54 protein-coding genes, 1 tRNA gene and 1 rRNA gene (1 of these 56 running past the window's edge) are annotated in these 57,671 nt (G+C 62.8%); 29 read left to right on the forward strand and 27 right to left on the reverse strand.

The window, feature by feature from the left end:
- From rrf to der, 20 genes are all read left to right on the forward strand, one after another.
- A 5S ribosomal RNA gene (rrf, locus tag GBB11_RS00005) occupies positions 1–115 on the forward strand; the annotation flags it as partial.
- Positions 116–276: 161 nt separating this feature from the next.
- A complete protein-coding gene (locus tag GBB11_RS00010) occupies positions 277–1,446 on the forward strand; it encodes a lipopolysaccharide assembly protein LapB (protein ID WP_151548511.1) in 1,170 nt (389 codons plus the stop codon).
- 116 nt (positions 1,447–1,562) lie between these two features.
- Positions 1,563–2,582, forward strand: a complete 1,020-nt coding sequence (locus tag GBB11_RS00015; RefSeq protein ID WP_151548512.1) for an HAD-IIA family hydrolase — start codon at positions 1,563–1,565, stop codon at positions 2,580–2,582.
- 18 nt (positions 2,583–2,600) lie between these two features.
- A complete protein-coding gene (locus tag GBB11_RS00020) occupies positions 2,601–2,789 on the forward strand; it encodes a hypothetical protein (protein WP_151548513.1) in 189 nt (62 codons plus the stop codon).
- Entirely contained in the window at positions 2,789–3,610 is an 822-nt protein-coding gene (locus tag GBB11_RS00025; RefSeq protein WP_151548514.1) for a TlyA family RNA methyltransferase, read from the forward strand. The genes GBB11_RS00020 and GBB11_RS00025 overlap by 1 nt, the downstream gene beginning before the upstream one ends.
- Positions 3,607–4,590, forward strand: coding sequence for an NAD kinase (locus GBB11_RS00030; RefSeq protein WP_151548515.1), 984 nt, complete (start codon positions 3,607–3,609; stop codon positions 4,588–4,590). The genes GBB11_RS00025 and GBB11_RS00030 overlap by 4 nt, the downstream gene beginning before the upstream one ends.
- An 82-nt stretch (positions 4,591–4,672) precedes the next feature.
- Positions 4,673–6,406, forward strand: coding sequence for a DNA repair protein RecN (gene recN / locus GBB11_RS00035; protein WP_151548516.1), 1,734 nt, complete (start codon positions 4,673–4,675; stop codon positions 6,404–6,406).
- 75 nt (positions 6,407–6,481) lie between these two features.
- On the forward strand, positions 6,482–7,687 hold the full coding sequence (steA, locus tag GBB11_RS00040; protein ID WP_151548517.1) for a putative cytokinetic ring protein SteA: 1,206 nt from the start codon (positions 6,482–6,484) through the stop codon (positions 7,685–7,687).
- The gene (locus GBB11_RS00045; protein WP_151548518.1) at positions 7,688–8,716 is read left to right on the forward strand and encodes a copper transporter; all 1,029 of its coding nucleotides are present in this window, start codon (positions 7,688–7,690) and stop codon (positions 8,714–8,716) included. It abuts the gene before it with no gap.
- 96 nt (positions 8,717–8,812) lie between these two features.
- Positions 8,813–9,460: an NUDIX hydrolase gene (locus GBB11_RS00050; RefSeq protein ID WP_151548519.1), complete on the forward strand. Its 648-nt coding sequence runs from the start codon at positions 8,813–8,815 to the stop codon at positions 9,458–9,460.
- Between the two features lie 6 nt (positions 9,461–9,466).
- Positions 9,467–10,378 carry a site-specific tyrosine recombinase XerD gene (gene xerD / locus GBB11_RS00055; protein WP_151548520.1) on the forward strand — a complete coding sequence of 304 codons (912 nt, stop codon included), beginning with the start codon at positions 9,467–9,469 and terminating at the stop codon, positions 10,376–10,378.
- 173 nt (positions 10,379–10,551) lie between these two features.
- Positions 10,552–11,424: a ParA family protein gene (locus GBB11_RS00060; RefSeq protein WP_151528838.1), complete on the forward strand. Its 873-nt coding sequence runs from the start codon at positions 10,552–10,554 to the stop codon at positions 11,422–11,424.
- A 40-nt stretch (positions 11,425–11,464) separates the two neighbouring features.
- Positions 11,465–12,295 (forward strand): ScpA family protein, encoded by an 831-nt coding sequence (locus tag GBB11_RS00065; RefSeq protein ID WP_151548983.1) that lies wholly within the window; start codon positions 11,465–11,467, stop codon positions 12,293–12,295.
- 82 nt (positions 12,296–12,377) lie between these two features.
- A complete protein-coding gene (locus tag GBB11_RS00070; protein ID WP_151548521.1) occupies positions 12,378–13,202 on the forward strand; it encodes a sulfurtransferase in 825 nt (274 codons plus the stop codon).
- A gap of 41 nt (positions 13,203–13,243) precedes the next feature.
- Positions 13,244–13,774, forward strand: a complete 531-nt coding sequence (scpB, locus tag GBB11_RS00075) for an SMC-Scp complex subunit ScpB (protein ID WP_151548984.1) — start codon at positions 13,244–13,246, stop codon at positions 13,772–13,774.
- A 207-nt stretch (positions 13,775–13,981) separates the two neighbouring features.
- Complete coding sequence (locus GBB11_RS00080; protein WP_255441570.1) at positions 13,982–15,271, forward strand: adenosylmethionine--8-amino-7-oxononanoate transaminase; 1,290 nt, start codon at positions 13,982–13,984, stop codon at positions 15,269–15,271.
- Between the two features lie 109 nt (positions 15,272–15,380).
- Entirely contained in the window at positions 15,381–16,067 is a 687-nt protein-coding gene (gene bioD / locus GBB11_RS00085) for a dethiobiotin synthase (RefSeq protein ID WP_151548523.1), read from the forward strand.
- 26 nt (positions 16,068–16,093) lie between these two features.
- Positions 16,094–17,041: a pseudouridine synthase gene (locus GBB11_RS00090; protein WP_192796006.1), complete on the forward strand. Its 948-nt coding sequence runs from the start codon at positions 16,094–16,096 to the stop codon at positions 17,039–17,041.
- A gap of 22 nt (positions 17,042–17,063) precedes the next feature.
- Entirely contained in the window at positions 17,064–17,849 is a 786-nt protein-coding gene (cmk, locus tag GBB11_RS00095) for a (d)CMP kinase (RefSeq protein ID WP_151548524.1), read from the forward strand.
- A complete protein-coding gene (gene der, locus GBB11_RS00100) occupies positions 17,846–19,525 on the forward strand; it encodes a ribosome biogenesis GTPase Der (protein WP_151548525.1) in 1,680 nt (559 codons plus the stop codon). The genes cmk and der overlap by 4 nt, the downstream gene beginning before the upstream one ends.
- 90 nt (positions 19,526–19,615) lie before the next feature.
- Here the strand turns inward: der and GBB11_RS00105 are convergent, their stop codons facing one another.
- From GBB11_RS00105 to GBB11_RS00120, 4 genes are all read right to left on the reverse strand, one after another.
- Complete coding sequence (locus GBB11_RS00105; RefSeq protein ID WP_151548526.1) at positions 19,616–20,452, reverse strand: PASTA domain-containing protein; 837 nt, start codon at positions 20,450–20,452, stop codon at positions 19,616–19,618.
- Positions 20,453–20,664: 212 nt separating this feature from the next.
- Positions 20,665–20,738 (reverse strand) — tRNA-Pro (locus tag GBB11_RS00110).
- 77 nt (positions 20,739–20,815) lie between these two features.
- A complete protein-coding gene (locus tag GBB11_RS00115) occupies positions 20,816–21,259 on the reverse strand; it encodes a YchJ family protein (RefSeq protein WP_151548527.1) in 444 nt (147 codons plus the stop codon).
- Positions 21,252–22,454, reverse strand: a complete 1,203-nt coding sequence (locus tag GBB11_RS00120) for an alpha/beta fold hydrolase (protein ID WP_151548528.1) — start codon at positions 22,452–22,454, stop codon at positions 21,252–21,254. Before GBB11_RS00120 ends, GBB11_RS00115 begins: the two co-directional genes overlap by 8 nt.
- 263 nt (positions 22,455–22,717) lie before the next feature.
- Here GBB11_RS00120 and secA2 point away from each other — a divergent pair, with 263 nt between their 5' ends.
- From secA2 to GBB11_RS00145, 5 genes are all read left to right on the forward strand, one after another.
- Positions 22,718–25,033 carry an accessory Sec system translocase SecA2 gene (secA2, locus tag GBB11_RS00125; protein ID WP_192796341.1) on the forward strand — a complete coding sequence of 772 codons (2,316 nt, stop codon included), beginning with the start codon at positions 22,718–22,720 and terminating at the stop codon, positions 25,031–25,033.
- A 292-nt stretch (positions 25,034–25,325) separates the two neighbouring features.
- Complete coding sequence (gene odhI / locus GBB11_RS00130; RefSeq protein ID WP_151548530.1) at positions 25,326–25,760, forward strand: oxoglutarate dehydrogenase inhibitor Odhl; 435 nt, start codon at positions 25,326–25,328, stop codon at positions 25,758–25,760.
- A 189-nt stretch (positions 25,761–25,949) separates the two neighbouring features.
- Positions 25,950–26,615, forward strand: a complete 666-nt coding sequence (locus GBB11_RS00135) for a MerR family transcriptional regulator (RefSeq protein WP_151528876.1) — start codon at positions 25,950–25,952, stop codon at positions 26,613–26,615.
- Between the two features lie 90 nt (positions 26,616–26,705).
- On the forward strand, positions 26,706–27,296 hold the full coding sequence (locus GBB11_RS00140; RefSeq protein WP_151548531.1) for a bifunctional nuclease family protein: 591 nt from the start codon (positions 26,706–26,708) through the stop codon (positions 27,294–27,296).
- Between the two features lie 224 nt (positions 27,297–27,520).
- Positions 27,521–28,063 (forward strand): MerR family transcriptional regulator, encoded by a 543-nt coding sequence (locus GBB11_RS00145; protein WP_151528825.1) that lies wholly within the window; start codon positions 27,521–27,523, stop codon positions 28,061–28,063.
- 132 nt (positions 28,064–28,195) lie between these two features.
- Here the strand turns inward: GBB11_RS00145 and GBB11_RS00150 are convergent, their stop codons facing one another.
- The 6 genes from GBB11_RS00150 to gndA are packed head-to-tail and all read right to left on the reverse strand — an operon-like array spanning position 28,196 to position 35,899.
- Complete coding sequence (locus GBB11_RS00150; RefSeq protein WP_151548532.1) at positions 28,196–29,659, reverse strand: hypothetical protein; 1,464 nt, start codon at positions 29,657–29,659, stop codon at positions 28,196–28,198.
- 57 nt (positions 29,660–29,716) lie between these two features.
- Complete coding sequence (locus GBB11_RS00155; RefSeq protein WP_151548533.1) at positions 29,717–30,598, reverse strand: 3-methyladenine DNA glycosylase; 882 nt, start codon at positions 30,596–30,598, stop codon at positions 29,717–29,719.
- Entirely contained in the window at positions 30,591–31,658 is a 1,068-nt protein-coding gene (locus tag GBB11_RS00160; RefSeq protein ID WP_151548534.1) for a hemolysin family protein, read from the reverse strand. The genes GBB11_RS00155 and GBB11_RS00160 overlap by 8 nt, the downstream gene beginning before the upstream one ends.
- Entirely contained in the window at positions 31,655–33,040 is a 1,386-nt protein-coding gene (locus GBB11_RS00165; RefSeq protein WP_151548535.1) for a hemolysin family protein, read from the reverse strand. The genes GBB11_RS00160 and GBB11_RS00165 overlap by 4 nt, the downstream gene beginning before the upstream one ends.
- 38 nt (positions 33,041–33,078) lie before the next feature.
- The gene (locus GBB11_RS00170) at positions 33,079–34,437 is read right to left on the reverse strand and encodes a DEAD/DEAH box helicase (protein WP_192796340.1); all 1,359 of its coding nucleotides are present in this window, start codon (positions 34,435–34,437) and stop codon (positions 33,079–33,081) included.
- 7 nt (positions 34,438–34,444) lie between these two features.
- Positions 34,445–35,899: an NADP-dependent phosphogluconate dehydrogenase gene (gene gndA, locus GBB11_RS00175; protein ID WP_151548537.1), complete on the reverse strand. Its 1,455-nt coding sequence runs from the start codon at positions 35,897–35,899 to the stop codon at positions 34,445–34,447.
- A 150-nt stretch (positions 35,900–36,049) separates the two neighbouring features.
- Between gndA and GBB11_RS00180 the strand changes: the two genes are divergently transcribed.
- Both GBB11_RS00180 and GBB11_RS00185 read left to right on the forward strand, forming a co-directional pair.
- Positions 36,050–36,490 carry a PaaI family thioesterase gene (locus tag GBB11_RS00180; RefSeq protein ID WP_151548538.1) on the forward strand — a complete coding sequence of 147 codons (441 nt, stop codon included), beginning with the start codon at positions 36,050–36,052 and terminating at the stop codon, positions 36,488–36,490.
- A gap of 37 nt (positions 36,491–36,527) precedes the next feature.
- Complete coding sequence (locus tag GBB11_RS00185; RefSeq protein ID WP_151548539.1) at positions 36,528–37,136, forward strand: bifunctional 2-polyprenyl-6-hydroxyphenol methylase/3-demethylubiquinol 3-O-methyltransferase UbiG; 609 nt, start codon at positions 36,528–36,530, stop codon at positions 37,134–37,136.
- Here the strand turns inward: GBB11_RS00185 and GBB11_RS10970 are convergent.
- The 7 genes from GBB11_RS10970 to GBB11_RS00215 form a co-directional block, all read right to left on the reverse strand.
- Positions 37,133–37,579: a cyclase family protein gene (locus tag GBB11_RS10970; RefSeq protein ID WP_255441496.1), complete on the reverse strand. Its 447-nt coding sequence runs from the start codon at positions 37,577–37,579 to the stop codon at positions 37,133–37,135. The two genes, GBB11_RS00185 and GBB11_RS10970, sit on opposite strands and share 4 nt — an antisense overlap.
- The gene (locus tag GBB11_RS10975; protein ID WP_255441497.1) at positions 37,569–37,892 is read right to left on the reverse strand and encodes a cyclase family protein; all 324 of its coding nucleotides are present in this window, start codon (positions 37,890–37,892) and stop codon (positions 37,569–37,571) included. Before GBB11_RS10975 ends, GBB11_RS10970 begins: the two co-directional genes overlap by 11 nt.
- A gap of 100 nt (positions 37,893–37,992) precedes the next feature.
- Entirely contained in the window at positions 37,993–39,264 is a 1,272-nt protein-coding gene (locus GBB11_RS00195; RefSeq protein ID WP_151548540.1) for an amino acid permease, read from the reverse strand.
- A 305-nt stretch (positions 39,265–39,569) separates the two neighbouring features.
- Positions 39,570–40,439, reverse strand: coding sequence for a pyruvate formate-lyase-activating protein (gene pflA / locus GBB11_RS00200; protein ID WP_151548541.1), 870 nt, complete (start codon positions 40,437–40,439; stop codon positions 39,570–39,572).
- 44 nt (positions 40,440–40,483) lie between these two features.
- Positions 40,484–40,735 (reverse strand): autonomous glycyl radical cofactor GrcA2, encoded by a 252-nt coding sequence (gene grcA2, locus GBB11_RS00205; protein WP_018019663.1) that lies wholly within the window; start codon positions 40,733–40,735, stop codon positions 40,484–40,486.
- A gap of 82 nt (positions 40,736–40,817) precedes the next feature.
- A complete protein-coding gene (locus tag GBB11_RS00210) occupies positions 40,818–42,926 on the reverse strand; it encodes a pyruvate formate lyase family protein (protein ID WP_151548542.1) in 2,109 nt (702 codons plus the stop codon).
- A 374-nt stretch (positions 42,927–43,300) separates the two neighbouring features.
- On the reverse strand, positions 43,301–44,728 hold the full coding sequence (locus tag GBB11_RS00215; RefSeq protein WP_151548543.1) for an NAD(P)/FAD-dependent oxidoreductase: 1,428 nt from the start codon (positions 44,726–44,728) through the stop codon (positions 43,301–43,303).
- A 421-nt stretch (positions 44,729–45,149) separates the two neighbouring features.
- On the opposite strand from GBB11_RS00215, the gene GBB11_RS00220 reads away from it, so the two are divergent.
- A complete protein-coding gene (locus tag GBB11_RS00220) occupies positions 45,150–46,466 on the forward strand; it encodes a cyclopropane-fatty-acyl-phospholipid synthase family protein (protein ID WP_192796003.1) in 1,317 nt (438 codons plus the stop codon).
- 256 nt (positions 46,467–46,722) lie between these two features.
- Here the strand turns inward: GBB11_RS00220 and GBB11_RS00225 are convergent, their stop codons facing one another.
- The 6 genes from GBB11_RS00225 to GBB11_RS00240 all read right to left on the reverse strand — a co-directional run bounded on the left by GBB11_RS00225 (position 46,723) and on the right by GBB11_RS00240 (position 50,616).
- Positions 46,723–47,283 (reverse strand): hypothetical protein, encoded by a 561-nt coding sequence (locus GBB11_RS00225; protein WP_151528810.1) that lies wholly within the window; start codon positions 47,281–47,283, stop codon positions 46,723–46,725.
- 103 nt (positions 47,284–47,386) lie between these two features.
- Positions 47,387–47,533 (reverse strand): hypothetical protein, encoded by a 147-nt coding sequence (locus GBB11_RS10765; protein WP_192796001.1) that lies wholly within the window; start codon positions 47,531–47,533, stop codon positions 47,387–47,389.
- Between the two features lie 63 nt (positions 47,534–47,596).
- Positions 47,597–47,926 (reverse strand): hypothetical protein, encoded by a 330-nt coding sequence (locus tag GBB11_RS10770; RefSeq protein ID WP_192796339.1) that lies wholly within the window; start codon positions 47,924–47,926, stop codon positions 47,597–47,599.
- Positions 47,927–49,374: 1,448 nt separating this feature from the next.
- Positions 49,375–49,536: a hypothetical protein gene (locus GBB11_RS10775; protein ID WP_192795999.1), complete on the reverse strand. Its 162-nt coding sequence runs from the start codon at positions 49,534–49,536 to the stop codon at positions 49,375–49,377.
- A gap of 9 nt (positions 49,537–49,545) precedes the next feature.
- Positions 49,546–50,259 carry a YceI family protein gene (locus GBB11_RS00235; protein ID WP_369408539.1) on the reverse strand — a complete coding sequence of 238 codons (714 nt, stop codon included), beginning with the start codon at positions 50,257–50,259 and terminating at the stop codon, positions 49,546–49,548.
- Between the two features lie 21 nt (positions 50,260–50,280).
- Positions 50,281–50,616, reverse strand: a complete 336-nt coding sequence (locus tag GBB11_RS00240; protein WP_192795998.1) for a hypothetical protein — start codon at positions 50,614–50,616, stop codon at positions 50,281–50,283.
- A 166-nt stretch (positions 50,617–50,782) separates the two neighbouring features.
- Here GBB11_RS00240 and GBB11_RS00245 point away from each other — a divergent pair, with 166 nt between their 5' ends.
- Complete coding sequence (locus GBB11_RS00245; RefSeq protein WP_151528807.1) at positions 50,783–51,181, forward strand: RNA polymerase-binding protein RbpA; 399 nt, start codon at positions 50,783–50,785, stop codon at positions 51,179–51,181.
- 145 nt (positions 51,182–51,326) lie between these two features.
- Here the strand turns inward: GBB11_RS00245 and GBB11_RS00250 are convergent, their stop codons facing one another.
- The 4 genes from GBB11_RS00250 to cobN form a co-directional block, all read right to left on the reverse strand.
- Positions 51,327–52,136 carry a polyprenol monophosphomannose synthase gene (locus GBB11_RS00250; RefSeq protein WP_151548547.1) on the reverse strand — a complete coding sequence of 270 codons (810 nt, stop codon included), beginning with the start codon at positions 52,134–52,136 and terminating at the stop codon, positions 51,327–51,329.
- Positions 52,137–52,210: 74 nt separating this feature from the next.
- On the reverse strand, positions 52,211–53,674 hold the full coding sequence (lnt, locus tag GBB11_RS00255) for an apolipoprotein N-acyltransferase (RefSeq protein ID WP_151548548.1): 1,464 nt from the start codon (positions 53,672–53,674) through the stop codon (positions 52,211–52,213).
- A complete protein-coding gene (locus GBB11_RS00260; RefSeq protein WP_225979069.1) occupies positions 53,674–54,225 on the reverse strand; it encodes an FxsA family protein in 552 nt (183 codons plus the stop codon). The genes lnt and GBB11_RS00260 overlap by 1 nt, the downstream gene beginning before the upstream one ends.
- Before the next feature lie 146 nt (positions 54,226–54,371).
- Positions 54,372–57,671, reverse strand: partial view of a cobaltochelatase subunit CobN gene (gene cobN, locus GBB11_RS00265; RefSeq protein ID WP_151548549.1) — the 3' portion only. Its footprint extends 321 nt past the window's final position; only the last 3,300 of its 3,621 coding nucleotides appear in the window; the start codon falls outside the window, past its right edge; the stop codon is at positions 54,372–54,374.

Consider the following 57,671-nt stretch of genomic DNA (forward strand, 5'->3'; position numbering starts at 1 on the left):
CGGTGGTTATAGCATCGGGGACACGCCCGGTCCCATTCCGAACCCGGAAGCTAAGCCCGACAGCGCTGATGGTACTGCACCCGGGAGGGTGTGGGAGAGTAAGTCACCGCCGACCTAAAACTTCACAGTGCAACATAGTAAGGATGTGATAGGTAAGAAGGAGTATTCTCTGCTTACCTATCACATCCTTTTTTTGCATGCCCAAGCCAGAACTGCTCTAATCTAGAGCCCATAGAGCACGACCACAGAGCCCAAGAAAGGGTGTCACAACCTCCCATGGCAGACAACGACGGACGCCACCGCGATAACTCCTCCCACTCCCAACGCCGCGACCACGGCCATAAGCACAGCGGCGGTGGCAACCGCGGATCCCAGGGACGCTCGCGGGGTGACCGTGAGCACCGCGGCTACAAAGACCGAGATGGTCGCCGCTGGGAGGAGCGAGGAGATCGCCGCCAGCGCGATGACCGCCGAGATCGCCGAGACCACCGCGGTCGTGATGAACGTGGCTACCGTGGCGGTGATAGGCGAGAGCGCTATGAGCGGGGCGATAACGAAGAGCGCCGCCATAACGGACAGCGCCGCGACCGCGATGATCGCGGCTACCGCGGCGGCGAACGCCGAGGCGGGCAGGACCGCGACTCTGATCGTCGCAATCGCCGCAACGACGGCCCGCGGGGTGGTTCTCGCGGCCACGCACAGCGCGGCGGCCGCAACCGCACTCCGGGCTATCGCAGCGGCGGAACCCGCGCCAACTTCCGCAATGAAAAAGAGCGCGCCCGCCAGAACGAGCCGGCCATTCCGGAAGATATTAACTGGAAGGACCTCGACCCCTCTGTCCGCCAGGACCTGCGGAGCTTGTCAAAGGACAACGCTGAGCGCGTCGGCGCCCACATGGTTGCTGCTGCCGCCTTCATGGCAGAGGACCCCGTGAAGGCCCTCGCTCACGCCCGTGCCGCCAAGGACCGCGGCGGTCGCGTCGCTGTGGTGCGCGAAACTGCAGGTATCGCCGCCTATCACGCTGGTGAGTGGAAGGAAGCCCTCTCCGAGCTGCGCGCCGCGCGTCGCATGAGCGGCGGGCCTGGTCTTCTCGCGGTGATGGCGGACTGCGAGCGCGGCCTCGGGCGCCCGGAAAAGGCAATCGAGATCGCCCGCGAAGAATCCACCTCCGGTATGAGCAAGTCCGATAAAGCCGAACTCGCGATCGTGATCGCCGGCGCTCGGCGAGATTTGCAGCAATTCGACGCCGCCGTGCTCGAGCTGGAACGCTTCGGCCTAGAGGATATCGAGCCGGACTTGAGCGCCGCCCGCTTGCACTACGCCTATGCCGATGCCCTCATCGATGCCGGCCGCAGCGGCGAGGCAAAGAAGTGGTTTGAAAAGGCCATCTCCGAAGACCACGAGGAGCTTCTCGACGCCCGCGCCCGCCTCGCCGAGCTCGGCTAAACGAGGCCACATACCCGAGATCCCCGTGTCCGCCACCACCCGCACCAACGTGGGTGGTGGCTGCGCTATGCAGGGGCTCTCGGTGCCACGCTGCGCGGTGGGTAGAATGATGTGCCATGTGCCTGAGCAAGAATTTTGACCTGCTGATTTTCGACCTCGATGGAACGGTCTACGCCGGCGGCGATCCTATCGAGCACGCCGTGGAATCCATCACAGCGGCAGATATGAACTGCCAATACGTGACCAATAATGCCTCTCGCGCCCCCGAGGTCGTCGCCCAGCAGCTTAGCTCCCTAGGCTTAACGGTGAGCCCTGGTGATGTACTTACCTCCGCCCAAGCCGCCGTGGCGATGCTCGCCAAGGAAGTCGAGACTGGGGCACAGGTGTATGTGCTCGGCGCGGACTCCTTCAAAGAACTCACCCGCGATGCCGGCTTCGAGGTCGTCGACTCCGCCGATGATCGCCCGGCCGCAGTGCTGCACGGCCACAGCCCCGCCACCGGGTGGGCGGAGCTCTCCGAGGCCGCCCTCGCCATTGGGCGAGGGGCACGCTATTTCGCCTCTAACCTGGATACCACCCTGCCCATGGAACGTGGCCTGCACGTGGGCAATGGCTCCATGGTGGCGGCCGTGGCCACGGCCACCGGCGTCACCCCGCAGTCCGCGGGCAAACCAGGGCCCACCATGTTCCTCGCGGCAGCGCACCGCGCCGGCGCCCGCCGGCCGCTGTCTATCGGCGATCGCTTGAACACCGATATCGCTGGAAGCGTGGCCGCAGGAATGCCGAGCCTGCATGTGCTCACCGGCGTCAGCGGCTGCTGGGACGTGCTTAACGCCCCGGTCGCAGAACGCGCTACCTATGTGGCCGCAGACATGAGGGCGCTGGATCTTGCTGCCGACGCCGTGGATCCCTTCCACAGCGATAGCCACGGCAATTTCACTGCCACCTTTGACGCCGCCCGCGGCGAGCTGACTATCGGTGGCACGGCCATCGATGACGACGATGCCGCCTTCGAGGCCCTCCGCGCCGCACTCGGTGCCGTGTGGAGCGACAGCGAGGACTCTCATGCGCTCACCGCCGCCGCGGTGCGCACCACCTCCGATGCGGCCGAGCGCGCCGTCGCGCAGTGGTGGTAGACGGTGGCGCTACAGTCCATGCCCACCCCCGGTGATCTCTATGCCGTTCAGAGCGGCAAGGGAGAGGACGACGTCGATAAGCTCAAAGAAGAGGTGACTGCGCTCTTAGAGCAGCCGACCGCCGATGCGGCGGAGGAGGCGCGCGTGCTGGCGCAGGCCCATGAATTGGTGCATCAGGCCTTGGAAAGAAAAGTAGAAGGATCCTAGTGAGTGGACGCAGACGGCTCGATCAGGAGCTGGTGAAGCGCAAGATCGCCCGGTCGCGGGAACAAGCCCAGCAGATGATCCGCGAAAAAAGGGTGATGGTGGCGGGCATGCTGGCCACCAAGCCAGCTACCCAAGTGACTGGGGATATCTCCATCAAGGTGCAGCAGGCCGACACCGATCAGTGGGCCTCCCGCGGGGCGCACAAGCTACTCAGCGCGCTCGAGGCCTTCCGCAAGGAAGGCCTCAGCCTCACTGACAAGCAGATCATCGATGCCGGCGCCTCGACCGGCGGGTTCACCGATGTGTGCCTCCAGCAGGGGGCGGCGCAGGTCCACGCCGTGGATGTCGGCTATGGCCAGCTGGTGTGGCGGCTGCAAAACGATGCGCGGGTGCATGTGCTTGACCGCACCAATATTCGGCATCTCACCCCGGAGATGCTCGGCGGGCAGGCCGACATGATGGTGGGCGATCTTTCCTTCATCTCCTTAAAGCTGGTGCTGCCGGCTATCGTCTCTTGCCTGCGCGATGGGGCGGAGCTGCTGCCGATGGTCAAGCCCCAATTCGAGGTGGGCAAAGATCGTATCGGTGCCGGTGGCGTGGTGCGCTCAGCGCAGCTGCGTCAGGAGGTGGTGCGCGATGTCATCGACGCCGCCGCCGAGTTGGGGCTCAGTGTGCGCGGAGTCGTGGCCAGTGGCCTGCCCGGCCCTGCCGGCAACGTAGAGTATTTCCTGTGGTTGATCAAGGATGGCGGCGCGAGCCAGCCTGCCGCCGCACGCATTGACGCGATGGTTCGTCACGCCATCGAGGAGGGACCCCAATGAGCAACACGGCACCTGACACCCCCGCGCACCCCGCCGCGGCCCAGGAGCACACCACGCGCAGCGTTTTGCTGGTGCCACACACCGGACGCAGCTCGAATGTGGAGGCCGCCGCGCGCGCCGCAGAATTGCTTGTCGACGCCGGCATCGAGGTACGGGTATCTGTCGATCCGCAGGCAGCGCCCTTAGACAGCCACCCCATCTTTTCTCGGCTCAAGCAATTCGGCCACGATGTCTCGGCCACCGAGGGCGTGGAGATGGTGCTCGTACTCGGCGGCGATGGCACCTTCCTCCGTGGTGCCGACCTAGCCTATTCCGCGGACCTGCCGGTGCTCGGCATCAACCTCGGCCATGTGGGCTTCCTCGCCGAATGGGACTCCGATTCGCTCGACCTAGCTATCGAGCGGGTGGTGGCCCGTGATTATGAGGTGGAAGACCGCATGACCATCGAAGCGGTGGTGCGGGGGCCGAATAACGAGGTGGCTGGGCGGAGCTGGGCGCTGAATGAAGTGAGCGTGGAAAGCCTCAACAGTCGGGGAGTGCTGGATGCGATCCTCGAAGTGGATGGCCGCCCCGTGAGCTCCTTCGGCTGCGATGGCGTGCTCGTGTCCACCCCCACCGGCTCCACCGCCTATGCCTTTTCCGCGGGAGGACCGGTGCTGTGGCCGGAACTCGATGCGATCCTGGTGGTGCCCAATAACGCCCACGCGCTCTTCGCTAAACCGCTAGTGGTCAGCCCGGATTCGCAGGTGGCGGTGGAATCGGTGTCCACGACCTTCCCCGCCCAGGCAGTGATGGATGGTTTCCGCCAAGTAGCCATGCCGCCGGGTTCACGCATCGAGATCAACAAGGCTGCCACCCCAGTGCGCTGGGTGCGGCTCGACTGCAAGCCCTTCGCCGATCGTCTCGTGACCAAATTCCGTCTTCCCGTGGAGGGCTGGCGCGGCCCCTCGGCCGCCAATAATCCGCACGCTACAGCGTGACGACGCCGTCTTCCTGCCAACTGGCGCTCGCGGGCGCATCCTCAACGCACAGCTGAACCCCGCTTCCGCTACGCTTTAAGGCATGCTTGCTGAACTGGCGATCAACAACGTAGGCGTAATCCCCTCGGAGAGTGTCGAATTCTCGGGGGGATTAAGCGTGCTCACCGGCGAAACCGGCGCGGGTAAGACGATGGTGGTCTTTGGTCTGCGCATGCTCGCCGGCGACCGCGCTGACGCCTCCAGGGTGCGCAGTGGAGCCAGTGAAGCCGCCGTGGAGGGCCGCTTTTCCACCGCCGGCATGGCCAGCACCCAGTGCGCCACGGTGGAAGAGATCGTGAGCGAAGCAGGGGGAGCGCGCGATGAAAATGAGGAGTTCATCGCCACCCGCGTAATCAAGTCCACCGGCCGCTCGCGGGCGCATCTGGGCGGACGCTCGGTGCCGGCCGCGACCCTTAAACACTTCGCGGGGGAGATGCTGACCATTCACGGTCAAAACGATCAGCTGCGCCTGGTCAGCCCCGAGCACCAGCGCGCCGCCCTGGATCGCAGCGACGAGGCCATCGCGCCCCTGCTCGCTACATACACCGAGTGCTACACCACCTGGCGCAACCTGGCGCGCGATCTTGCCCAGCGCACCGCCTCGCGCCGTGAGATGGCCCAGGAAGTCGATCGTCTCCAGTTCGCCATTAACGAGATCAGCACTGTGGATCCCCAACCCGGGGAAGATACCGAGCTGCAGGCCATGATCCGCCGGCTGCAGGACGTCGACACCCTGCGGGAGCAGGCGCAGAACGCCCTTGTTGCCCTCGACGGCATGGAGGCATTAGGCGATGGCGGCTTCGATGAGCAGGCCTCGGCCTCCGACCTGCTCGGGGAAGCCAGCGGCGCGCTCGCCGGATCCGATGACCCGGATCTTTCCCAGCTGGCCGAGCGTCTAGAAGAACTCACCAGCCAGCTGGGCGAGATCAGCGGCGAGCTCGGCATGTTTCTTTCCACCCTGCCCTCGGATCCGCAGGCGCTGGAGGAGTCCCTGCAGCGGCAGCAGGATCTGAAATCCCTCACCCGCAAATACGCCCCCGATATCACCGGGGTGCTGGCGTGGAAAACCAAAGCAGAAGCCAAGTTGGCCAGCATTGATACCTCGCCGGAGGCGCTGGAAGAGTTGAAAAAGAAGGTCGCGTGCGCGGAGAAGAAACTCACTGCCGCCGCGAAGAAGCTCAGCGCCGCCCGTGCCCGAGCCGCCACCGCCTTGGAACAGGACGTGACCGCGGAAATCCGAGGACTCGCCATGCCCAAGGCGGAGTTTGTGGTCTCCCTCGAGGCATGCGCACCGACACCCTACGGCGCAGAGACCGTGGAATTTCGCCTTGCCGCCCACCCCGGGGCCAGCCCCCAACCTATCGCGAATGCGGCATCCGGCGGTGAGCTCTCCCGTGTGATGCTCGCGCTCGAAGTGGTGGTGGCTCAATCTCAAAGCTCCACCACCTTAGTATTCGACGAGGTGGATGCCGGGGTTGGCGGGCGCGCCGCCGTGGAGATCGGACGCCGGCTGGCGCGACTCGCCCAGCGCAATCAGGTGATTGTGGTGACGCACTTGCCGCAGGTGGCCGCCTATGCGGATCAACACCTGCACGTATCGAAGGATGTCTCCGATTCTTCTGTGACCTCGGCCGTGGAGGATCTCACGGGGGAACGCCGCGTCGAGGAGCTGGCGCGCATGTTGGCCGGATTGGATGACACCGAAACCGGTAAGGCCCACGCCACGGAGCTACTCGCCACCGCGGCGCGGGACAAAGAGGGCTTTCTTCGCGGCTAAGAAAATATCGCAGCGGAGGGGATTTGTGCAGCGCGTCCGCGCGCCTCACCCACTTCAGCGCCGAGAACTTGCACAATGGCGGGCATGAGTCTGTTCTCGAAGAGCGATGACCTCCCAGGTGTGCACGCCACTGCCCGCGACTGCACGGCACGGGGTCGCGGATGGAAGAAACTATCGGAAGGCGATATTGCCGTCGTAGACGCCCCGGATATCACCCGTGCGCAGGCGCAACGGCTTATCGACGCCCGCCCGGCGGCCGTGGTGAATATCGCCCAGTTCTCCACCGGCGCTATGCCTAACTTTGGGCCGCAGCTAATGGCGGATGAGGGCATCATGCTGGTCGAAGGGCTCGGTGCCGAGGCGTGGTCGACGCTGAAGAACGGCAAAAAAGCCCGTCTCACCGACGAGGGCGAGTTCTTCCACGGCAGCAGCCTTATCGGCTCCGGTGACGTGCTCACCGCAGACGAGGCGTTGAGCCGCTTCGGTGAAGCGCAGCAGACCCTGGTGGATAATATGGAAGCCTATTTTGGCAATACCACTGAGTTCATTCGCTCCGAGTCGCCGCTGCTCATCGATGGTATCGGCATCCCCGATATCGATTCCGATCTCAAAGACCGCAAGGTTGTGGTGCTCAGTCCGGGGCGGGGCCATCGCGAAGAGCTGAAGCGCCTGCGCAACTTCATTCGCGAATACAGCCCCGTGCTCATCGGCGTTAATGCCGCCGCGGATACTCTCGTCGAGGATGGCTATACCCCCGATATCATCGTCGGTAACCCCACCACGATCGGCGCGGACGCTCTCCGCTCGGGGGCGCTGGTGATTCTGCCGGCCGACCCAGATGGCTATGCGGCCGGGTTGGAGCGCATCCAGGACCTCGGGGTGGGCGCGATGACCTTCCCAGCAGCCACCGAGTCCGCGACGGATCTCGCGCTGCTGCTCGCCGATTATCACGGCGCCTCGCTGATCGTGAACGTCGGCGCCGTCTTCGACTTACAGCACATGTTTGCCAACGCCGAGACAGCCACCCCCTCGGGCCTGCTCACCCGCGCCAAGGTGGGCAATAAGCTCGTCGATGGCCACGCTGTGGCCGATCTCTACACCGTGCGTTCCAGTGCCTCGCTCGGGTGGATGTGGGCATTGCTCGGCATCCTTGTTGCTCTCGCCGTCATCGTGGTTATTGCCGGCACCAGCGGCGATGCTAGTTTCACCCAGAACCTCGTGGACACCTGGAATAGCTTCGCTCTCGCTGTGCAGGACCTTGTGAAGGGATGGTTTAACTAGATGGGTACAACATCCGGATCAGCCTCCATTGCCATTGCTGGCGCCGCCTTCGGCGTGGCAGCTGGCGTGCTCTTTGGCACCTATGCCCTGGCCCCGAACTTGCCGGGAGACAGCGTCGGCATGCTAAAGAGCGAGAGCTCTAAGAAGCTCGACGCGCTCGAATCTCAGTCCGAGATCGCCGCCGCGCAGGCGGATGCCGCGGACTCCGTGGCCCGCAATGTCGCCGAGGCCGTGGTCCAAGGAACCCTCAACGACACCCCCGTGCTGGTGCTGCGCACCCACGACACGGTCGGCGAAGACTTCGACGTGATCAACGATCTCTTGGCTAAGGCCGGTGCCAGCAGCGCCGGCTCCATCACGCTCGACGAGACCTTCTTCAGCCCCGCTGGCGCGGACAAGCTGAAGTCCATCGTCACCGCCACCTTGCCGGCGGGGGCCCAGCTCTCCGAGGAGCGCCTCGACTCCGGCTATCACGCCGGCGAGGCCCTCGCCCAGGCGCTGCTCCGCAAGCCCGATAGTGAGGAAGGCCGGGCCTCGGATGCGGACCGCGATGCCCTGCTCGGCGCGCTGAAGGAAGCCGGCTACCTCGACTATGACGAGGGAAGTCTGTCCCCGGCCGCGGCCGTGGTGATCCTCAGCGGTGATTATGAGAACACCGGCGATAGTGACAACGCCGGTGACGTGGCCAAGACCGCGAAAAACCTCGCTGATTTTGCGGAGGCCATGGACGGTCGCGATAGCCCCACCGTGTTGGCCGGGCGCTACTCCGCGGCGGCCGAGAATGGCCCCTTGGGCATCGTGCGCGCCAACCCCGATGCCGCCGAGGGCGTGAGCACCGTGGATTCCATCAACCGCGCCTATGCCCGCATGAGCGTGGTGCTGGCCGTGAAGCAGCAAATCGACGGCGGCAGCGGTGCCTATGGAGCCGCTCCGAACGCCGAGGCTGCGCATCCGCCGAGCAGCAATACACCTGTCGATGGCGCGGTTGTTGACGCCACCGGCGACGCCGCCGAGGACAACGCCGAATAGGCCCAGTCGCGGCAGAATTGAGAACTGGCGGGCTGATGCGTAGTAGCATTCAGCCCGCCACACGTATTTGGCCCCCACCCAGAAAGAACCCTCACCATGAGCCACGAATTCACCGTCGAAGATTCCGAGATTCTCAACGAGTCGCCCATTCTGGCGCTGCGTCGCGACACGGTCACGATGCCTGGGGGTAGCTCGGCGAAGAGGGAGATCATCGAGCACTTCGGTGCTGTGGCGGTGGTGGCACAGCGCGACTCCGGCGAGATCGCGATGGTGCGCCAGTACCGTCATTCGGTGCAGCAGCGGCTGTGGGAGCTACCGGCTGGGCTGCTCGATGTGGCCGAGGAGCCGGCCCTGCGCTGCGCCCAGCGGGAACTCCAGGAGGAGGCGGGCTTGAGCGCCACACGCTGGCATGTGCTGTGCGACGTCGTCTCCTCGCCGGGCTTTTGCGAAGAGGCTATTCGCATCTTCTTGGCACGCGATCTCACAGAGGTGCCGCGGCCTGAGGCGGTGGATGAGGAAGCAGATATGACCCTCGAATGGGTGCCATTGGAGAAGGCCGCCGCCGCGGTCCTGCGCGGGGAGATCGTCAATTCCATCGCGATTTCCGGAATTATGGCTGCCTACTACGCAGCAGAGCATGAGGGCGTGCTGCGTAGCGTGGACACCCCCTTTGAGCTGCGCCCGACTCGTTTGGCGGCCCGGCGTGCTGCGCTGTGGGGCGATGGAGACCTGAAGCGGGTGTAGCTGGTTGTGACTCCCGATTCTCTTGCCGAGCGCTGGCTCGTGCACCTGCGCGTGGAGCGCGGTCTTAGCGCCAATACGCTCTCGAACTATCGCCGCGATGTCCTGCGTTATCTTTCATGGCTGGACGTGCAGGGGGTGCGGGATCTCGCCGCCGTGGATGCCAGCATGGTGGAAACATTCTTAAGCGATATTCGCCGCGGCGGGTTGTCAGTGCGCTCGGCGGCGCGGGCGCTCTCGGTGGTGCGCGGGATGCACGCCTTCGCCCTCGAGGAGAACGCGGTGGCGGCCAATGTGGCCAAGGAAGTTACGCCGCCGAGTCCACCGCAGCACCTGCCGGATACGCTCAGCGTGGCGCAGGTGACAGCCATGCTCGATGCGGTGCCGCAGGGGGAGCACGCCTCGGCGGTAGACTTGCGCGATCTGGCGGTTCTCGAGCTGCTCTATGGCACCGGCGCGCGTATTTCTGAGGTGGTGTCTTTGCGTGTCGACGACATCTCCGGGATCGAAGAAGGGGCACTCCTGCTCAAAGGCAAAGGTGATAAACATCGCGTCGTTCCCGTCGGCGGTGCCGCCCATAGGGCAGTGGCGGCCTATATGGTGCGGGCGCGGCCGGCGTTGAACACCAAGGGCGATCATCACCTCTTTCTCAACCTGCGCGGCGGGCCCTTGTCGCGACAGTCCGCGTGGGCGCTGGTGAAGCGGGCTGCGGCGCGGGCCGGTATCACGGAGTCGATCTCCCCGCACACCCTGCGGCATAGCTATGCCACCCACTTGATCGAGGGCGGCGCTGATGTGCGCGTGGTGCAAGAGCTGCTGGGGCACTCGTCTGTGACGACCACGCAGATTTATACTCATATTTCGGCGGATGCCCTGCGCGAGTCTTGGGCGGCGGCACATCCCCGCGCAAGGGAAAAGTAAAGCATAAAACCTTGACTTAAGGGTGCTGTGCAACGCGCCGTCGATAAGCGTAGGGTGAAGCGCTGCCGCCCGTGTAATCTATGGGTAAAGAACACTGATGTGATTCGAGTGATCTCGCGTGTGGGGCGCGCCGCGAACCAGCGGGCGAGATAGTCAAGGAAGAAGGGTTGATCGTGGGAGAGCAGGGATTGTTCGACAAGCCAGAGGACGAGTACGGCTTGACGGGCCGACCCCTGCGCACGCTGCCCGAACCGGCGCCGGTGGATCGTCATGGTCCAGCGCACATCATTTCGATGGTGAACCAGAAGGGCGGAGTAGGCAAGACCACCTCCACGATCAACCTCGGCGCCTGCCTCGCGGAGCTGGGGCGCAAGGTGCTGCTGGTGGATCTCGATCCGCAGGGCGCGCTGACCGCAGGCTTGGGTATCGCCCATGATGAGCTGGATCTGACCATTTATGACGTCATGCTGGACTCCCGCTCGTCGATCCTGAACGCGATTCATAGCACCGCCATGCCAGGTCTGGATCTTGTGCCCGCCAATATCGATCTATCGGCGGCCGAGATTCAGCTGGTTAATGAGGTGGGGCGCGAGCACACTTTGGGGCGCGCGCTGCGGCCGGTGCGCAAGGATTATGACTTCATCATCCTGGACTGCCAGCCGTCCTTGGGCTTGCTCACGGTGAACGCTTTGGCGGCCTCGCATGGGGTGATCATCCCCATGGAATGCGAGTACTTCTCGCTGCGCGGACTGGCGCTGCTCACGGACACCGTGGAGAAGGTGCGCGACCGCTTGAACTTCGATTTGGAGATCACCGGCATTTTGGTGACCATGTTCGACCGCCGTACCTCACACGCTCGCGAGGTGATGTCACGGGTGATCGAGGTGTTCGAGGATCAGGTCTTTGACACCGTGATCACCCGCACGGTGCGTTTCCCCGAAACCTCGGTGGCGGGCGAGCCCATCATCATGTGGGCGCCCAGCTCCCAAGGATCGCAGCAATATCGTGAGCTGGCGAAGGAAGTCATTGAGCGCAGCGAAATCTAGCGCCGCCAGCTCCACCTCCCGTGCCGCAGGCAGGGCGACCCTGCGGCAATCCCAAGAGGCGATCGAGGCGTCCTCGCAGCCGGAAATTCCCGGCTTTCAGCTCAGCCTGCACAATTTCACCGGGCCTTTCGATCTCCTGCTGCATCTGATCAATCGCCGGACCCTCGAGATCACCGAGATCGCCCTCAGCGAAGTCACCGACGAATTCATCTCCTACACCAAACAGCTCGGCGAGATGCACGACCGACTCGATGAAACTACCGAGTTTGTGCTCATCGCCTCCACCTTGCTGAGCTTGAAGGCCGCGCGCCTGCTGCCGCACTCAGGAGACGAGGACATCGAGGACGCCGAGGTTCTCGAGATGCGCGATCTGCTCTTTGCTCGCCTGCTGCAATACCGCGCCTACAAGAAGGTGGCCGATCTCTTTGCAGAGTGGCAGCGCAGCGCCCAGCGTCGCTATCCCCGGGACGTGGCCTTAGAGGAGCGCTTCGCCGAGCTGCTGCCGCCGGTGCACCTGGGCATGGACGCCCAGGGTTTCGCGCAGCTCGCCGCGGGCGTTTTTCGCCCCCGCCCGCCCGAGGAGGTTTCCACCTCGCATCTGCACTTCCAGCCGGTATCCGTGCCGGAGCAGGCCGGTAAACTGCTGGGCCTGCTGAAATTCATGGGCGCATCCCAATGGGCCAGCTTTGCCGCGCTGACCAAAGACTGCGGGGTGAGTATGGAGATCGTCGGCCGTTTCCTTGCCCTCCTGGAGCTCTATAAGGCCCATGCGGTGCAGGTGGAGCAAGAAGAAGCGCTGGGAGAGTTGCGGGTGGCGTGGACCGGCAAAGATGTGGACCCCGCCGTGGTGGCCTCCGCCAACTGGTCCTAATCCCGCCCCGGCGCGTCTGCGGTTATGCCGCGGGGGCACTCGCCGGCACCGGTGTCCGCTCCGATGCCTATAGTTGGGTGACATGAACGCAGTAGTATCTCCGACATGGTTGGCCGAGCGCCTGAATGAGAATCCAGAGAGCATCGTGGTGCTTCTCGCGGCGATGGGACGCCCGCGCGATAGCTATACCGTGATTCCTGGCTCGAAGCTGGCCGATATTGAGACCGAGTTTTCTGATACCAGTGATCCGCGGCCGCATACCGCTCCCGCCGATCTGGCGCGCGTTTTCGCCCAGGCTGGGGTGCGCGCCGATACCACGGTGGTGGTCTATGACCGGCACGGCATCATGGTGGCCCCGCGTATCTGGTGGCTGGCCCGTCAGGCAGGCATCGACGATGTGAAGGTTCTCGATGGCGGTCTGCCGGCATGGACTGCCGCTGGATTCAGTACCGAGGAGATCTCGCGCGAGCAGGCGCTGGAGTGGACCAGGAGCGAGGCGGGTGAGCTCGACACCACCGAGCGGAACCTGCTCGTGGACATGGATGAGGTGGAGGACGCTCTCGCCGCCGGCCGGCCCGTGTTCGATGCCCGCAGCGCCGGTCGCTTCGACGGCACCGAGCCCGAACCGCGGGAGGGGCTGGCCTCTGGCCACATGCCAGGGTCGATCAGTATTCCCTTTAGCTCGCTTCTCGACGATAACCAGCAGCTTCGCGACGCCGCTGTGCTCAAGGAGCGCTTTGGTGAGCGTGCCGCCGATGAGGAGCTCATCATGAGCTGCGGCTCGGGTGTGACCGCCTGTGTGCTGGCGCTGGCCGCCACCGAGGCGGGCGCGGAGAATGTCAAGGTCTATGACGGTTCCTGGTCCGAGTGGGGAAATCCAGCCAATAACAAGCCGGTAGCGCCCTAGTGACAGAGCAGGACACCACCTACCCAGCACCCGTCAGCGGGATGCGGGCGCGTCTCGAGGCCATCATGTTGGTGATCGATGCGCCCGTGTCCACGGCGCAGCTCGCCCGCGTGCTGGAGACCACCCCAGCGTTGGTGGAACAGGAGCTGCGCGCCATGGCCGCGGAATTTGATGCCCGCGGCAGCGGCTTCGATCTGCGCGAAAGCGAGGACGGCTGGCGGCTCTATACCCGATCCGACTACGCCGATAGCGTGGAGCGTTTCGTGCTCGATGGGGAGAAAACGAAGCTCACCCGCGCCGCCTTGGAGACGTTGGCTGTGGTGGCCTATCGTCAGCCGGTGACCCGCGCCCAGGTGGCCGCGGTGCGCGGGGTGAACGTTGACGGCGTGATGCGCACCTTGGCGCAGCGGGGATTAATCCGCGAGGTCGATCCGCCCGAGCCGAGCACGGGCGCGCATCGCTATGAGACCACGCAGCTCTTCCTCGAGACTCTCGGAATCGAGGATCTCGGGGCCTTGCCCTCCTTGGCGCCACTGCTTCCGGACGTGGAATCCATTGAGGAACAGTTCTGAGAAGATAAAACCTAAACGCCGTTCAAATGCGATGTAATGGGCGGAATTAAACAACGTCCAAGTGCTGCTGTAAAAGTCCGCCGGTAATGGCCAAAGCCCATGGTGAAGGGGTGTAGCCTAAAGGGCGTGGTTCACCAGTTGCATAACACCAGCGCCCCATCCGCAGCCCCGGATACTACGCATCAGCCCGCCGCGGCACAGAGCCGACTGCGTAGCAGCACGGATCTTCTCGACTTCGATCGCCGCCATGTCTGGCATCCCTATGGCCCCATGCCTGCGGCCATGCCGAGCCGACTCGTCAGCGCCGCCGAAGGCGTCTACCTTGAGCTCGATGGTGGCATCCGAGTGATTGACGGAATGAGTTCCTGGTGGGCGGCCTGCCATGGGCACCGCCACCCGGCCTTAGTGGCCGCCGCCCAACGGCAGATCGACACCATGCCGCATGTGATGTTTGGCGGTCTCACGCACGCCCCAGCAATTGAGCTCGCCGAGCAGCTCGTAGATCTCACCCCGGCGGGACTAGACAAAGTGTTTTTCGCGGATTCCGGCTCTGTTTCGGTGGAGGTCGCGATCAAAATGGCGCTGCAGTATCAGCGCGGTCAGGGACACCCTGAGCGCACCGGCCTGCTCACCTGGCGCTCCGGCTATCACGGCGATACCTTCGGCGCGATGAGCGTGTGCGATCCCGAGGGCGGGATGCACTCGCTGTGGCAGGGCGTGCTTGCTACCCAGCGCTTCGCGCCCCCGCCGCCGGTGCGTGGCTGCGACCCAGCCGAGAGCGAACGCTATCTGCGCCAGATGGAGGAGCATATCGACGCAACCACGGCGGCGATCATCATCGAGCCCGTGGTACAAGGCGCCGGCGGCATGCGCTTTCATGATCCCGCCCTCGTGGCCGGACTCCGCCGGCTGTGTGATCGCCATGATCTGGTGCTCATTGCCGATGAGATCGCCACCGGTTTTGGCCGTACAGGCGAGCTATTCGCCACCAGCGGCGCCGGTATCACCCCCGATATTATGTGCGTGGGCAAGGCCCTGAGCGGCGGGTTTATGACGCTCGCAGCCGCGCTGACCACCGCGGAGGTGGCGGCGGCTATTTCCAGTCCCGCCGGCGGCGGCGCCCTCATGCACGGCCCCACCTTCATGGGCAACCCGCTGGCCTGCGCCGTGGCCGGAGCCAGCGTGGAGCTGATCGCCTCGGGCTATTGGCGAGAGAGTGTGCCGCGGATCGAAGCTGAGCTCACGGAGGGGCTCGAGGGGCTCGCCGATCAACCCGGCGTGGCGGATGTGCGGGTGCTCGGCGCTATTGCCGTGGTGGAAATGGAGAAGGCGGTAGACATGGAGGCCACCACCGCCGCCGCTCTAGCGGAGGGCGTGTGGCTGCGGCCTTTCGGCCGGCTCATCTATGCAATGCCGCCCTTTATTTCCAGCAGCGAACACATCGCCAGCATTACCCGGGCGCTGCGTAGTGCGGCCGCAGCGGCACTGCAGAACTAACTCTGCCCGCGTCGCCTCAGCCGCCAACTCAGTAGCGCGCCAGCACCTCTGAGCACCGTATTCACCTTGCGGCACGCCGTGCCGCACATCCGCGAAGGAGCCGCCCACCATGGCCATTGTTGTGATCACCGGAACCAATACTGATGTGGGAAAAACCTATGCCACCGCCGCGCTGGCGGCCGTTGCCAGCGATATGGGCCTAGAAGTCACCGTGGTGAAACCCGCCCAAACCGGAGAGCCGGAGGGGCAGGGGGATCTCGCCACCGTGCAGGCACTCTGCTCAGCGGTGGAGCGGGTGGTGGAATATGCCCGCTATCCCGAGCCGCTTGCCCCCAATATCTCGGCCCGGCGCGCCGGCATGGAACAGCTGGAGCTGGAGCCCACCGTGCAGCAGATCGCGGAACTCGATGGCCCGGGTCGGTTGGTGCTCGTCGAAGGTGCCGGCGGGCTGCTGGTGCGGATTGCCGACGAGTGGACTATTGCCGATGTGGCCGCTCGCCTAAAGGCGCCGCTCGTGGTGGTCACCTCGGTGGGGTTGGGCTCGCTCAACCTCGCAGAGCTCAGTGTGGAAGCGGCCCGGGCCCGCGGAATCACGGTGGCGGGATTGATCGGCGGCAGTGTGCCACCGGAGCCAGATCTTGCGACCCGGCTCAATCTTGAGGAATTTAGTGTAGTCACGTCCACGCCCTATGTGGCGAGTGTGCCGCAGGGACAGGCGCGGCTGGACGATGAGACTGCCGCGCGCACTCTGATAGCTCATTTGACCGGCTGCGGTGATACACTGGGCGGTCGATAATTGCACCGCAAGTTTTAGGAGCATACATGACATCTTCCGCTCGCCGAGATGGCACACCGGACAACAAGGGCTTCCGCTCGCGTTCGTCTCATAGTGCCGAGTCGGCTCAACCGAATTCCATCGAGCAGCCCGAGCAGCGCGCCCAGCGCGGCAGCTCCATCTACGTCTCGCAGGCGAAGCCGGCGCGACACCAGCACGTCAGTCCCGAGGACATTACCGCCAACCCCTCCCACGACAAGGGCGAGGGCGTGCGTTTGCAAAAGGTGCTTGCCCAGGCCGGCGTGGCCTCGCGGCGCATGTCCGAGCGTCTCATTGATGAGGGGCGCGTCGAGGTCAATGGCCGTATCATCACCACACAGGGGGTGCGCATCGATCCGAATAACTCGGTGGTGCGCGTCGATGGGGTGCGCGTGCGCATCGATGAGAACCTGCAGTACTTCGTACTCAATAAGCCCCGCGGCATGCAGTCCACCATGAGCGATGACATGGGTCGGCCCTGCGTGGGCGACATCGTGGGGGAGAAGCTTTCCGCCGGACAACGGCTCTTCCATGTCGGTCGCCTCGACGCCGACACCGAGGGTCTGCTGCTGCTGACCAACGACGGCGAGTTGGCGAACCGGCTCATGCACCCGCGCTATGAGGTATCGAAGACCTATGTGGCCAATGTGCTCGGCGAGGCCGACCGGAAGCTCATCCGGCAGCTGCGCGAGGGCATCGAGCTCGAGGACGGCATCGCGAAGGCAGACAAGGTGAGCATCATTGATGCCAACCAAGGTCGCTCCCTGGTGCGCTTGGACCTGCACGAGGGCCGCAAGCACATTGTGCGCCGCATGCTCAAAGAGGCCGGCTATCCCGTCCAGCGATTGGTGCGCACCAAGCTGCACACCGTGCAGCTGGGCGAGCAGACTCCGGGCTCGCTGCGGGCGTTGAACGACTCCGAGCTGCGCAGCCTCTACAAGGCTGTGGAGCTCTAGACCAAGGGGCGTGTGACCAACTATGAAATGCAGCATTGCTAATAAGCCCGCAGGCGGCCTGATCGTGGCCATCGATGGCCCCTCCGGTACCGGCAAATCCAGCGCCTCCCGCGCCTTGGCCACTCGGCTGTGCGCCAAGTACCTCGATACCGGTGCGATGTATCGCGTCGCCACCTTGCACGTGTTGCGGCGTTCCATCAAACCCGATGACACCGCTGCCGTTGTTGAGGCAACCGTGCACCTGCCGCTGGCAGTCAATGACGATCCTGAGTCCACTGAGGTACTGCTCAATGGCAAGGACGTGTCGCAGGAGATCCGTGGGCCCGAGGTGACCAAGGCTGTCTCTGCGGTGTCCGCGATCCCGCAGGTGCGCGAGAACCTCGTGCGCCTACAGCGCACCTTGGCCGCCTCCGCAGGGCGCTGCGTAGTAGAAGGCCGCGATATCGGCACCGTGGTGCTTCCAGACGCACCCGTGAAGGCCTATTTGACCGCCAGCCCCGAGGTGCGTGCCGAAAGGCGCCATAAGCAAAACCGCAAGGAGGGCCGCGGTGGCTATTTCGAGGACGTGCTGGCCGATGTGAAACGCCGCGACCAGGCCGATTCTTCTCGCGCCGCATCGCCGCTGAAGCCGGCCGAGGACGCGACCATCATCGATACCTCAGACATGAGCTTCGAGGAGGTCCTCGACACCTTGATGGCCTTGGTCGAAGACTCCGCCATCGCCGCTGATACCGGCTCTGCATCTGCGGGCACGGAGACGGCGTCGACAAGCACCACCGATACCACCACCGAGAGGAGGCGATCATGAGCACCACTCACAGCGCTGGAGACAGCGAGAACCACGAGGATCTCGATCGCGACACCGAGTTCGTCTACGCCGTAGCTGATGGCGGCGAACTGCCCGCCGATGAGGCCTTCACCGAAGAGGAGGTGCTTACCCCAGGCGAGGGCTATGGCGCCTCCGACTTTGATGAAGACGATTTCGCCGAAGCCGACTTTGGCGAGGTCTACTACGCATCAGGCTATGGCACCGAGGATCTTGAGGACCTCGAGGTCGAGGGGCCCGTGGATGAAAACGATCCCCGCTTTGGCCCTGATGGTCCCCGCACCGAGGAAGAGTGGGCGGAGCTCGAGGCCGCGTTGGGGATCACCTCCCCAGAGATCGTAGAAGAACAGCTGTGCACCGTGGCGATCGTGGGCCGACCCAATGTGGGCAAGTCCACGCTGACGAACCGCTTTTTGGGTCGCCGCGCCGCCGTGGTGGAGGACTTTCCTGGGGTGACTCGCGATCGCGTGAGCTATCTCGCGGAATGGAATGGTCGCCGCTACTGGGTGCAAGATACCGGCGGCTGGGACCCAGACGCCAAGGGCATGCATGCCGCCATCGCCCGCCAAGCAGAAAACGCCATGGCCGAGGCCGACATCATCCTGTTCGTGGTCGATACCACGGTGGGTATCACCGATGCGGACGCGGTGATGGCCCGCAAGTTGCACCGCGCCGACGTGCCGGTGCTGGTGGTGGCCAATAAGTTTGAATCGGATGGCCAATACGCTGAGATGGCGGAATTCTATGCGCTCGGCCTCGGGGATCCCTACCCGGTATCCGCTCTGCATGGTCGCGGCGGTGCCGATGTGCTCGACGAGGTCGTGCGGCTATTCCCCGACACGCCCAAGGCGGCCTCTATTACTTCGGGGCCGCGTCGCGTGGCGCTGGTGGGCAAGCCGAATGTAGGTAAATCCTCGCTGCTGAACAAGCTCACCGGCCAGGACCGCGCGGTGGTGGACAATGTTGCGGGCACCACTGTGGACCCGGTGGATTCCTTGGTGCAGCTGGATAATCAGTTGTGGAAGTTCGTGGATACCGCGGGTTTGCGTAAGAAGGTCAAGCATGCCCGCGGCCACGAGTTCTACGCCTCTTTGCGCACCAAAAACGCCATCGACTCCGCCGAGGTGTGCGTGCTCTTGGTCGATTCCTCGCAGCCGATCACGGAGCAAGATCAGCGCGTGCTCGGCATGGTGATCGAATCCGGTAAAGCCCTGGTGATCGCCTATAACAAGTGGGATCTGATGGACGAGGACCAGCGGGATCTGCTGGAGCGTGATATCGAGGAGAAACTCGCGCATGTGCCGTGGGCGCGGCGCGTGAACATCTCCGCGAAAACGGGGCGTGCCCTGCAGAAGATCGAGCCCATGCTCATCGAGGCGCTGGAGAGCTGGGACACGCGCATTTCTACAGGAAAGCTCAATAACTGGGTGCGAGAAACCATTGCCCAGAACCCGCCGCCGATGAAGGCTGGCCGTCTGCCGCGCGTGCTCTTCGCCACCCAAGCCTCCACCCGTCCGCCCGTGATCGTGCTGTTTACCACCGGCTTCCTCGATGCCGGCTATCGCCGCTACCTGGAGCGCAAGTTCCGCGAGTCCTTCGGTTTCGAGGGCTCGCCGGTGCGCATCGCCGTGCGCGTGCGCGAAAAGCGGAAGCGCTAATACGCTCCTAGCACGCTTATCGACGCAGCAATGCCCCTCAACCTTGATGGTTGAGGGGCATCGTTGTCTGCTGTTGCGAGCTAGAAGGAGCTACTCGATGACCAAGGTGATCGGTGTGGCCTTATCCGTCTCGGTGGCGACGGGCGGATCCACCCGAGTGACTGTGCCGGTGAGCAGATCCGTGCCGCTGATCTCGGCGCCGTTGGCATCGACGGTGCGGACATCGGAGAAGCCGCGCGCCTTGAGCTGAGCCACAGCCACCACACCGTTATCGTCGAGTACATCCGGAATTTCTGCGGCGGGGGCCTGTACCTCAGAGGTGAGCGATTCGACAGATTCGCGCAGGCGGTTAGTTTCTTCCTCTAGGCGCTGCTGCACCTCGGGATCCTCGGTGGGGGCGGGGGCCTCCGGTTCGACGGTCTCGGTGACGGTCTCTGGCGGTGGCGGGGTAGTGGACTCGGTTGCGGAGTCCTTATCGCCGCCGAAGGCAAACATGCCCAACACCACGGCCAGCACGACTAGGGCGAGCACCGCGATCACCCACGGCAGGGAAGAGGACTTTTTCTCCTCTTGCGGCGGCACATAATTCGGCGGAGGATAGGCGGCTGCCTGCGGCTGGGCTGGGGGTTGTCCCTGCGGCTGGCCCTGGGAATAACCAGGCTCCTCCTCCAGCGGTGCGTAGTACTGGCGCGGGCGCTCCCCAGCAGGCTGCTGCTGGCCGCCCTGCGGGCCGAGATACTGTGTCTGATCGGTGCGCGGCGGCTCACCCGGCGCGCCACGATACTCGCTCGTGGCGAAGTCCTCGGCATCGTCGTAGTGGCCATAGGAATCCCCGCGCCCTTGGGGCGAGGTGTCGCGCGGAATGAAGCGAGTGGGCTCGTCGTCGTAGTCCTTCCACGAGTCTCGGTGGCGATCGTCGGTCATCATCTGTCCTTTCCGCACGCGCCGAGGCTCTATCGGCGGCACATCGCTGTCAGTAGGCTCGAAGCCATCGTCTCAAGGGTAGTGGGATACGCCAATATCTACCAAGCACCTGCCCGCCGCGAAGAGCGCTGCATTCCCTGCGGGCACGGCCGGCGCGGTTGTGGCAAGGAAAAAACCGCAGACCGGACGATGTCCGGCCTGCGGCCTCTGAAGAGTCGGACTGACAGGATTTGAACCTGCGACCCCTACACCCCCAGTGTAGTGCGCTACCAAGCTGCGCCACAGTCCGAAGTTGTTCACCCGCGCCACGGGGGCGGCGTGTTCCAACAGCGAGTAGATTACAGCAGTGTTGGCCGGAGAGTCCAATCAGCAGGTCAGAGGCATTCTCTTGGTGTAGAACCAGAGCCCGGCGCGGCGGCGGAACAGAGATCGTTCCCGTTGAATAAAGGGGCCGTTCGGGCCGCGATGATAGGCGGCAAAACTGACCGTTCCTACATCGTCCATGGGGCCGCCCTGGGTGGTCTCGAGAATGTCGAGCCGGTAGAGTCTCACCGATTCACCATTAAGCGATAAACGCGCCGGCGTATCCTCTGGTGCCCAGGTGGCGAGTAGATAGTCGCCGTGGCCTACAGCGAAGGCGGTGAAGCGGGCGCGCATGGTGGCCTCGGCCGTGGGGGCCGGCGGCGCACAGGTAACATCCCAGGAGCACCTGATTCCGTGGTAGATACCGCAGCACTCGCCGTAGTTCTGCCCAGAGCAGCAGGGGCAACGGTCATCCGCATCAAGGATGCGACCCGGCGCGTTAGTCATCGATATCCTCGATCCGGACGTGGGAGAGCATGGCGGCGACAGGGGAGTTGTCGCGCGCAGCGAGCAGTTCTGCGCGCTGCTCATCGCTGAGATTGCCGATCAGGGAGATATTGCGGCGCAGCACCGGCTGGTCGGAGTCGGCCCCGACCACCGTGGTCACGGAGACCCGGACGTCCTCCAGCTCGCGAATGCGCGACTCGCGGGCGGCAGCGCGGATTTCCTCGGAGGTGGCCGCGGCGAGCGCAGCAATGAGCAAGGAGCTGGGCGCGATACCGAGGTTTTTGCCGCCGAGTTCCTTTTCGCGGTCGGTGGTGAAGCTGCGTGAGCCGGTGTGGACCAAGTCCGTGAATGCTCCGGCGGGAATGGACTGTGCTTGGGCCACGCCCTCGGGCAGGACATCCTCGGCTTCGGAGTCGGCCGTCGATTGCAGATAAGGGCTTACCCACGTGGCGATGAGATGCGCGGCGCGCTGCGCGGCCCCAGGGCGGGTGGCCAAGTGATCGACCTTATCCAACGCCACCAGTGACTTCGGGTAGCGGGCGCAGAGGAAGATCTTCTGGGCATTATCAATGCCCACCGTCTGGTCCACGGGGGAGTGCAGCAACAGCAGGGGCACCTTGAGCCGGTGCAGGTAGCTTTCCGGATTGACCTCGGCGAGATCCTCGAGGAATTCGCGGGAAATAGTGATATCGCGCCCGCCGAGCTTCAGGGTCACTGCGCCATGCTCATCCACATCGCCGATACGGTCGGCGAAATGCAGCACGGCGTGCGCGGGGTCGAAGGGGGCGCCAATAGTGGCCACCGCGCGGATTCCGCGCATGCGCTCGATCGTGCTGGCGGATACGGCCCGCAGTGCGGCCGCCCCGCCGAGGGAGTGCCCCACTAGTAATTGCGGTGCCTCGTAGTTGCTCTCGAGCCACTCATAGGCGGCGCGGATATCGGCGACATTTGAGCTAAACGAGGTGCGGGAAAACTCGCCTTCTGATTGTCCCAGGCCCGGGAAATCGAAGCGCAGGCAGGCGATGCCCTCATCGGCGAGTGTCTTGGACACGCGAGAGGCCGCCGGGGTGAAGCGGGAGCCAGTGAAGCAGTGGACAAACATGGCGAAGGCTTTGGGAGTGCCATCGGGAAGGTCGAGGGTTCCTGCCATGAGCGAGCCGGTGGAGGACGGTAGTTTCACTGAGACTGAGTGCATGCTGCCCAGTCTAATCAGTGTTCGCCGCGGCTTCACCGACGCCTCAGCGCCTCTCTATAAAGGCCTTCCGAGCTGGGCATTTAGGCAAGCAATGGGCGGCTGAATGGTGCCGGATTTCTTGGAGAGGTGGGATGAGTGCGTCTGGGAGGCTGCCGAGAGTGTCTGGGGCGAGCGCTAAGCTGGAACACCGATAGCACGCGATGACTTCTGGGGTGGGCCCACGGCCAATCTTGGGAGCTGTTCGAGGAGGATGGCCAAAAACAGTGGCTGGCATGAAGTGGTTTTGGAAGGCGCTCGGAGCGAAGGAGACCAAGCACGAGAAGAAGAGCTTTGGTATAGCCGAGCAGGCGCAGCAGATTCTGCGCAGCGAGGGCTCCGCTCTTGGCGGCGACCATGCCGCGGCGGTGGCGGCGGAGTGTTTATCCGGCAGCCCCCGTGCCGCGGGTACCACGATCAGCGATATGCCACGGCTTCTCGCCGCCATTGGCGCCTGCAGTGCCGCTGCCCATGACGAGGAGCCGTTTATCTCGCAGTACCAGGCCGCGCAGCGGCTGCTGGCCGGCGATGTGATCCAGATGGCCACCGGTGAGGGAAAGACGCTGGCTGGGGCCATGGCGGCGGTGGGCTTTGCCCTGCAGGGCCAGCGGGTGCATGTGATCACGGTCAATGACTATCTTGCGCAGCGCGATGCCACCCGGATGGAGAGCGTGTTCCGCCCCTTTGGAGTGAGCGTGTCGTTCATTTCGGAAAAAATGACTGCAGCGCAGCGTCGTCACGCCTATGCCGCGGACGTGGTGTACAGCTCGGTCAATGAAATTGGATTCGATGTCTTGCGGGATCAGCTCATCACCCGCGCCGAGGATGCGGTGCAATCGGGTGCGGATGTGGCGATCGTCGACGAGGCCGATTCGGTGCTGGTGGATCAAGCTCTGGTGCCGCTGGTGCTGGCGGGCACGGATCAGTCCACGGCGCCGACCGGGCGGATCACCGAAATAGTGCGTCGACTCAAAGAAGGCGAACACTTCGATGTCGATGATGAGCGGCGCAATGTGTTTCTCAATGACGCTGGCGCGCACTATGTGGAAGAGGTCCTGGGCATTGACACTCTCTACGACGAGGAGCACATCGGCACTACCTTGGTGCACGTCAATCTCGCGCTGCACGCCCAAGCGCTGCTGATTCGGGATGTGCACTATATCGTGCGCGAGGGCAAGGTTTCGCTTATCGACGCCTCCCGCGGGCGCGTCGCCGACCTGCAACGATGGCCTGACGGGCTGCAAGCCGCGGTGGAGGCAAAAGAAGGTCTAGTGGTGTCTGATGGCGGGCGCATCCTCGATACCATCACGCTACAGGCGCTGATGAAGCGCTATCCGCTGGTTTGCGGCATGACCGGCACCGCGGTGGAGGCCACCGATCAGCTGCGCCAATTCTATGACCTGCGGGTATCGGTGATCGAGCGGGATACGCCGCTGCAGCGCTTCGATGAACAAGACCGTATCTATGCCACCATCGCCGAGAAGAACACGGCGATTGTGGAGGAGATCGACAAGTTGCATCGCCGGAACCAGCCGGTGTTGGTGGGCACCCACGACGTGGCCGAATCCGAGGAGCTGGCCGCAGCCCTTGCAGAGCGCGATATCCCGGTCAGCGTGCTCAATGCGAAAAACGATGCCGAGGAGGCCACCATCGTCGCTGAGGCCGGCGATCTCGGGCGGGTGACGGTCTCCACCCAGATGGCCGGCCGCGGCACCGATATCCGGCTCGGCGGCGCCGATGAGGCCGATCACGACGCCGTGGTGGAGCGTGGCGGACTTGCCGTGATCGGTACCGCGCGGCATCGCACCGCCCGACTCGATAATCAGCTGCGCGGGCGTGCCGGACGCCAAGGTGATCCCGGTAGCTCGGTGTTTTTTGTTGCCCTCGACGATGATGTGGTGCATGCCGGCGGCGGGGGCACGCAGATCCACGCCCGCCCAGATGCTGCCGGAGCTATAGATTCGAAGAAGGTGCGCGACTTTATCGAGCACTGTCAGCGCGTCACCGAAGGCCAGCTGCTGGAGATCCACGCCCAGACCTGGAAATACAACAAGCTGCTGGCAGATCAGCGGGTGATCATCGATGAGCGGCGCCAGCGCCTGCTGCATTCCGAGCAGGCACTCGAGGAGTTCCGGCAGCGCAGCCCCCAGCGCACCGCTGAGCTGGAGAAGACAGTGGAGCATGAGACGTTGGTGCAGGCTGCCCGCGAGATCATGCTCTATCACTTGGACTATGGCTGGAGTGAGCATCTCGCGCTTCTCGACGACGTCCGCGAATCCATTCACCTGCGGGCCATTGCGAAAGAAACACCCATCGACGAGTTCCACCGCATTGCCGTTTCCGAGTTCAAACAGCTCGTGCAGCAGGCCGTGGATGATGCCGTGCAGAGCTTCGAGGACGTGCTGATCGATAACGAAGGTGCGCACCTCGGCGATGAGGGGCTCGTGCGCCCCTCGGCCACATGGACCTACATGGTCAATGACAACCCCTTGTCCGGCAGCGGTAAATCGGTGATGGGCGGGATATCAGGAATGTTCCGATAACTCCCCTCATCACCGGCGTGTGATGAAGCTCATAGGCCATGCCGGCCGTGGGGGAGGCTGCCCAGCGCGCTAAGGTTTTGTTACGCAATCGTAACGGGCTCAGGCACTGGGCTTACACACCCAAGAGCTACTACGCCACGTATGATGTAGACATTACGACCCTGCAGCGACGAGCTGTGCTTGATGGATTCCGTAGGGCAGACGATTTTGTTCACCCAGCGCTACGGCAGCCACCGCACCCGCGGTGAGGGGCGAAGACACACTGTGCTCGAGCAACCGGAGGTTTTTCTCAATGAGTGACAACACTGACGTTTCCCAGAATCAGGTGGAGACTACATCTGTTTTCCGCGCTGATCTGCTTAAGGAAATGGAGTCTGGTGCTCAGGCTGCACCGGCGAATGCTGGCGCGGGCAACCTGCCCGAGGGGGCGGCATTGCTGGTGGTTAAGCGGGGCCCGAACGCGGGTTCGCGTTTCCTGCTCGACCAGGAGACCACCACCGCGGGGCGCCACCCAGAGAGCGATATTTTCCTTGATGACGTCACCGTGTCTCGTCGCCACGCCGAGTTCCGTCGCGATGGCGAGGGCCAGTTCGAAGTAGTAGACGTGGGAAGCCTCAACGGCACCTACGTCAACCGCGAGCCGAAGAACGCTGAGGCACTGCACACGGGTGATGAGGTGCAGATCGGCAAGTTCCGCCTCGTTTTCCTAGCAGGTCCGAAGAAGTAGTAGCGCCCCAGCCCTCGGCTAGGCTACAAAGGATGCATACGGGTCGTGTCGCCGGCGTAGATGCGCTGAGCGGCACCACGTGAACCGAAAGATCAAAAGAAGAAACCTAAGGGTAAAAACAACGTGAGCGCACTACGGGATTCTAAAGACGGCAGCGTGAAGCCACTGCGTCATGCGCGCCAGCAGACCATGTCCATCGGCGTGGTGCTGGAGCGCCTGCGGGGCGAGTTCCCTGATGTGACGGTATCTAAGATTCGCTTCCTCGAATCCGAGGGCCTCATCACACCCTCCCGCACTCCCTCCGGCTATCGCCGCTTCACGGACAAGGATGTTGAGCGTCTCCGCTATATCTTGGTGACACAGCGCGATAACTACACGCCGCTGAAGGTCATCCGCCAGCAGCTCGAGGCCATGGACTCCGGCGAGGTGACCGCGCTGCTCAGCGCCACGAAGGTGGAGCCGATCATCAGCCCGGAAGAGTTCCGGGCCCCGGCCATTACACGGCTGACCGACGATGACGTCGCGGCGCAGGCCGACGTAGACAAGGAATTTGTCCGCGAGCTCGCCGGCGCAGGCTTGATTAGCGCCGATCCCGCTGGTTTCTTCACCGCCGATGATGTGCGTGTGGCCTCCACCGCGCGGGCGCTCACGGAATTCGGTTTCGATGTTCGCCACCTGAAGTCGGTGCGTCATTCGGCGCGCCGCCAAGCAGATCTGATTTCCCAGGTAACCACCCCTGTCGCGCAGTCGGGCTCGGACGTGGCCAAGCACAAGGCCCAAGAGATTTCCGAGCAGCTCACCGCCTTGGTGGTGTCGCTGCACGCGAGCTTGGTGAAAAACGATCTTCGCTCCTAGCCGCACCGAGAAACACCACCATGAGAGTCACGGAGTAGCGCCGCTACATCGTGGCTCTTTTTTAGCAGTGAGTATAAGGACGCTACTCCCATGAATGATCGCAGTTTTATTGATCTCGTCTATCACGGTGTGTTCGTGATTCCGCCCGAGGACTATAACGTCATATTCCTCCGCGTCGTCGGCACCACCCGCATTCTTCCCATCTGGATTGGCGAGGACGCCGCAGCTGCCATCGCCTCGCGCGAGCAGGGGAGAGCACCGGTGCGTCCCCGCGCCCATGATGTGCTCTTACAGCTCGCTGACTCGCACGCCGGCTCCGCGATGGAGGTGCGTATCGACGGCTATGTCCGCGGTCGCTTCACCGCCAGCTTGGTCTGTGGCGATGGCACCGTGCTGGATATGCGCCCCTCGGATGCGATCTTAGTGGCTCGAGAGGAAGAGCTCCCGATCTCCGTGGCCGAGGATGTGCTGTGCCGCACGGGGGTGTTCGTCTCCGCCGATGATCTCTCTCGCGGCTTCGGCATCGACTGCGATGATGTCAGTGATACCGCGGATGAATTCTCCTCGGCCTCCGGTGATGCCCAAGCAGATGCAGACTTTGAGTCCCTGTTGCGCTCGATGGGAGTCGAAGAATCCGACCTGCGCGGCGATAGCAATGGGGACGATAAAACTGACCGCTAGTGTGACAAAAGGTGACAAAGTGATTCAGGCGGCCTAAGCTTAAACTAAAGGTTTAGAGTTTCGGCGTGTCTCCACTGTGGCTCACGGTGCTCTCAGTATTCTGAGTAAGCACTCCTGATCCGGAGGCATAAGAGCGAAACGTGTGTCTCATAATGAACGCGGGCTGTACCTGAACACTATGGGACACGTATCCTGAGAGAAAAATAACAAGGGAGAAATTACACATGTCTGAATCCACCACCCACGGCGTGCAAGAATCCCTCTTCACCATGGGGCCCGACGAAGAGGTTGGCTACCGCGTTCCTATCGCCTGCCAGGTAGCGAATATCACCTACCGGCAGCTGGATTACTGGGCGCGCACCAAGCTCGTGACCCCGTCGATCCGCAGCGCCCGTGGCTCGGGCTCACAGCGTCTGTACTCCTTCAAAGACATTCTCGTGCTGAAGATCGTCAAGGGACTGTTGGACACGGGTATCTCCCTGCAGAACATCCGCCTCGCGGTGGATAAACTCCGCGATCTTGGCGTGGACGATCTCGCCACCATTACTCTCGTCTCCGACGGCACCACCGTCTACGAGTGCCGCTCCTCGGAGGAGGTTATCGACCTTCTCGCCGACGGCCAAGGCGTCTTCGGTATCGCCGTGCCGGGCATCATGAAGGAGCTCACCGGCACCATCTCTGCATTCCCGTCCGAGCGTATCGATGGCGATGCCGAGCTCGAGGTGGAAGACGAGCTCGCTATTCGACGTCGCCGTCGCAGCTCCTAAACACTCGTTTAACGGCACACAGCCCAGGGATAGTTGGTGGATTCTATCCCTGGGCTGTGGCATGTCCGCTTATCCCAAAAGCATACGCAGTAGAGTCACTCTGCTGCGTAGTAGCCCTGATGTGTCTGTGGCTTAGGGGCGCTCGATACCGAAGGACTGCTGCAGCCCCTCGGCGATCTCGGGGGTGTCGGTGGCTGTGCCGACATGACCGCCGGTGCTGCGCGCGAAGTCGGTGACCACTGTGTCCTCTGCTCCGCCACCGACGGTGAGCACGTCGAGCTGCACATTGGCGTCCGCGTAGCGCTGCAGGATCGTGCGCAGCTGCTCATCGTTCATCGGATCGACGGTGCCGGAGGTCACGAGCACGATCTGCACGGCCTCGCCGGTGCTCGCGGCATAGTCGGCGGCGACGGGCAGGGCGGCGGCCAGGGCCTCGCGGGTCTGGGGCTGCCCACCGGTGCCGAACCGCTTCATGGCGTCGATGATGGCGGTGCTATCGCTGCTGAAGGCGATGTTATTGCGCCACCCCTTGGTCACACCGGGGTTGAGCGGGGACGAGTAGTTCCACAAGGCCACCGTGCCGCCGCCGCGGATCGCGGAGACCACCAGGGGATCGGCGATGCGGGCGGTTTCGGCATAGAGGGAGTGCCCAGAGGGCGAGGCATTCATCGCCTCGGAGGTATCGAGCAGTAGCAGGGTGTGGTTGATCGGCTGCGTGGTCGAGCCGGTGGATTCTTCCGGAACCTGGGCATAACGCTCGCTGAGAATATCGGCGGTGGTGGCCCAGGTGACGGACTTGTCCTCGGCGCCCTCATTGTGGGCGGTGACGAACTTGGCGAAATGCGCCCCGGCGCGGGACTGTTCCTCCGAGATGACGTCATGGGTCACCAGCGGCACCACGAAGGTAGGAACCTGGGTGTCATCGGGGGCGAAGAAGTCCATGCCCTCGGGGGTCTCAGACTCGGTCACCGCGAGGAGTTGGCTCTCGGCTGCGGGCTCGAAAGAGGGCAGGGTATTGTCCTTGAGCAGCTGTGCACCGGTATCGGGGTTTGCTTTGGAGACAGCGGCGGCGACTAACGCGGCGGCCGGATTCTGGGTCGGCTCGGGGTAGAACACACGCTCGGCGGGCTGGGCATCCCAGCCCTGAGTCGGGGCCGGGGAATCGGGCTTAAAGGCCAAACCAACCGGGGTGCTTGCAGCGATGGCCCAGGTATCGCTGGCGGGAGAAAGCCGTGCAGCATCCAGCTGACGTTGCACCTCGCCGCGGGTTCCGGTGGAGATGAACACGGCGGCGCTGGCGGGATCGTCGACGGTGTTCAGGCTCACGCAATGATCTTTGACCACGGGGCTGCTCTGCGCGTAGTCGTCGACAAGCGAGGAGACCACCGCATCGGGGGTGGAGGAGCTGACCGCTACGGGCACCGGCAGATCGCCCTCGATGCACTCTTTGGCGAAGCTACTATCAGCGCTATCGGCGGATGAGCGCACCGCAAGCCACACGACGAGAGCTATGACCAGTGCAATCATCACCGCGCCTGCGGTGATGAGCTCCTTCGATAGCCGGTAATTAGATTCTCCGGATGCGTGACGGGCCACGGGTGCACCTCTTCCTCACATTGTGATTAGTGTGAACCTTTAGCTGTGGTTCAAGACTCACTCATTAAGTGTAGTGGCAAGAGCACGCTCGACGTAGTAACGCAGACGGTGTCGGATCGGCTCGGCGGCGCGAGACAGCGCGCGCTGGCGGGCCACATACTCGGCTTTGCCCGCGGCGGTTTCCACGGCAACGCTGCCGAAGCCGAGGCCGCGGCAATCATAGGGGGAGGCCTCCATGTCGAGGGTGCGTGCCTCGCAGGCCAGCTCGAAGGCGTCGATAACAAGCTCGCTGGGTACCACCGGCAGCATCTTGAAGGACCACTTATACAGGTCCATGGTGGCGTGCAGACAGCCGCGCTGTTCGCAGCTGAGTTGATCCTCGCGCTGCAAGGGCCGGATATTCAGTGGGCGCGCCGGCGGGGTGTAGAAGCGGAAGGCATCGTAGTGGGTGCACTTCAGCGGGCCATGGGCCTCGACCACCGCATCTGTGCCGGCAGCGCCCAAGCGGAGCGGCAGCTCGTGGCGGGCCTCATCGGTACGATAGACCATGGCCCACTCGTGCATGCCAAAGCAATCGAAACGGGCGGGGTTCGTCTCCTCGCGCTGCAGCAGCTCGGCGAGGAAGCGCCAGAGGCGGACCCGCTTAGGGGCAAGGGCAGACAGATTCACGCTGGTGCGGGCCTCATCCCCAGCGCCGGTGGAGCGATAGAAGGACCACTGGGCGTGCGGGGCATCGCCTATCAGCGCGCAGTCCATCCCCGGATGCCACCGGCGCATCTTGCCGGGGGAGAAGGGATAGTAGTCGAACATGAAGTCCCACACTGGGTGCTTTTCCTGCCGTGAGCGACGGCGCAGGTGCTGCTCGGTGAGCGCGTCGACGCGACGCTCATGCTCCCTGCGTCGCCGCTGCCACTCGGCAGTGGCGAGCAGATCAGGCATCTGCGGTGTCCTCGTGGGTCCAGTCACGCACGTTGCCCACGTACTCCTCGATGAGATCCTCGAGGGTGATCACGCCGATGAGCTGGCCGCGATCGCGTACTTGTGCCATGTGGGCGGAGCTACTACGCATCCGCCGAAGGGTCTGATCCAGCACGCCGGAGGCGTCGATATTGATCAGCTGTCGGATCTGGGAGCGTGGGATCACGTCCTGCTGCGAGGAACGCGAGGAGGCGAGGCGATCAAGCACGTCCTTGATGTGGACATAGCCGAGATAGTTGCCCGTGGCCCCGGTGATGGGGAAGCGGGAATAGCCGGTCTCATTGACGGCTTCCTCCAGCTGCTGCACGGTGGGGCCGCGCTCGCCGAAGGGAATAGCGTGGACATCTTCCTTCCGGATGAGCACCTCGCGCACCGAGCGCTTATCGGTGCGTAGAGCCTTGGCGAGGCGGGCATGCTCCTCGGCGTCGAGAAGCCCTTCGGAGCGGGACTCAGAGACCATAATGGCCAGCTGCTCGGTGTCCACTGCGGAATCCAGCTCGTCTTTTTGCTCGATGCCGAAGAGTCGCAGGGTGTGCCGTGCCACCCAATTCATGAAGTTCAGGATGGGCAGCATGATCTTCACAAAGAGAATGTGGGCCGGAACCAGGATCATGGCCAGAGTTTCGGGGCCGGCGAGGGCGATATTCTTCGGCACCATCTCGCCAACGAGAATGTGCAAGAAAGTGATGACCGCCAAGGCGATCGCGAAGGAAATCGCGTGCAAAAAGGATTCGGGTACACCGAGGGCGCTGAAGGGGCGTTCCAAAAGGTGCGCGATTGCTGGCTCGCCAACTTTACCGAGCAGCAGCGAGGCGATAGTGATGCCCAGCTGCGCGCCGGCAAGCATGATGGAGAGATGCTCCGTGGCGTATTCCACCTTCTTTGCCCGCGTTTTTCCTTGGGCAATGAGCGCGTCGATGCGGTCCTTGCGCGAGGAGATGAGCGAGAATTCGGCGGCGACAAAGAAGCCGTTGAGAGCTAAAAGGAAAATGGCGAAGATGATTGCTTGGATTCCACTCATGAGGCGTACTCCGCTGCTTCTTCGTTGCTGATAGAGGTAAAGAATGCGCGTTCGACGCGGCGATCGTCCATGGCCGCGACCGAGGCGATCCAGCGTCCGGTCATGCCGGTTTCAAATTCATCGCGCATATCGTGCTCCGTGAGCGGGAGCAGAACGACGTCGCCCGGCTGGGGGATGCGACCCAAACACGTCATGATGAGCCCGCCGACAGTTTCATAGCGGTGATCATCGGGGGCGGCATAACCAATGGCTTCGGCGAGCTCGTCGACGCGAACCAGCCCGGCAACCTCCCAAGAATCGCCAACGCGGCGGAAGTCCTTTTCTGCCTCGGCATCGTCGTGTTCGTCGTAGACCTCGCCGAGCAGCTCCTCGACCACATCCTCAATCGTGACGATGCCGGCGGTGCCGCCATACTCATCGGCGACCAACACCATTTGGGAGCCGGCGGAGCGTACCGCATTGAGCACGGCATCCCCATCGAGGGAATCGGGCACGGTATTGACTTCGCGGGCCAGCTGCGCCACCGGCACCTCGGGGCGCCGGTGCGTGGGGATGGAGAACGCGTTTTTGATGTGCACGACGCCGATGGTGTCGTCGAGATCGTCGTCCACCACGGGAAAGCGGGAATGACCGGACTCCAGCGCCAGCTGGACCAAATCCTCCACCGAGTCCGTGCTGTGCAGGAACAAAATAGTAGAGCGGGGAGTCATAAACTCCTCGGCGGTGGCTTCACCGAACTTCAGCGCCCGATCAATCATGCGCGCCTTGGACACATCGAAGGTGCCAACTTGGGCGGAGTTACGCACCAAAGCGCCCAGCTCTTGGGCGGAGCGGGCGCTGGCCAGCTCATCGGCGGGCTCGATACCGAGCTTGCGCACAATAAAGTTGGCCGAGGAGTTCAATGCGGTGATAAACCACTTGAGTGCCTTGTTAAACCACTGCACAGGGGTGACCACCACGCGGGCGGTGGCCCACGGGTCCGTGATCGCCATGTTCTTGGGCACGAGCTCGCCATAAATCATGGACAAGAAGGTGGCCACGATCAGGGCGAGGATCAAAGCTATGGGCGAGGCCGCCCGCTCCGATAGGCCGACTAATTCCAGCAGCGGGGTGAAGAAGCGGGCTAAGACCGGCTCCGCCAAATAGCCCGTTGCCAGGGTGGTGATGGTGATGCCCAATTGGGCACCGGAGAGTTCGAAAGAGAGATTCTCGTGGGCATCACGAACGCGCTGAGAGACAGCGTCTTTTTTGTGTGCGACGTGGTTATCGATGGTGGAGCGCTCGAGCCCGGTGAGAGCGAACTCGATTGCCACGAACAGTCCCGTGCCGGCGGTCAATGCCACAAAGCCGAGGAGAGCCAGAATGCTGAAAAGTATATCCATAATTGTTGATCGGCTAAAACAATACCGAACTGTCTATCCTACGTGGGAATATGTCGGCGTGTCGTCACAGAGCCTTTGCCCCAGGCGCCGCCCTTTTTCTTCTTCGGCCGAAACCCGCGGCGCCCACCCTGCGCGGGCTGCTGCGCGCCGCCGCGCGAATCCGCAGCAGAGCGGCGGGAGCCAGAGCTCGACTTCTTGCCCGCGCGCCCTCCTGACTGCGTACGTGCAGATTCGCTCTGGGAGGGGCGGGTCTGGCGAAGTGGACCGATCAGCGAGGCGAGCTCGGCGGAATCGAGTTCCAGCTGGCGGGGAGTAACCCCGGCGCTGCGGAATTGCTCCTCGGCGCGGCGCTGGCGGTTAGCGTCGATAATGCTCAGGCTATTGCCTGTCGCGCCGGAGCGAGCGGTACGGCCGGAGCGATGCACAAAGGACTTCGGGTCGAAGGCCAGACCGAGGTGCACCACCAGGTCAATATTGGCGATATCGATGCCGCGGGCGGCAATATCGGTGCAGATCAGCACGGGCTCCTCGCCGGAGGAGAAGCGCTCCACGGCCGCAGTGCGCTGGGCCTGGGTGCGATCGGAGTGCACCGAGCAGGCGCCGGTATCGCGGGCGTAGCGATCGACGTCTTCCTTCGTGGAGCAGAAGATGATCGTGCTCGCGCTCCGGCGAGCGAGGCGATGAATGAGCGCGTCGCGTTGCTCCTTCGTGCGCACCATCACCAACCACTGGCTCAAACCCTCGACCGCGGCGGTGGCCGCGCCATCAGAGAGCTCGTGGACGCGGGCATGCGGAGCCAGCCGCCGGGTGCTCTGATCCACCGTGGCGGAAAACACCAGCCTTTGGGCGCTCTCGGGTATCCGGGCCGCGATGGCATCAAGCTGCGGGGCAAAGCCCACCTCGGTGAGGTGATCGGCCTCATCGACGACGAAGATCTCCACCGCATCCAGGCTCAGTAACTTCCGTCGGCGCAGATCGAGCAGCCGCGCGGGGGTGGCCACGGCGATATCCACTGGGGCGGCCAGCTGGGTACGGTGGGTGGCGATGGGCACTCCGCCGCTGAGCACGAGGGTGCGTAGCCCCACCGCGGCAGCAAGATCCTCGATACGATCGGTGATCTGCTGTGCTAATTCGCGGGTGGGGGCGAGAATGAGTGAGCGTGGCTGGCCAGGCACGGAGGTGCGAGAGAGCCGCTCATCGGTGGCGAGCCGCGTGATCAGCGGCAGGGCAAAGGCATAGGTTTTCCCCGATCCGGTATGGCTGCGGCCGATAACCGAGGCCCCCGCCAGCGCATCAGGGATCGTCGCCTCCTGGATCGCCGTCGGGTGGGTGAGCTCACGGCGGGTGAGCTCGTGAACGAGCTGATCGGGTAAAGCGAGATCCCTGAAGGTGCGCACAGTACTCCTAGGCTTCGACCTCGGTGCGGTCACCGCTCCAGAGGGTGTGGAAGCTGCCCGGACGGTCGATGCGCTCATAGGTGTGGGCGCCAAAGTAGTCACGCTGCGCCTGAATGAGCGCGGCGGGTAGGCGCGAGGAGCGCAAAGAATCGTAGTAGGACAGCGAGGAACCGAAGACCGGAATGGGCAGACCCAGCTGGGTGGCGATTACCACCACGCGACGCCAGGCATCCATGCTCTGCTCCATCTCTGCGCGGAAGTAGGGATCGAGCAGCAGCGAGGTCAGCTCCGGGGTGGAGTCATAGGCCTCGCGGATACGATCCAGGAACTTCGCGCGAATGATGCAGCCATCGCGCCAAATGGTGGCGAGATCGCGGGGGTCGACGTCCCAGCCGTGCTCGGCGGAGCCGGCCTTAATCTCGTCGAATCCCTGCGAGTAGGCCACCAGCTTGGAGGCGTAGAGAGCGGAGCGGACATCGTTAATGAAGTCCTCGCGCGTCACGCCGAGATCCTCGAGGGTGCGCAGGGAACCGGAGGCGAGCTCACCGGAGGTCGCGGCACGCATCGCGCGATCGCCGGAGAGGGCGCGGGCGAACACGGCCTCGCCAATACCAGTCACGGGGATTCCGAGATCGAGGGCGGCCTTGACGGTCCAGCGGCCCGTGCCCTTTTGCCCGGCGGCATCCACCACGATGTCGACCAAGGGGGTGCCGGTCTCGGCATCCACCTGCTTGAGCACCTCGGCGGTGATCTCCACGAGGTAGGAGTCCAGATCGCCGTTGTTCCACTCAGAAAACACCTCGGAGATCTCCTGGGGAGTCATTCCAGCCGCGTAGCGCAGCAGGTGATAGGCCTCGCCGATGACCTGCATATCCGCGTACTCGATGCCGTTGTGCACCATCTTCACGAAGTGGCCGGCACCATTGGGGCCGATATGGGTGCAGCAGGGCACCCCGTCCACGTGGGCCGAAATGGACTCCAGCAGCGGGCCGAGCGATTCATAGGATTCGGCGGAGCCGCCGGGCATGATGGCCGGCCCATTGAGAGCGCCTTCCTCGCCGCCGGAGATGCCGGCGCCAACGAAGTGCAGGTTGCGGGAGCTGAGCTCTGCTTCACGACGGATGGTATCGGTGTACAGCGCATTGCCACCATCGATGATGATGTCGCCTTCATCCATGGCGTCGGCAAGCTGCTCGATCACGGCATCGGTGGCCTTACCGGCCTGCACCATGATGATGGCGCGACGGGGGCGCTCCAGCGAGGCTACGAACTCCTCGATGGTGGCGGCGGGCAGAAAGTCTCCTTCATCGCCGTGGTCGGCGATGAGGGCCTCGGTCTTGTTGTAGCTGCGGTTATACACCGCAACGGTGTGACCCTTGTGAGCGAAGTTGCGGGCGAGGTTGGACCCCATTACTGCAAGGCCAACGACACCAATGGGAGCGAGTTTTTCTGCATTCGACATGTGCTCAATCGTAGACGTCACGTGACAGGAGAGTCATATCGAGCGCATCGACGCTAACGCGGAGAGAGCAAGGACGGGCATCTCCGCGCGGATTCGGTTGCAGCACCATTGACTTCACGGGGTAGGACGTGTGGCGTATAGACTGGTCGTATGTCTGTCGCAGAGTTGTTGAATACCGCTATCACCCGTCCGCTCACCGATGCCGAACTCAGCGAACTCAATGAGATCAACACGGGGCTTGATACCACCCTCGGGGTGAACTACACCGTGGTCTCCCGCAAGCAGGTGCGCGCCCAGATTTCTGTCGCCGAGGGGCATCTGCAGCCTTTCGGTCTGGTCAACGGGGGCGTGTTCTGCTCCCTCGCCGAGTCCACCGGCTCTCTTCTCGCTATGATTCTTGCCGATGGCCAGCCCGTAGCTGGGGTGAATAACACCACCGATATGATCTCCTCCGTCAAGGCTGGAGTAGTGACGGTGATTGCCGCCCCGCTGCATAACGGCGCGACCACCCAGCTGATCGGCGTGGAATGCTTCCAGCGCGATCGGCTTGTTGCCCGTACCACCCTGCGCACAATCCGCCTCGAGGGATAAACCTCTCGCGGCCGCCGCCCATTGAGTAAAGGACGCTATGCCCACCTGGCACGAGATGCTCGCCTCCAACCCTGACCATTCCGAGAACTACGCCGCCCGCTGGCGCGCCTTCGCCGCAGAGGGGCGCGATATCGTGGGCGAGGCACGCACCATCGATGCGATGGCCGAGCGCGGCTCGCGCATTCTCGACGCCGGCTGCGGCACCGGCCGTATCGGCGGCTACCTCGCGGAGCGCGGCCACACCGTCGTGGGCGTGGACCTCGATCCGGTGCTCATCGATTACGCCCGCAAGGACTATCCCGACGCCGAGTGGCATGTCGGGGATCTTACCGCCGGCGAGGTACCCGCTGGCCCCTTCGATCTCATCGTCTGTGCCGGCAATGTGATGGGCTTCCTACCGCCCGAGGGTCGTCTCCCGGCGCTTGAGGCCATGCATGGTGTTCTGGGCCCGCACGGCCGCGCCGTGATTGGTTTTGGGGCGGGCCGAGGCTATGAATTCGACGACTTTTTCGCCGATGCCCACGCCGCAGGGTTCGTCGACTCGCTGCGGCTCGAAAGCTGGGACCTCAAGCCCTTGCGCTCCACCTCGTCTTTTGTCGTGGCTGTGCTCAGCCCGCGCATGCAGCTGCCGGGATTCAGCGGCTAGCGGGTTGCTGGCTGCGGAACGATAGCGAAGGCGCGAGCAGGAAAACCCGTGCCGTGCAGCGGCTTCGGCCACGAGGCCACGATGAGCGCGCCCACCTCAGGGACCTGATCTAGGTTGCACAGCATCTCAATCTGCCAACGGTCATGCTGTAGCAGAAGTAATTCGCTGGGCAGCTCGCCGCGGCTGACCCGCGCCCCGAGGTCGGTATCGGTGGTTTCGTGCCCGAGCGCGGTGATATTCCGCGCGGTAATAAGCCACTCCACGACGGCTGGGTTCCACGCGGGATAGTGGTTGATGCCCTCCGCATCGGCGTTATTCATTGCCGCCGCATCGGGCCAGCGCTGCGACCAGTCAGTGCGTAGTGCCACAAAGCTGCGCTCTGGGATGGGCTGGTGGCGCTTCTCCCACGCCAGGATGTCCTCGACCGTGGGGCTAATCGGCATCCGCGGCAGCCTGCTCATGGGCGTCGATCACCACCAGCGGCAGCACCATCTGTTCGACGGGGATCTCATCCAAGGGTCGAGCTCCAGTAACAAAATGCACCGGCGGATCTACGTGCGTGCCCCATTGGCCCACAACGCTATAGCGATCGATTTCGAAGCCATGCTCCTCCACGGTGTAGAGGCGCTCGCGAGTCTCATCGGGCAGCGCCCCGAAGTGAGGCTGGCCGGCATGGAAACTGTGGGTGAGATCCACCCAAAGATAGTCCTCGCGCAGCGAGCGGGCTAGGGTCCATAGTTCAGGAAAAGTAGACATGTAGACAGCATAGTCTATTCTTCGCTGGGGGTGCAGACAGGCGACGCCCACTCACGCGGTGTGGCGCGCAGTGGGCGTCGATAAGCCTTGTGCGTAGTAGCTAAAACAGGCCGATAATTTTGTAGATCACGGCCGAGATCGCGACGATGCCGGTGACAATCACGAACCAGTTCGAGGCGTACTTTCTAAAGGGTGCGAGGGCATCGACCTTATAGATGGCCACCATCGGCATGAGGTACAGGATCGAAGCGATCACTGGGCCGGAAAGCGTCTCAATGACCTCCAAAATGGAAGGGTTGAGCACCCCTGCGATCCAGGCGGTTATGGCGATAAAGACGTTCACGGCGATCATCAGTGTGCGCTCGCCGAGGCGATCGACCATCTCGGGGCGGGCATGGCGCACAATGCCGGCGGCCCCCTCGGCGGCGCCGAGGGTATGGCCGAAGAAGGAGGAGACGATAGCCACGATGGCGATCGCCGGAGCCAGGTAGGAGATGATCGGGGCGTCGTGCACATTGCCGAGATAGGAGAGCACCGGCAGGTTTTCCTCGCGGGCGGCGGCGAGGCCGTCCGTGCCCAAAGACAGCACACAGGACCACACAAAGAGCATGGTGAACACCGTGAGCAGCATGGCGGTGCGACGCAAGACGATGGAGGCGTTCTCGGCGCTGCGGGGGCCGTGGGTACGCTGCATGGCGAGCGAGAACTGCGAGATCGCAGGGGAGTGGTTGAAGGCAAAGACCAGCACGGGAATGATCAGCCACACGGAAACGAGGAAGTCCCCAGCACCAGGCATCGCGGTGAGTCCGTCCAACTTCCAGGTGGGAATCAGATAGAGCGAAATGCCCAGCAAAGCGATGATCAGCGGGTAGACCAAGAATTGCGTGACAGCCAGCATGAGCTTTTGGCCGACGACCATGGGCACCATCATCGCGGCCACCAGCACCCCAGCGAGGATCCAGCGATCGATGGCGGGGCCGCCGAGCTGATTCTGGATAAGGCTATCGACGGAGTTGGTGATCGATACCCCGTAGATGAGCACGATGGGGTAGATGGCGAAGAAATAGAGGATGGTGATCGCCCAGCCCCACGCCGAGCCGAAGTAGTCGGTGGCGACGACTGTGATGTCCTCGCCCTGACGGGGGGATTTACAGACGAAGCGGGCGAGCGCTCGGTGGGAGAAATAGGTCATCGGGCCGATGAGCACAGTGACGATGAGCAGCGGCCAGATGCCGGCCGCGCCGGCATTGATAGGAAGAAACAGGATGCCGGCGCCGACAGCGGTACCAAAGAGGCTCAGCGCCCAGCTGTTGTTGATGCTGCGGGCCTCCGTGGCGCTCTGCGGCGCCGACACAGTAGTGGGAGCGGTCATACTCACATATCCCTTCTGGAAAAGGCCTCGCGAGGCCTTGGCGATAGGATCGTGGGCCGAACACTCACACAGCTGGGTTCAGCCCAATTGTTATAACTTTCACGCTAGCAACCCTACTGTTGCGTAGACCATGAAAATGGGGTCGTTGTGTCTTGGTCTTAAGACTTGATTGATAGTGAGCAATAGAATCGCGGATTGGGTGTATCGACGCAGCTCATAGCTCATAAAAATAACCGCCACCGCAACCGAGACGATGCCGGTTGCGGTGGCGGTAATAATGTCTACACCCGCGGGGAGTAGCGGTGCTAGTACACCGTCAGACCGCGGGAACGAAAGACTTCGCGAACCTCCTCCACGGCAGCCGCCGAAGGCGGCTTGACCCCGGAGAGCTCATAGGGCAGGCCCAGTTTTTCCCACTTGTCTTGGCCCATGTTGTGAAAGGGCAGGACCTCGACGCGCTCGACGCTGGAGGACCAGCGGGAGACGATATCGGCTACTTTCGCGACATTGTCGGGATCGTCGCTCCAGCCAGGTACGAGCACGAAGCGGACCCAGATGGCCACGCCCTTCGCGGTGAGACGATCACCGAAGTCAATGGTGGGTTGGAGTTCGCGACCACCAGTCACAGCCCGATAGGTATCTGGGTCACCGGATTTCACATCGAGCAGCACTAGGTCGATGTTGTCGAGGTCCTCATCGCTGAGCCGAGCCCCCAGATACCCGGAGGTGTCGATGGCGGTGTGGATACCGGAGTCGTGCACGGCACGCAGCACCTTGCGGGTGAACTCGATCTGGAAGAGCGGCTCCCCGCCGGAGATCGTCAGTCCGCCGCCGGAGGCGCGAAACACTGCCTTGTAGCGGCGCACCTTGGAGACGATCTGCTCCACCGTGTGCATGGTGCCTTCTTTCATCCCCATAGTGTCGGGGTTGTGGCAGTACACGCAGCGCAGCGGGCACCCGGAAAGAAACATCGTCATCCGAGTGCCGGGGCCGTCCACGGCGGTGACCAGCTCCCAGGAGTGCACCAGTCCGGCATTGCCGGTGCGGCGCGCCTCGAGCAACTCGCTGCGCTCCTCGCTATCGAGCTCGGGCATGCCCAAGCCATGGGCGCTTCCGCGGTGGCGGGGGCCCTGCTGAGGGGAGAGGGTTACTGCCGAGTTGAGGCCGTCGGCCATGGGGTGAAAGCTCCTTGGGTGCTGGATCGTGGTGTCAGGCGCGCTTAGGCGTTGTGGTGGAAGGTACGAGCCATCACGTCGAGCTGCTGCTCACGGGTGAGCTTAACGAAGTTCACGGCGTAGCCGGACACACGCACGGTGAGGTTGGGGTAGTTCTCCGGGTTGTCCATGGCATCCTGCAGGGTCTTGTGGTCGAGCACGTTAATGTTTGCGTGGTAGAGCCCAGAGCCGGCATTGTGCTGGGAACGGGCAGCCTTCATCGCAGCCATGCGCTCGTCGAAAGTCTTGGTGGACATGGTGTTACTCCTTGGATAGTGGGTGGTGAAAGGTACATTCTTGGGCCCCGCCCCAGGGGATCCGAGGCGAGGTGGGGTGGTATTAGGCGGGGCAGGTGGTGTCGTCGATGATGAAGCCGGCGTCGAGAATGCCCACCAAGTTGCCCACCTGTTCGGACTTATCGCGGCCCAAACCGGAGGGGGTGATGGTGTTCGTCAACGAGATGCCATCGAGTGCGTCCTGGTAGTCCAGCTTGCCCACCGAGAGCATGGAGGCGACCATGCCGTGGGTGTCGGCGCCGTTTTCTGGGTTGGCGCCGGGGCTAAACGGCGTACCGGCCTGGTGCCCGGAGGGGAAGGAGCCGGTGGCCTTGCCGTAGACCACGTTCGAGGTGATGGTGAGCACCGACTGCGTGGGGATGGCGTCGCGGTACATCGGGATGGACTTGATCTTGTCCATGACGGTGTGGACGATCGTGGCGGCGATATCGTCGGCACGGTCATCATCATTGCCATAGCGCGGGAACTCGCCCTCGGTGACGTAGTCCACGATCAGCCCGGTCTCATCGCGCACTGGGGTGACGGTGGCGTACTTAATCGCAGAGAGCGAATCGGCGACGATCGAGAGTCCGGCGATGCCGCAGCCCATGGTGCGGATGATGTCGGAGTCGTGCAGCGCCATCTCGACAGCTTCATAGGCATAACGATCGTGGCAATAGTGGATGATGTTGAGGGCCTCCACGTAGGTGCCCACCACCCAGTCGAGCATCTCCTCGTACTTCTGCCAGACCTCATCGAAGTCCAGCGGGCCATCGCCCTCGATCGGAGTGAACAGGCCCTCTTCGGTGACCTGCTTGCCGCTGACCTCGTCGCGGCCACCGTTCATGGCGTAGAGCAAGGACTTGGCGGCGTTGACGCGGGCGCCGAAGAACTGCATCTGCTTGCCCACGGCCATGGGGGAGACGCAGCAGGCGATGGCGGCGTCGTCGCCCCACTGATCGCGGATCTGCTCATCGGACTCGTACTGAATGGAGGAGGTCTCGATTGAGATAGCGGCGCAGAAGTCCTTATAGCCCTTCGGCAGTGCCGGATCCCAGAAGATGGTGATATTCGGCTCCGGTGCGGGACCAAGGTTACGCAAGGTCTGCAGCAGGCGGAAGGAGGTCTTGGTCACCAGCGAGCGGCCGTCGGTGGCGAAGCCGGCATCGGACCAGGTGGCCCAGTAGGGGTCACCGGAGAAGATCTGGTCATAGTCGATAGTGCGCAAGAAACGCACGATGCGCAGCTTGATCACGAGCGCATCCATGATTTCTTGGGCATCCTCTTCGGTGATGCGGCCGGCGGCGAGATCGCGTTCGAAGTAGATATCGAGGAAGGCAGAGAGGCGGCCGATAGACATAGCGGCGCCGTCCTGGGACTTCACTGATCCCAAGTAGGCGAAGTAGGTCCACTGCACGGCCTCTTGGGCGGTGGTGGCCGGCTGAGAGATATCGAAGCCATAGGCGGCAGCCATATTCTTCAGCTTCTTCAGTGCCTTGATCTGCTCGGAATGCTCTTCGCGGTAGCGGGCCCAGTGCTCGGAGAAAGGCTCATTGGCGTGAGCATCCTTCGCCCGCTGCTTCTCGGCGATGAGAGCATCGACGCCGTAGAGCGCCACGCGGCGATAGTCGCCGATAATGCGGCCGCGGCCATAGGCATCGGGCAAGCCGGTGACGATATGGGAGCTACGGGCTGCGCGGATGCGGGGAGTGTAGATATCGAAGACAGCATCGTTGTGGGTCTTACGGTAGGAGGTGAAGATCTTCTTCACGTCCTCATTAACCTCTTTGCCGGCTTCTTTGATGGCGGTTTCCACCATGCGCCAGCCACCATTGGGCATCATGGCGCGCTTGAGCGGCACATCCGTCTGCAGGCCGACGATCACATCGTCGTCCTCGCTGATATAGCCGGCAGGGAAGGCATCTACATCTGCCGGAGTTTCGGTGTCTACATCGTAGACGCGACGCTTGCGCTCCTCGGAAAGGTAGTTCTTCTCCAAGTGATTCCACACGCGCATGGTTTTATCGGTGGGGCCTGCGAGGAAGCTATCGTCCCCGTCATAGGGGGTGTAGTTGTTTTGGATGAAGTCACGCAGGTTGATCTCGCTCTGCCACGCACCGGCGGCGAAACCGTCCCAGCCAATATTGTCGGGGTTCAGGGTGTCCTGAGACACGCGTTCACCTAGCCCTTCACTATGTTGTGTTCAACGTGCCGGGAGGCCACTGCACACCTTAGTGGGATCCCGACCTTCGTTAGTGGGTATATGTCCATGTCGAATACTACGCCGGTGTAGATAGCCAGTGAGAACATATAGATGCACGCCAGTAATGGTTCCGCCTAGTGGTGGGATGTCAAGTAGACACGAATGGGGCTACCCCAACAAAGGCGCTGGCACAGGGGATTTTCTCAGATTCCAGACAATTTACTTGTGTGGGAAACGGGGGTAGGGGTGAGTGGATGTCGCTGAGTGTGACATAAGCAACGCGGCCACAATCCCCCAATTAGGGGTGTGGCCGCGGGTGCTATCCGTCGCTATAAACGAGGCGCTTAGTTGTCCTTGTTCAGCTGCTTCTGGGCCTGCTCATCCAGCGAGTATTGGCGGGTTTCCGCCGCCTCTACGGGCTGGCCCTGCTCGGCGCTGAGCTGGGCGAGCTTGTTCAGGCCATTGCGGCCATGCAGCTGCTGGCGGGTGGTGGTGATTTGCCAGCGGGCCCGCGAGAGCACGTTGAGGCCCCAAGACATGGCAGCCACAAAACGGTTGCGGAAGCCGACTAGGAACATCACGTGCACGGCCAGCCACAGCACCCAGCCAATAAAGCCGGTGACCTCGATGCGCCCCATCTTCACCACGGCGGAGAAGCGGGAGACGGTGGCCATGGAGCCCTTATCGAAGTACTCGAAGGGCTCGCGGGCGGCGACGGTGCCCTGCTCGGCGGCAATGACATCGGCGGCGTACTCGCCGGCTTGGATCGCTACCTGGGCCACGCCCGGCAGGTTATTGCAGTTCATCATGTCGCCAACAACGAAGATGTTGTTGCTATCACCCGCGGTGAGATCCTCGTTCACCAGTAGGCGGCCGGCGCGATCGACCTCGGCGCCGGTCTGCGCGGCGATGAGCTTGCCCAGCGGCGAAGCCTGCACGCCTGCGGACCAAATCTTGCAATAGGAGGGGATGGTGGTCTCGGTGTTATCCTGCATGTTCTTGTAGGTGACAGACTCGGCGTCCACATTGGTGACCATCGAGTTGAGGCGAACCGACACACCGAGCTTCTCCAGCTGCCGCTGTGCCTTGCGGCCCAAACGCTTGCCGAAGGGCGGCAGCACCTGCGGGGCGCCGTCGAGAAGCAAAATGCGGGCGTTGGCCGGATTGATATTGGTGTAGCGGCCGGCAAGGGTGCGGTGGGCCATCTCGGCCAGCTGTCCGGCCAGCTCCACACCGGTGGGGCCGGCGCCGACGACGACGAAGGTGAGGTAGCGCTCGCGCTCGGCCGGGTCGGTGGCCAGCTCGGCGCGCTCGAAGGCGCCGATGATGCGGGCGCGAATTTCGAGGGCATCGTCAATGGACTTCATTCCCGGCGCAAACTCGGCGAAATGCTCGTTGCCGAAATAGGACTGGCCGGCGCCGGCGGCGGCGATGAGGGAGTCATAGCTATACACGCGCTTGATTTCGCCGAGCTCGGCGGTAACCGTCTGCTCCTCGGCGTTAATATCGGTGACCTCGCCCTTGACAATATTGATATTGTCCTGGTTCTTCAGCACCTGGCGGTTTGCTGGAGCGATCTCCCCCGAGGAGAGCAGGCCGGTAGCCACCTGGTACAGCAGCGGCTGGAAAAGGTGGTGGTTGGTGCGGTCGATGATGGTGATATCAACATCGGCCTCCTTAAGGCGCTGAGCAGCGAAGATGCCGCCGAAGCCGGAGCCAATAATCACCACGTGGTGGCGGCCGCTCTCTGGGCGGAAGGGCTGGTCAGACATAAAGATAAACTCCTTGAAACAAAGAATAGATTTTCGCGCGCCCAGCATGACATATATAAGGGCCCTGTGCTGGGCGGCCGCAGGAAGCGGCGCGAGCGCAGAGCAGGGCGCGCATAGATGCTCAGTTTATACCTCCGCCGTGGTGATAGAAAACACAGCCATGTTGAGGTGCGCCATTATCCCTTATGGTATTTGCCGCGGTGGGTCTTAACTGCGGCCCCGCCTCCCCGAGCGAAGGTAGCGAGAGTTCTACCATGAATTCATCAATGCTGATGGAGCAATGAGGCGTCGTTGCAGCCATCCTCCCGCTCCTCGCCGCCGCGGCGTCGGCCGTGCTCAGGCGCTGGGGAGGGGAGCGCACACGCGCGTCACCTTAAGATCGTGCGTCACATCGAATGTGGAAAGGGAGCCGAAAGAATCTATGCCCCGTTATAAGGCCAGCCACCTAGCGCATGTGGATGCGCAGCGGTGGCCGGGAGTGGCCACGGTGCCGGTCGCCTGGGGCGATCGGATTGCTTCGTGGCGGCTGCGGCGCGTGGAGGCTCACTTCGCTCGCGCTCTCGCCGACGCTGGACTCAGCGTGGGCATTTCTCTCGAAGATTCCGATGTGGTGGTGGAGCACGAGGAGCTGTTCTACCGACTCTCCGATGGTGGCTGGCTCGGCTTGGCCGAAAGCTACATGGCAGGGGAGTGGCACGCCCGCGATCTCGGTGCCGTGCTGAAGGCCCTGCTGGGCACGACCTTCGGTACTGCCCGCCGGTTGCCGCAGCGCGGCCGTTATGAGGGCGGTGAACTTCCGCCGGCGCTCAGCGAGTTCACCTCCACCGACAGCATTCATGATGGCGGCGGCATGTTTGCCTCCGGGGTGGCCACGACCGAAAGGATCACCCGCAAAAGCTATACCCACAGTTCGCGGCCGAAAGCCGAATCCTCGCACCACTTTGTGGATGACACGCGCATCTCCCCGCCGGCCGAGGTGGGGCGCGCGGATCTCGCCGATGCGCAAAACCGCGCTATCGACCGCCTACTCGACGCCGCGCAGGTCGGTGGCGGCCGCGATGTTTTGGAATATCCCCTCTCCCGTGGCGCCCTAGCGATTCGTGCCGCCCAGCGCGGGGCCAGTGTGGATGCGCTCAGCCCCGACGCGGAGTTTGTGGCGGCCGTGGATGAGAGCGTGCAGCTCGCCGGTGTGGCCGATTCCGTGTTTATTCACACTATCGAGCATCCCATCGCCACCCGCGAGGACTGGCGTTCGCGCTATGAATCCATCGTGAGTCTGGACAAGCTTGTGCCCATGGGCGCCGATGGGCAGCGGGAGTTCTTCCGCGCTATCGACCGGATGTTGTCCGTCGGCGGTGTCGCCGCGATCCAAACCCTCAGCGAAGGCAGCAACTTTTCTGCAGTCACGCGCCAAGCGCTCGCTGTGGAGCGCGCCTATATCTGGCCGGCCATGGACTATCCGAGCATCGAGGAGCTGCACAAGACGGTCGATCGCGATACCTCCTTGCGCATCATCGGCGAAACCCACTTCGCCTCCCACTACGCACAGGTTGCGGCGATACAGGGCGAGCTTTTCGACGCCAACTCGCGTGACGCTGCCGCCGCCGGCTTCGATATCACCTTCCGGCGGTTGTGGCGTTTCCACCTCGCGCTGCAACAAGCACTGCTGGAGGAGAATCATCTCGATGCGCTTCAGCTACGGCTGACCTCGCGTAGTCGGGCCAGCCGGCGCAGCTAGTACTGTCTAGTGCCCCGAGAACGCATCAGAGCACGACGAAGCACACGCCCCTGACCAGTATCTGGCCGGGGCGTGTGTGTGAGTTGATGCTCGCTATTTAGATAGCGCCGAAGATCTGTCCGGCGCCGCCAAGGATCGTCTCGACGATGGCGACAGAGAAGTCGAGGGCATCCTGGTCAAAGTAGCCGGGGTGGGGTGCGGGTCCGGTAGGCATAGCTATGTCCTTACTGTGTAAAAAACGTGATGGGAAGGGGTACTAGCGGATGGTGATGGTGGCGCCGGGATCAGTGAGGTTGGTGTACGCGGCCAGCGGGGCCACGCGCTCACATTGCAGAACGCAGCTCGGATCGGCCTTTTCCGGGCGACCATCGCGGCGAACATCCTCGGCGTTGTACACGGTGGGAACGGCGATGACCTTTTCCCCAGGTACCGCACGGCTCGGGATGAACACGCGCAGGTTGGAATGGATCTTGCCCTCTGCGGTGGCGCGATAGGTCAGCCAGGTGTAGACGCCCCAGTCGCGGCCGGTGCCCGGCTCACGGAGGGTGACGCGCACCGTGTAGTACAAGCCGGGGGTGAAACCGGTGCCGGTGAAGGTTACGCGAGCCCAGTCGCTCGGGCTGACTTCCTTCGCAGCGGAATCAGAAGCGGTAAAGGAGACGCCCTCCACCGCACCTTCAGCACGGTTCGGGTTGACGGGGGACTCGATCACCTGCGTGGGATCCCACCATGGGCGATCCTGAACAGCGTTGGCCGTACCAACGCCGGCACAGAGAGTGCTCACGGCGATGACGCAGGCGCTAATACCTTTGGTCAATGAACGCATAATATTCTCTCGGTAGAGGTTATAAGTGGGAAGAAAAAGCGGCGAGCCGGGAAGGGTCGGCCCGCCGCTAAGCACTGAGAACGGTGCCTGTGTACTACACGACGCCAGCTGCGAAGCCGAGCATCGCCTTGGTGGCATCAACTAGTGCAGGTCCAACCTCTTGGAACCAGTGGACCACCGGCATGGGGTCGCTGGGCGGGTCGAGCGGAATGCCTGCATTGGGGTCGTGATCTGCACCCATGATGTAATCCTTTCGGCTGAAAGTGCATCGGAGGTGCTGGGCATAACCCAGCACTGCGGAGTCTTAGGCCAGCTTGCCCACGAGGCCCAGGATGGCGACGGTCAGGTCGACAGCGTTGGAGAAGAAGCTGTCGACGTTGTCCACGCTGATCTCGGAGGAGAAGGCATCCAAGCTGGAGGTGTCAGCAACACCGGTGGTCTCGCCGGCGCCCGGAACCTCGTCTACCGGAAGATCGCCAGCGGGGGCGTCAACGGCAGGGGTGTCCACCTCGGGAACCTCGGTCTCCGGGGTGTCCACGACGGGAGCCTCGGTCTCAGGAGCGTCAGCCACGGGGGTTTCGGTCACGGTGGTGGTCTCGTCAATCACGTCGTTCTCAACTACTGCATTGTCCATGAAACAAACTCCTTATGAGTTGGATCTCGATTTCACGAGATTCTTCAGACTGTGGCACATAACGCGCCTTGTACACGTAACTCGCTAGGTGTGAAGTAACTCTCTGTAACGTCTCACCAGCTCGTTACGATGAACACTAACGGACGCAGCAGAAAACCGCTAGCACCTCGAAAAATGCGCCAACTTACGCTCCTGACAAGAAGCTAAGAAAAAGCTGAATATAGCGATTCTGAGAATGATTGAGCGGCTCAATTTACATCATTATTCGGAATGTTTAAGACTTGTTGAATAGTGCAACAAAATGATGTGCTACTGGAAGAGCTTTTCTATTAAAACCTATGGAATAACGGGCGTATGTGGTCTGATGACGGACATCGGCGAGGTGGTGGACGCAGCAAGGGTGCCGGGTGTTGAGCAGTGATAATCCCTACTTGTCCGTAGGTTAGGGGAGTAAGGTGTACCTTGTCCATGGCCAGATTTATTGATTCACCCTATGGCGACATGAGGCGTTAGCCGGCCGTGTGTGGGGCGCGGGGGTGGTGGGATGTGTACAGACTGGTGGCCACCTCAGCAAAGGATGCACTGCACAGATTCGCTCGCCAGCGTATGTGGGGGCGCGTAAATGCCGACGTCTGTCACTTAACAAGGGGTCATAGCGGCCGATTCAGGGTAGGCTAATCTGGGGGTGATGTCCGATGTCGGTCGGGGGTTATGTGCCGCCATTCTGAGTACTTGTACACAGTCCACTAAGTGCGTGCTGTGACTCGCATGGGGCGCTGTGTCTGGGCCTGAGTGTGGCGTGAGGCGTGCGGTGGCCACTGAGGGCAGGGCGCGAGACGAGGACGTGGCCCCAGCGATGGCGGAATGGGGAATCTAGGGGCCGGGTGCGGAGGGTGGCCGAGGCCGCTAGGTCTCGCTGGAGTGTGGAGCGCGATGCGCCGCCAACGCTGAGCGGGGAATGGGGAGCATCGCTAAAGTGACATAATGTATATTATCGGACAAATATCGATGCTGGTGGGTGCACGCTGTTGTTATGGCTTCCGCCGTCAGGTCTGTGGCTGAGACTATTGTCCTCACACGTCGCTATCTGCGGTTCTGTGCGACCTACCGCGGCGTCGCTTTTCGACTCTTCGCTCACTGTGTGAGGTTTAGCCGCATCGCCCGCGGTGTCCGTGGTGTGTGCTCCGTGCTCAGCAGTTCTGGACGGCTCGGTTGCCCACGTGCTCATCTGCGCTGTGCGGCCTCGCCACCCACACGCTCACGCGCCACTGAGCGTGCCGCGCTCATTCCGCCATCGCTCCCGCTATGGACGCGAAAGAATCCGCCACTGCGTAGTAGCGCGCGCCCAGGTGGCCATCGGCGCGCCCCTCTGCCCTTACACAGATATGCCGCCTATTACGTCACAGTGACGAAATAAGTGGCATTCCTAGGGCTGTGGGATGAAGCGGCTATCGCTGTTTATAGGCTGTGACCAACTGCCAGATGGTCAGTGCAATCAGTAGCACTGAGAAGCCGGCCAGCCAAGCCAAGCCTTCGGTGTACATGAAGATGCCGAAGATGATGAGTACGACGAGGCGCACCCACATGGCGGGAATCAGCTTATTCACCATGGCGCGCTCCTAGCTGTCTTTCTGCATGCTGATGCGGATATTAAGCTCGCCGTCCTCGGAGATCTTCGCAGCAATGAAGTCTGGGGTCTTGACTCCAAAGTCCTCGCGATTAAAAGGAATGGTGCCCGCCAGAATGATGGATTCGCCGCTGCGCAGCACATCGAACTCGGCACTCACCGGGTTGGTCACGCCCTTGATGGTGAACTCGCCATCGAGCTGCACGGTGGCCGGAGTGCCATCATCAGGAACCTGTGAGAGATCCGCAGGCTTGGTGAGTACGAAGCGGGCATCGGGATAGAGCTCCGTTTCCAAGAGCTTGCGGCGCACGTTCACATCGCGACGCTTCTGATCGGTCTCGACCTGTGTGAGGTCGGCCACCATTTCGGCGCCGGCCTGGACGGAATTATCACTGACCGTCGCGGAGCCGGTGACAGCTCGTGTGGAGCCAGAGGTACTACGGCGCTCCCCCGGCAGGATCTCCTCGAAGGTATAGCCTACCGAGGTGGTGTTTCCCTCGGCGCTGGGAACGACAGTCCACTCGCCATTGACGTCCGTGCTGGCCGCGTTGGCCTGCTCGGTAGAGATACCCCCGGTCTGTACTCCGGAGTTCATGACGGCCTTGTACACCACGGGCGCCACAGCAAGCAGCGTGAGAACGACGATGACTACAACGGCACCGACGACGACGGCTTTATTAGCCCCTTTGGAAGCCCCAGTATTCATGTCTTGCATCCTAACCCAATTTTAGAAACGGAAATGTTCAATGGCCCGAGCCATGCGCTGCAGCTCCTCGCACAGTTCGTCGATGTCCTCGGGCTCGGCATCCTCGGCCACCGCGGTGGCGATGTCCTCGGCGGCGCAACGCAGCTCATAGAGCGAGTCCGTGAACTGGGCCCGTTGCTCGGGGGTGATCACCACTGCATCGCTAGGAAGCTGTCGACTCTCCGCTAGTTGTCGGTGCTCATAAGCACGTTGCCGACACGAGGCGCTGCAGTACTTCTTTGGTCGCCCCCTGCCGCTAGTGGCGAATTCCTTTCCGCACCACTGGCAGGTGTGGGTCACAGAATCGCGTCTAGTCACGGCTGTATATATTAGCGCACCCCGCCCTGTGTGAGGGCCGGAGCATCCGCGTGGCTAAAATGTGTCTGATGAACTACAACCGCAGTGCTCCGTGGTGGAACTAAATGCACGGCATGTGCGTTGTACCTAAAGCAATACAGCCGCAAAGAAAAGGACGGATTAAAACATGGCAGATCGCGTACTGCGCGGCAGCCGCATGGGTGCTGTGAGTTACGAAACCGATCGAGATCATGATCTCGCACCTCGGCGCATGGTCAAGTACAAGACGGACTCGGGAGAGATTTTCGAGGTTCCCTTCGCCGACGATGCCGAACTCCCCGAGGAGTGGCTGTGCAAGAACGGCCAGATGGGCACCCTCATGGAAGGCGAGGGTGTTGAGGGTAAGCCGGTGAAGCCGCCGCGCACCCACTGGGACATGCTCTGCGAGCGCCGCAGCATGGAAGAGCTCGATGAGCTGCTCGATGAGCGCATCGAGTATCTGCGCAAGCGCCGCCGCAACGCCGCCAAGCTGCTCAAGCAGCAGAAGGAAGAAGAAGAGCGCGCTAAGCAGGAGGCTGGCAAATAAGCCCAGCGCCGTGCACGGATAGACCACGACCCGAGAACCATTACGCAGCGGTTTCCGGGTCGTGGTCTTTTTCCTTATAGGCTACTCCCCTAGTGCCCGCCCCCACCGCGAGCTGCGGTGCTCGTGGCGGGACGCTATAAGGCACTTAGTGGTTGAACTTGGGGCGCGTCTTGTGACGCTTGATTTCATACTGCACCTGTTTGCTGGTCTCGTTGTAGAGATCGCGGAGCTGTTCGGCGCGGTGCTTGAGACCCCACAGCGTGACCTGGGACAGCGAGCTGGTGACGAAGCTGCCGTCCAGCTTGGATTCGCCGATCTCGCGTTCGGTGAAGGTGATCGGGACTTCCTGGACATCGAAGCCCGCCTGGACGGCGCGGAAGGCGAGATCCACCTGGAAAATATAGCCGGCGTTGGACAGTTCCGAGAAGTCGATCGCTTCGAGGACCTCGCGTCGATAAGCGCGATAGCCTGCGGTCATATCACTCAGACCTGCGCCGAGGGCGAGCGAGATGTAGATATTGCCGCCCTTGGACAGCACATAGCGCTTCTTGGGCCAGTTGACCACGCGGGCGCCCGGAATATAGCGCGAGCCGATGACCAGGTCGGCCCCCTCATCCACCGCGTTCAGCAGCAGATGCAGCTGCTCGGGGGCATGGGAGCCATCCGCATCCATTTCGCAGAGCACGCTGTAGTCGCGCTCCAAGCCCCAGTTAAAGCCCTCAATATAGGCGCCGAGCAGGCCTTCCTTGACCTGGCGGTGGCACACAAAGATCTGATCGTCCTGTGCAGCGAGTTCATCGGCGACCTTGCCGGTGCCGTCGGGGCTGTTGTCGTCCACAATGAGGATGTCCACACTCGGTGCGGCCTGGCGGATACGAGCGGTGATCAGCGGGGTATTTTCGCGCTCATTGTAGGTCGGGATAATGACCAGTGTCTTCTCACTCGGCTTCGTCACAGATGTCGCTACTTTCCATTGCTACGGGACGCATCCGCACCACCACGGTGAGAAAGCGCCACTAGGGGCTGACTTCAGGCGCTGCGACCACGCACTATACCGGCCGCAGCGGCTAACACTCCAATAATAGTGAGTCCGGCCTCGATCTGACCACCATGGACGGCTGCGATCGTGCGCGTGGCCCGTAGCGGTAGCGTGTCCACCAGGTGATCTGCGGTGAAGATATCGGTCTGTTCCAGCACCTTTCCACTCGGGTTCACTAGGGCGGAGACCCCAGAGGTGGCGGCCACCACAACTGCCCTATCCAGCTCCTTGGCACGGAATCTGCTCATCGCCAACTGTTGATAGGTCATGTCTGTGAAACCGAAGGTGGCATTGTTGGTGGGCGTGGTCAGGATCTGTGCGCCGGCCAGTACAGCATCGCGGCCGGCGCGGTCGAAGGCCACCTCGTAGCAGGTGGATACACCCACCGCGATGTCGTTCATATGCACCACGCCCGATCCCTCGCCGGGCTTGAAATCTCCGGCGAGATCAACGTAGTCGGAGAAGTGCCGAAAGAAATCTCGGTAGGGCATGTACTCGCCGAAGGGCTGTAAGTACTTTTTGTGATGGTGCTCGCCCACTGTGCCATCGGCGTTGAACACCACCATCGTGTTGCGCGCGCCGACCTTATCGCGGGTGATCGTGCCCACCAGTAGTGGTGCGTTGACGTGCTCGACCGCCTCTGCGATGCGGGCCCGGGCAGATGCGTGGGCGAAAGGATTGACATCGGAGGCGTTTTCCGGCCAGATCACGAGATCGACGGGGCGCTCAATGCGCTCGGTTTCGGCACTATGGTTGTTCAACACCGCCTCGCGCTGGGCGTTGAAATCCAAGCCCATGCGCGGCACATTGCCCTGCACGGCGGCAACCGTCGCCTCCCCGAAGGAGGGGCGCTGGTCCAGCGAGGAGCTATACAGTGTGCCGCCGAGGAGTATCACGGCAACGGAGGAGAGTGTGAGCATCGACGACAGTCGTGCACGCAGAAGTAGTCCGGCGAGTCCGGCGCCGATGCCTACGGTGGCGGCACTCACGAGCGCCGGCCCGCCCACCGGGGCCAGAGCACTGAGGGGCCCATTGATTTGTCCCCAGGCCACCCGCACCCATGCGAAGCCGCCGAAGGGCCATGTGGAGTGCAGCCACTCCACGGCCACATAGAACAGCGTGAAGGCCAGCGGCCCGAGGCGCGGTGCGATAGTGGAAAACAGCAGGATATAGAGGGTATTGACGATAGCGAGGGCAATATAGGGTGGGGTGCCGACGAACTCGCCCACCCAGGGCAACAGCGGCAGATAGGCGCATAAGGCGTGGGTGGCGCCGATGAGGAGGCCGCTGCGCCAGGTGATCGGGCGGGCCATCCAGCGGCGCCAGGGGTGCAGCGCGATATACAGCAGCGCGAAGCTCAGCACCCCGGCGAACCAATAGCCGTGGGGCTCGAAGGAAAAATACAAGAGCAGCCCTGAGAGGGCTGCGCAGGCGAGGTGGAGAAGCAGCGGCATTACTGAGATTCAGGGCTATCGCTATCGTTGCTCGGGCCGTTGCTGCGGCCCTTGTTCTGGCCGCTATTCGGGATGTCGAAATCGCCGGGATTGACGTTTTCTGTCCACTTCTTGATTTCTTCTTCGTCGATCACCGGCGCGAAAGAGCCATAGGTGCCGCGCTTTTGGGTCATCGTGAAGGTCTTAACGCTCAGCTTATCCAGGCGCGCCATGGTGGTGCGCGCCATGACCCGTCGGATCACCGCGCGGGTGGGCGGCAGAATGCAGAGCAAACCGGTGATGGAGGTGATGTATCCGGGCAGAGCGACGCCCACCAAACCGGCGAAGAGCAGGCCATAGTCCCCTACCACCTGACCGGGGCGGGCCGCCGTAGGGTTGCTGGCGGCGCGGCGCACGATCGCGCGCATCTCATAGTTGGCGAACACAAAGCCGAGGATGAACAGCAGGCCAAGGAGCAGAATCGCCCAGCCGAAACCAATCCACCTACCGACGAGGTAGAAGGCGAGGATCTCGCCGACGATGTACAGGGGGAAAAGTAGTCCTAAACGCACGGTGGTCGAGTCTACCTGAGCCTCGGGGCACACGGGTGAAGCCAAGCGCGCACGCCGCTACCCTCGTGGCGCCTCCGGGCGGCAGAGACGAGAACACCCTCCCGCGGCACTGCGTGGGCAGATGCTCGGGAGGGTGGCTGGTGCGGCTAGCTCTGGGAGTCGCCGCGAGCCTCGATATCGCCTTCCATCTCTAGGAAGGTATCGCGGAGCAGGTCCAGACGCTCTTGGTCCGGCTCCTCCCAGAGGTTGCGGTCGGCGGCTTCGAGCAGACGCTCCGCGATATCCTTCAGCGCCCACGGATTGGACTCTTGGAAGAACTCGCGGTTGGTCTCATCTTTCACATAGGTGTCTGTGAGAGTCTCGTACATCCAATCGTCCATGAGGCCGGTGGTGGCGTCATAGCCGAAGAGATAGTCCACGGTGGCGGTCATTTCGAACGCGCCCTTGTAGCCGTGGCGGCGCATCGCCTCGATCCAGCGCGGATTGACGACGCGGGCACGGAAGACGCGCCGCGATTCCTCGTGCAGGCTGCGGGTCTTCACCGTTTCCTGGCGGGTGGAATCGCCGATGACGGCGTCGGGGTTCTCCCCTGTCAGAGCGCGAATCGTGGCCACCATGCCGCCGTGATACTGGAAGTAGTCATCCGAATCGGCGATATCGTGCTCGGCGGAGTCAATGTTCTTCGCCGCTACCTTGATGCGTCGGTAGGCGGCCTTCATCTCCTCATCGGCCTTCACACCGGGCAGATCACGGCCATAGGCATAGCCGCCCCAGGATGTGTAGACGGCCGCGAGGTCTTGATCATCGCGCCAGTTGCCGGATTCGATGAGCTCGAGCATGCCGGCGCCATAGGTGCCGGGCTTGGAGCCGAAGATACGGCGCGGGGTAAGCCCGGAGTCCACATCGGCCTGGGCGTGGGCGGCCACATAGTTCTGCTCGTGGGGCTCGTCCAAGCCGGCGACGAGCTGGACGGCATCGTCGATAAGCGTAATGACGTGCGGGAATGCATCGCGGAAGAAGCCGGAGATACGCACGGTGACATCGATGCGAGGGCGGCCGAGTTCCTCCAGCGGGATCACGTGCAGATCCACGACGCGTCGTGAGGCCTCGTCCCACACCGGGCGCACACCCAGCAGGGCGAATACCTCGGCGATGTCATCGCCGGAGGTACGCATGGCGGAGGTACCCCATACAGAAAGCCCCACCGACTCGGGATAGGCGCCGTCGTGATCGGACTGGTAGCGCTCGATGAGCGAATCGGCCAGGAGCTGGCCGGTTTCCCACGCGAGGCGCGAGGGGATGGCTTTGGGGTCCACGGCGTAGAAGTTGCGGCCGGTGGGCAGCACATTGATCAGACCGCGCATCGGCGAGCCGGAGGGCCCAGCCTCGATGAAGCGGCCATCGAGAGCGCGCAGGATTTGGGTGATCTCGCGCGGCGTGGCCGCCAGTCGCGGCACCACTTCCTCAGCAGCGAAGCGCAGCAGGTGCGCCAGCTGCTCCGGCTTGGCGGTCTCCGGCAGCTCCACGCTGCGCAGCACCTCGTCTACCGCGTCTGGGTCCCAGTTGTGATCGGAGAGGGAGCGGATCAGCGAGACGGCCAACTCCTCGATGCTATCGACGCGGGTGCGGCTCTCATCGCCCGATTCGGAGAGCCCGAGGCTTTCGCGCAGGCCCTCCACCGCGCTGGAGCCGCCCCACAGCTGGCGGGAACGCAGCATCGCGGCCACCAGCTCTACGAGCTCCTCGTCCTTGCTGCGCTGGCCGAGCACATGCAGGCCGCCGCGGATAGCAACGTCTTTGATCTCGCAGAGCCAGCCGTCGACGTGCATGAGCATGTCATCGAAGACCTCCTCGTCGGGGCGAGAGTCCCAGCCGAGGTCTTGGTCCATCTTGGCGGCTTGCAACAGCGTCCAGATCTCTTGGCGAATGGCCGGAAGTTTGGCCGGGTCCATCGCGGAGATGTTCTGGTGCTCGTCGAGGAGCTGCTCGAGGCGGGTGATATCGCCATAGGATTCGGCGCGCGCCATGGGCGGAATCATGTGATCGACCAAGAGGGCGTGGGCGCGGCGCTTGGCCTGGGTGCCCTCACCGGGGTCATTGACCAAGAAGGGGTAGATCAAGGGCACATCGGCGATGGCTTGATCCGGATAGCACTCATTGGACAGGCCCACGGTTTTACCGGGGAGCCATTCCATGTTGCCGTGCTTGCCCATGTGCACAATGGCGTGGGCGCCGAAGATCTCTCGCAGCCAGTAGTACACGCCTAGATAGTGGTGGTTCGCGGGCAGATCGGGGTCGTGATAGATGCCCACGGGGTTTTCCCCGAAGCCGCGCGGCGGCTGCACCATCAGCATGACGTTGCCGAACTTCAGGCCGGCGATATAGAGCTCGCCGGTGTCGGGATGCACGTAGTGCTCGCCGGGTGCCTGGCCCCAGTGCTCGATCATTTCTTCCTGCATTGCCTGCGGCAGCGTGGAGAAGAACGAGCAGTAGTCCTCCTTAGAGAGCTTGAGCGGGTTTGTGCGCAGCACCTCCTCGGTGAGCCACTCAGGGTCGTGGCCACCGGCGTCGATCACGGCGTGCATGAGCGCATCGGAGTTGCCATCGGTGAAACCGGGGATCTGGGTTGTATCGCCGAGATCGTAGCCGGCCTCGTCCAGGGCGTGCAGTACCCGCAGCGTGGAGGCAGGGGTATCCAGTCCCACCGCATTGCCGATGCGGGCGTGCTTGGTGGGATAGGCAGAGAGCATGAGCACGATCTTTTTCTGCTCATTGGGAATCGAGCGCAACTTGGCATGGTTGACGCTGATCGACGCCAGCCGCGCGCAGCGCTCCTTATCGGCCACATAGGAGATCAGGCCATCATCGTCGTATTCCTTGAAGGAGAAGGGAACGGTGATGATGCGGCCATCAAACTCGGGCACGGCCACCGAGTTGGTGACATCGAGCGGAGTGAGGCCATCGTCATTGTCCACCCACTGGCTGCGCGGCGAGGTGGTGGCGATGCCCTGAATAATCGGCACATCCAAGGCGGCGAGTGCCTTCACATCCCAGGAGTCATCGTCGCCGCCGGCCTGCGCGCTCGCGGGAGCCTTTCCACCGGCGGCCAGTACGGTGGTGATGATGGCATCCATGGTGGAGAGCTCATCGAGCAATTCCTCGGATGCCTGGCGCAAAGACGCGGCAAAGAGCGGCACGGGCACGGCACCCGCGGCCTGGATGGCGCGCGCGAGTTCCGCAATGTAGTCGGTATTGCCGGCAAGGTGCTGGGCACGGTAGTAGATGATGCCCACCCGTGGTGCCGAGTCTGGCGCCTTAGCGTCCTGCTCTGCCTCGTCGAGGTGGCCCCACATGGGCATACGCGCCGGCGGCTGGAAGCCAAAGCCGGTGAGCAGCACGGTATCGGAGAGGAAGTGGTGCAGCTGCACCAAGTTCTTCGCCCCGCC

Source organism: Corynebacterium sp. 74A, assembly GCF_008930665.1.
Taxonomy (GTDB): Bacteria; Actinomycetota; Actinomycetes; order Mycobacteriales; family Mycobacteriaceae; genus Corynebacterium; species Corynebacterium megadyptis.

Coding starts and splice junctions, on each gene's coding strand:
- GBB11_RS00030 (WP_151548515.1), top strand. CDS start 3,607: ATGAGCAACACGGCACCTGACACCCCCGCGCACCCCGCCGCGGCCCAG.
- odhI (WP_151548530.1), top strand. CDS start 25,326: ATGAGTGACAACACTGACGTTTCCCAGAATCAGGTGGAGACTACATCT.
- recN (WP_151548516.1), top strand. CDS start 4,673: ATGCTTGCTGAACTGGCGATCAACAACGTAGGCGTAATCCCCTCGGAG.
- GBB11_RS10775 (WP_192795999.1), bottom strand. CDS start 49,536: ATGGTGAATAAGCTGATTCCCGCCATGTGGGTGCGCCTCGTCGTACTC.
- GBB11_RS00015 (WP_151548512.1), top strand. CDS start 1,563: ATGTGCCTGAGCAAGAATTTTGACCTGCTGATTTTCGACCTCGATGGA.
- GBB11_RS00070 (WP_151548521.1), top strand. CDS start 12,378: ATGAACGCAGTAGTATCTCCGACATGGTTGGCCGAGCGCCTGAATGAG.
- GBB11_RS00160 (WP_151548534.1), bottom strand. CDS start 31,658: ATGAGTGGAATCCAAGCAATCATCTTCGCCATTTTCCTTTTAGCTCTC.
- GBB11_RS00135 (WP_151528876.1), top strand. CDS start 25,950: ATGTCCATCGGCGTGGTGCTGGAGCGCCTGCGGGGCGAGTTCCCTGAT.
- GBB11_RS00115 (WP_151548527.1), bottom strand. CDS start 21,259: ATGACTAACGCGCCGGGTCGCATCCTTGATGCGGATGACCGTTGCCCC.
- GBB11_RS00050 (WP_151548519.1), top strand. CDS start 8,813: ATGAGCCACGAATTCACCGTCGAAGATTCCGAGATTCTCAACGAGTCG.
- GBB11_RS00045 (WP_151548518.1), top strand. CDS start 7,688: ATGGGTACAACATCCGGATCAGCCTCCATTGCCATTGCTGGCGCCGCC.
- GBB11_RS00120 (WP_151548528.1), bottom strand. CDS start 22,454: ATGCACTCAGTCTCAGTGAAACTACCGTCCTCCACCGGCTCGCTCATG.
- GBB11_RS00195 (WP_151548540.1), bottom strand. CDS start 39,264: ATGACCGCTCCCACTACTGTGTCGGCGCCGCAGAGCGCCACGGAGGCC.
- GBB11_RS00140 (WP_151548531.1), top strand. CDS start 26,706: ATGAATGATCGCAGTTTTATTGATCTCGTCTATCACGGTGTGTTCGTG.
- steA (WP_151548517.1), top strand. CDS start 6,482: ATGGCGGGCATGAGTCTGTTCTCGAAGAGCGATGACCTCCCAGGTGTG.
- GBB11_RS10970 (WP_255441496.1), bottom strand. CDS start 37,579: ATGCCGATTAGCCCCACGGTCGAGGACATCCTGGCGTGGGAGAAGCGC.
- GBB11_RS10975 (WP_255441497.1), bottom strand. CDS start 37,892: ATGTCTACTTTTCCTGAACTATGGACCCTAGCCCGCTCGCTGCGCGAG.
- bioD (WP_151548523.1), top strand. CDS start 15,381: ATGGCCATTGTTGTGATCACCGGAACCAATACTGATGTGGGAAAAACC.
- GBB11_RS00155 (WP_151548533.1), bottom strand. CDS start 30,598: ATGCCTGATCTGCTCGCCACTGCCGAGTGGCAGCGGCGACGCAGGGAG.
- GBB11_RS00180 (WP_151548538.1), top strand. CDS start 36,050: ATGTCTGTCGCAGAGTTGTTGAATACCGCTATCACCCGTCCGCTCACC.
- GBB11_RS00165 (WP_151548535.1), bottom strand. CDS start 33,040: ATGGATATACTTTTCAGCATTCTGGCTCTCCTCGGCTTTGTGGCATTG.
- GBB11_RS00245 (WP_151528807.1), top strand. CDS start 50,783: ATGGCAGATCGCGTACTGCGCGGCAGCCGCATGGGTGCTGTGAGTTAC.
- der (WP_151548525.1), top strand. CDS start 17,846: ATGAGCACCACTCACAGCGCTGGAGACAGCGAGAACCACGAGGATCTC.
- GBB11_RS00235 (WP_369408539.1), bottom strand. CDS start 50,259: ATGAATACTGGGGCTTCCAAAGGGGCTAATAAAGCCGTCGTCGTCGGT.
- GBB11_RS00090 (WP_192796006.1), top strand. CDS start 16,094: ATGACATCTTCCGCTCGCCGAGATGGCACACCGGACAACAAGGGCTTC.
- GBB11_RS10765 (WP_192796001.1), bottom strand. CDS start 47,533: ATGGGTGCAGATCACGACCCCAATGCAGGCATTCCGCTCGACCCGCCC.
- gndA (WP_151548537.1), bottom strand. CDS start 35,899: ATGTCGAATGCAGAAAAACTCGCTCCCATTGGTGTCGTTGGCCTTGCA.
- pflA (WP_151548541.1), bottom strand. CDS start 40,439: ATGGCCGACGGCCTCAACTCGGCAGTAACCCTCTCCCCTCAGCAGGGC.
- grcA2 (WP_018019663.1), bottom strand. CDS start 40,735: ATGTCCACCAAGACTTTCGACGAGCGCATGGCTGCGATGAAGGCTGCC.
- GBB11_RS00145 (WP_151528825.1), top strand. CDS start 27,521: ATGTCTGAATCCACCACCCACGGCGTGCAAGAATCCCTCTTCACCATG.
- GBB11_RS00215 (WP_151548543.1), bottom strand. CDS start 44,728: ATGTCTGACCAGCCCTTCCGCCCAGAGAGCGGCCGCCACCACGTGGTG.
- GBB11_RS00010 (WP_151548511.1), top strand. CDS start 277: ATGGCAGACAACGACGGACGCCACCGCGATAACTCCTCCCACTCCCAA.
- GBB11_RS00220 (WP_192796003.1), top strand. CDS start 45,150: ATGCCCCGTTATAAGGCCAGCCACCTAGCGCATGTGGATGCGCAGCGG.
- lnt (WP_151548548.1), bottom strand. CDS start 53,674: ATGCCGCTGCTTCTCCACCTCGCCTGCGCAGCCCTCTCAGGGCTGCTC.
- GBB11_RS10770 (WP_192796339.1), bottom strand. CDS start 47,926: ATGGACAATGCAGTAGTTGAGAACGACGTGATTGACGAGACCACCACC.
- cmk (WP_151548524.1), top strand. CDS start 17,064: ATGAAATGCAGCATTGCTAATAAGCCCGCAGGCGGCCTGATCGTGGCC.
- GBB11_RS00185 (WP_151548539.1), top strand. CDS start 36,528: ATGCCCACCTGGCACGAGATGCTCGCCTCCAACCCTGACCATTCCGAG.
- scpB (WP_151548984.1), top strand. CDS start 13,244: ATGCGGGCGCGTCTCGAGGCCATCATGTTGGTGATCGATGCGCCCGTG.
- GBB11_RS00020 (WP_151548513.1), top strand. CDS start 2,601: ATGCCCACCCCCGGTGATCTCTATGCCGTTCAGAGCGGCAAGGGAGAG.
- GBB11_RS00105 (WP_151548526.1), bottom strand. CDS start 20,452: ATGATGACCGACGATCGCCACCGAGACTCGTGGAAGGACTACGACGAC.